General features: G+C 68.6%; 56 protein-coding genes (2 of these 56 running past the window's edge). 38 read left to right on the top strand and 18 right to left on the bottom strand.

Going from position 1 to position 56,532, the window contains the following annotated elements; genetic code table 11:
- From thyX to BLV94_RS10750, 6 genes are all read left to right on the top strand, one after another.
- Positions 1–188: the 3' portion of an FAD-dependent thymidylate synthase gene (gene thyX, locus BLV94_RS10775; protein ID WP_072937969.1), read on the top strand. It extends 565 nt beyond the left edge of the window; 188 of the gene's 753 nt are visible here — the last part of the coding sequence; its start codon lies beyond the left edge, outside the window; the stop codon is at positions 186–188.
- A gap of 43 nt (positions 189–231) precedes the next feature.
- Complete coding sequence (gene dapA, locus BLV94_RS10770; RefSeq protein WP_015890417.1) at positions 232–1,140, top strand: 4-hydroxy-tetrahydrodipicolinate synthase; 909 nt, start codon at positions 232–234, stop codon at positions 1,138–1,140.
- Complete coding sequence (locus BLV94_RS10765) at positions 1,137–3,161, top strand: ribonuclease J (protein ID WP_074933724.1); 2,025 nt, start codon at positions 1,137–1,139, stop codon at positions 3,159–3,161. The genes dapA and BLV94_RS10765 overlap by 4 nt, the downstream gene beginning before the upstream one ends.
- Before the next feature lie 25 nt (positions 3,162–3,186).
- Positions 3,187–3,810 (top strand): TIGR03085 family metal-binding protein, encoded by a 624-nt coding sequence (locus tag BLV94_RS10760; protein WP_072942433.1) that lies wholly within the window; start codon positions 3,187–3,189, stop codon positions 3,808–3,810.
- A gap of 80 nt (positions 3,811–3,890) precedes the next feature.
- Complete coding sequence (locus BLV94_RS10755) at positions 3,891–6,464, top strand: DNA translocase FtsK (protein ID WP_072942432.1); 2,574 nt, start codon at positions 3,891–3,893, stop codon at positions 6,462–6,464.
- 209 nt (positions 6,465–6,673) lie between these two features.
- Positions 6,674–7,657, top strand: coding sequence for a TerC family protein (locus tag BLV94_RS10750; protein WP_072942466.1), 984 nt, complete (start codon positions 6,674–6,676; stop codon positions 7,655–7,657).
- Between the two features lie 42 nt (positions 7,658–7,699).
- Here BLV94_RS10750 and BLV94_RS10745 read toward each other — a convergent pair whose 3' ends face one another.
- A complete protein-coding gene (locus BLV94_RS10745) occupies positions 7,700–7,984 on the bottom strand; it encodes a YciI family protein (RefSeq protein ID WP_072942431.1) in 285 nt (94 codons plus the stop codon).
- A gap of 73 nt (positions 7,985–8,057) precedes the next feature.
- Entirely contained in the window at positions 8,058–8,582 is a 525-nt protein-coding gene (locus BLV94_RS10740) for an amino-acid N-acetyltransferase (protein ID WP_072942430.1), read from the bottom strand.
- Positions 8,583–8,699: 117 nt separating this feature from the next.
- Between BLV94_RS10740 and pgsA the strand changes: the two genes are divergently transcribed.
- The 13 genes from pgsA (at position 8,700) to recX (ending at position 18,815) form a co-directional block, all read left to right on the top strand.
- Positions 8,700–9,362 (top strand): CDP-diacylglycerol--glycerol-3-phosphate 3-phosphatidyltransferase, encoded by a 663-nt coding sequence (gene pgsA / locus BLV94_RS10735; protein ID WP_072942429.1) that lies wholly within the window; start codon positions 8,700–8,702, stop codon positions 9,360–9,362.
- Positions 9,359–9,859, top strand: coding sequence for a CinA family protein (locus BLV94_RS10730; RefSeq protein ID WP_072942428.1), 501 nt, complete (start codon positions 9,359–9,361; stop codon positions 9,857–9,859). The genes pgsA and BLV94_RS10730 overlap by 4 nt, the downstream gene beginning before the upstream one ends.
- Before the next feature lie 71 nt (positions 9,860–9,930).
- On the top strand, positions 9,931–10,317 hold the full coding sequence (locus tag BLV94_RS10725; protein ID WP_072942427.1) for a helix-turn-helix domain-containing protein: 387 nt from the start codon (positions 9,931–9,933) through the stop codon (positions 10,315–10,317).
- 154 nt (positions 10,318–10,471) lie between these two features.
- Positions 10,472–11,302 carry a PspA/IM30 family protein gene (locus BLV94_RS10720; RefSeq protein ID WP_072942426.1) on the top strand — a complete coding sequence of 277 codons (831 nt, stop codon included), beginning with the start codon at positions 10,472–10,474 and terminating at the stop codon, positions 11,300–11,302.
- Positions 11,303–11,319: 17 nt separating this feature from the next.
- Positions 11,320–12,150 (top strand): phage shock envelope stress response protein PspM, encoded by an 831-nt coding sequence (gene pspM / locus BLV94_RS10715; RefSeq protein WP_072942425.1) that lies wholly within the window; start codon positions 11,320–11,322, stop codon positions 12,148–12,150.
- 187 nt (positions 12,151–12,337) lie between these two features.
- The gene (locus BLV94_RS49525) at positions 12,338–12,514 is read left to right on the top strand and encodes a hypothetical protein (RefSeq protein ID WP_007296377.1); all 177 of its coding nucleotides are present in this window, start codon (positions 12,338–12,340) and stop codon (positions 12,512–12,514) included.
- Positions 12,515–12,530: 16 nt separating this feature from the next.
- Positions 12,531–13,247: a PIG-L deacetylase family protein gene (locus BLV94_RS10710; RefSeq protein WP_072942424.1), complete on the top strand. Its 717-nt coding sequence runs from the start codon at positions 12,531–12,533 to the stop codon at positions 13,245–13,247.
- Between the two features lie 277 nt (positions 13,248–13,524).
- The gene (locus BLV94_RS10705) at positions 13,525–14,157 is read left to right on the top strand and encodes a TetR/AcrR family transcriptional regulator (protein WP_072942423.1); all 633 of its coding nucleotides are present in this window, start codon (positions 13,525–13,527) and stop codon (positions 14,155–14,157) included.
- Positions 14,154–15,698, top strand: a complete 1,545-nt coding sequence (locus BLV94_RS10700) for a glycerol-3-phosphate dehydrogenase/oxidase (RefSeq protein ID WP_072942422.1) — start codon at positions 14,154–14,156, stop codon at positions 15,696–15,698. Before BLV94_RS10705 ends, BLV94_RS10700 begins: the two co-directional genes overlap by 4 nt.
- Positions 15,699–15,725: 27 nt before the next feature.
- Positions 15,726–16,874, top strand: a complete 1,149-nt coding sequence (locus tag BLV94_RS10695) for a glycosyltransferase (protein ID WP_072942421.1) — start codon at positions 15,726–15,728, stop codon at positions 16,872–16,874.
- Positions 16,875–16,907: 33 nt separating this feature from the next.
- The gene (locus tag BLV94_RS10690; RefSeq protein ID WP_015890433.1) at positions 16,908–17,102 is read left to right on the top strand and encodes a DUF3046 domain-containing protein; all 195 of its coding nucleotides are present in this window, start codon (positions 16,908–16,910) and stop codon (positions 17,100–17,102) included.
- Positions 17,103–17,246: 144 nt separating this feature from the next.
- Complete coding sequence (gene recA, locus BLV94_RS10685; RefSeq protein ID WP_005240749.1) at positions 17,247–18,290, top strand: recombinase RecA; 1,044 nt, start codon at positions 17,247–17,249, stop codon at positions 18,288–18,290.
- A gap of 9 nt (positions 18,291–18,299) precedes the next feature.
- Positions 18,300–18,815 carry a recombination regulator RecX gene (recX, locus tag BLV94_RS10680; RefSeq protein ID WP_072942419.1) on the top strand — a complete coding sequence of 172 codons (516 nt, stop codon included), beginning with the start codon at positions 18,300–18,302 and terminating at the stop codon, positions 18,813–18,815.
- A gap of 121 nt (positions 18,816–18,936) precedes the next feature.
- Here recX and BLV94_RS10675 read toward each other — a convergent pair whose 3' ends face one another.
- The 4 genes from BLV94_RS10675 to gluA all read right to left on the bottom strand — a co-directional run bounded on the left by BLV94_RS10675 (position 18,937) and on the right by gluA (position 22,249).
- Positions 18,937–19,836 (bottom strand): amino acid ABC transporter permease, encoded by a 900-nt coding sequence (locus BLV94_RS10675; protein WP_072942418.1) that lies wholly within the window; start codon positions 19,834–19,836, stop codon positions 18,937–18,939.
- Entirely contained in the window at positions 19,833–20,513 is a 681-nt protein-coding gene (locus BLV94_RS10670) for an amino acid ABC transporter permease (RefSeq protein ID WP_072942416.1), read from the bottom strand. Before BLV94_RS10670 ends, BLV94_RS10675 begins: the two co-directional genes overlap by 4 nt.
- A 92-nt stretch (positions 20,514–20,605) precedes the next feature.
- Entirely contained in the window at positions 20,606–21,439 is an 834-nt protein-coding gene (locus tag BLV94_RS10665) for a glutamate ABC transporter substrate-binding protein (RefSeq protein WP_072942415.1), read from the bottom strand.
- Between the two features lie 81 nt (positions 21,440–21,520).
- Positions 21,521–22,249 (bottom strand): glutamate ABC transporter ATP-binding protein GluA, encoded by a 729-nt coding sequence (gene gluA / locus BLV94_RS10660; protein ID WP_083395905.1) that lies wholly within the window; start codon positions 22,247–22,249, stop codon positions 21,521–21,523.
- A gap of 209 nt (positions 22,250–22,458) precedes the next feature.
- Here gluA and miaB point away from each other — a divergent pair, with 209 nt between their 5' ends.
- Both miaB and BLV94_RS10650 read left to right on the top strand, forming a co-directional pair.
- On the top strand, positions 22,459–23,976 hold the full coding sequence (miaB, locus tag BLV94_RS10655; protein ID WP_072942411.1) for a tRNA (N6-isopentenyl adenosine(37)-C2)-methylthiotransferase MiaB: 1,518 nt from the start codon (positions 22,459–22,461) through the stop codon (positions 23,974–23,976).
- Positions 23,973–24,572: an Rv2732c family membrane protein gene (locus BLV94_RS10650; RefSeq protein ID WP_072942409.1), complete on the top strand. Its 600-nt coding sequence runs from the start codon at positions 23,973–23,975 to the stop codon at positions 24,570–24,572. The genes miaB and BLV94_RS10650 overlap by 4 nt, the downstream gene beginning before the upstream one ends.
- 6 nt (positions 24,573–24,578) lie before the next feature.
- On the opposite strand, the gene BLV94_RS10645 is transcribed toward BLV94_RS10650, so the two are convergent.
- Positions 24,579–25,964, bottom strand: a complete 1,386-nt coding sequence (locus tag BLV94_RS10645; RefSeq protein ID WP_072942408.1) for a DUF349 domain-containing protein — start codon at positions 25,962–25,964, stop codon at positions 24,579–24,581.
- 203 nt (positions 25,965–26,167) lie between these two features.
- On the opposite strand from BLV94_RS10645, the gene BLV94_RS10640 reads away from it, so the two are divergent.
- From BLV94_RS10640 to BLV94_RS10610, 7 genes are all read left to right on the top strand, one after another.
- On the top strand, positions 26,168–26,884 hold the full coding sequence (locus BLV94_RS10640; protein WP_072942406.1) for a class III extradiol dioxygenase subunit B-like domain-containing protein: 717 nt from the start codon (positions 26,168–26,170) through the stop codon (positions 26,882–26,884).
- Positions 26,881–27,810, top strand: a complete 930-nt coding sequence (miaA, locus tag BLV94_RS10635) for a tRNA (adenosine(37)-N6)-dimethylallyltransferase MiaA (RefSeq protein ID WP_174705495.1) — start codon at positions 26,881–26,883, stop codon at positions 27,808–27,810. Before BLV94_RS10640 ends, miaA begins: the two co-directional genes overlap by 4 nt.
- On the top strand, positions 27,807–28,655 hold the full coding sequence (locus tag BLV94_RS10630; RefSeq protein WP_072942402.1) for a TrmH family RNA methyltransferase: 849 nt from the start codon (positions 27,807–27,809) through the stop codon (positions 28,653–28,655). Before miaA ends, BLV94_RS10630 begins: the two co-directional genes overlap by 4 nt.
- 156 nt (positions 28,656–28,811) lie before the next feature.
- Positions 28,812–29,681, top strand: coding sequence for a diaminopimelate epimerase (dapF, locus tag BLV94_RS10625; protein ID WP_072942465.1), 870 nt, complete (start codon positions 28,812–28,814; stop codon positions 29,679–29,681).
- 58 nt (positions 29,682–29,739) lie between these two features.
- Positions 29,740–31,194, top strand: a complete 1,455-nt coding sequence (hflX, locus tag BLV94_RS10620) for a GTPase HflX (protein WP_072942400.1) — start codon at positions 29,740–29,742, stop codon at positions 31,192–31,194.
- On the top strand, positions 31,187–32,302 hold the full coding sequence (locus BLV94_RS10615; protein ID WP_072942398.1) for a hypothetical protein: 1,116 nt from the start codon (positions 31,187–31,189) through the stop codon (positions 32,300–32,302). Before hflX ends, BLV94_RS10615 begins: the two co-directional genes overlap by 8 nt.
- 69 nt (positions 32,303–32,371) lie before the next feature.
- Positions 32,372–33,694: an alpha/beta hydrolase gene (locus tag BLV94_RS10610; protein WP_072942397.1), complete on the top strand. Its 1,323-nt coding sequence runs from the start codon at positions 32,372–32,374 to the stop codon at positions 33,692–33,694.
- Between the two features lie 15 nt (positions 33,695–33,709).
- Here the strand turns inward: BLV94_RS10610 and BLV94_RS10605 are convergent, their stop codons facing one another.
- Genes BLV94_RS10605 through BLV94_RS10590 form a run of 4 tightly spaced genes read right to left on the bottom strand, consistent with a single transcriptional unit; the run spans position 33,710 to position 37,891 of the window.
- The gene (locus tag BLV94_RS10605; protein ID WP_005240765.1) at positions 33,710–33,967 is read right to left on the bottom strand and encodes an HPr family phosphocarrier protein; all 258 of its coding nucleotides are present in this window, start codon (positions 33,965–33,967) and stop codon (positions 33,710–33,712) included.
- Between the two features lie 57 nt (positions 33,968–34,024).
- Positions 34,025–36,130 (bottom strand): PTS fructose transporter subunit IIABC, encoded by a 2,106-nt coding sequence (locus BLV94_RS10600; RefSeq protein WP_072942395.1) that lies wholly within the window; start codon positions 36,128–36,130, stop codon positions 34,025–34,027.
- 16 nt (positions 36,131–36,146) lie between these two features.
- Positions 36,147–37,127, bottom strand: a complete 981-nt coding sequence (pfkB, locus tag BLV94_RS10595; RefSeq protein WP_072942393.1) for a 1-phosphofructokinase — start codon at positions 37,125–37,127, stop codon at positions 36,147–36,149.
- Positions 37,124–37,891 carry a DeoR/GlpR family DNA-binding transcription regulator gene (locus BLV94_RS10590; RefSeq protein ID WP_072942464.1) on the bottom strand — a complete coding sequence of 256 codons (768 nt, stop codon included), beginning with the start codon at positions 37,889–37,891 and terminating at the stop codon, positions 37,124–37,126. Before BLV94_RS10590 ends, pfkB begins: the two co-directional genes overlap by 4 nt.
- A gap of 197 nt (positions 37,892–38,088) precedes the next feature.
- Here BLV94_RS10590 and ptsP point away from each other — a divergent pair, with 197 nt between their 5' ends.
- Complete coding sequence (gene ptsP, locus BLV94_RS10585) at positions 38,089–39,759, top strand: phosphoenolpyruvate--protein phosphotransferase (RefSeq protein ID WP_072942391.1); 1,671 nt, start codon at positions 38,089–38,091, stop codon at positions 39,757–39,759.
- A gap of 67 nt (positions 39,760–39,826) precedes the next feature.
- Here ptsP and BLV94_RS10580 read toward each other — a convergent pair whose 3' ends face one another.
- Positions 39,827–40,864 (bottom strand): acyl-CoA dehydrogenase family protein, encoded by a 1,038-nt coding sequence (locus BLV94_RS10580; RefSeq protein ID WP_244163573.1) that lies wholly within the window; start codon positions 40,862–40,864, stop codon positions 39,827–39,829.
- A gap of 4 nt (positions 40,865–40,868) precedes the next feature.
- A complete protein-coding gene (locus BLV94_RS49985; RefSeq protein ID WP_208613750.1) occupies positions 40,869–41,084 on the bottom strand; it encodes a hypothetical protein in 216 nt (71 codons plus the stop codon).
- A gap of 273 nt (positions 41,085–41,357) precedes the next feature.
- On the opposite strand from BLV94_RS49985, the gene BLV94_RS10575 reads away from it, so the two are divergent.
- Positions 41,358–42,686 carry a uracil-xanthine permease family protein gene (locus tag BLV94_RS10575; protein WP_241031563.1) on the top strand — a complete coding sequence of 443 codons (1,329 nt, stop codon included), beginning with the start codon at positions 41,358–41,360 and terminating at the stop codon, positions 42,684–42,686.
- 127 nt (positions 42,687–42,813) lie between these two features.
- The gene (locus tag BLV94_RS10570; protein ID WP_072942389.1) at positions 42,814–43,956 is read left to right on the top strand and encodes an acyl-CoA dehydrogenase family protein; all 1,143 of its coding nucleotides are present in this window, start codon (positions 42,814–42,816) and stop codon (positions 43,954–43,956) included.
- Between the two features lie 118 nt (positions 43,957–44,074).
- Here BLV94_RS10570 and lexA read toward each other — a convergent pair whose 3' ends face one another.
- Positions 44,075–44,806, bottom strand: coding sequence for a transcriptional repressor LexA (gene lexA / locus BLV94_RS10565; RefSeq protein ID WP_072942388.1), 732 nt, complete (start codon positions 44,804–44,806; stop codon positions 44,075–44,077).
- 344 nt (positions 44,807–45,150) lie between these two features.
- Between lexA and BLV94_RS10560 the strand changes: the two genes are divergently transcribed.
- Together BLV94_RS10560 and nrdR are read left to right on the top strand one after the other, a co-directional pair.
- Positions 45,151–45,648 (top strand): LysM peptidoglycan-binding domain-containing protein, encoded by a 498-nt coding sequence (locus BLV94_RS10560; RefSeq protein ID WP_072942386.1) that lies wholly within the window; start codon positions 45,151–45,153, stop codon positions 45,646–45,648.
- A 180-nt stretch (positions 45,649–45,828) separates the two neighbouring features.
- Complete coding sequence (gene nrdR / locus BLV94_RS10555; RefSeq protein WP_015890458.1) at positions 45,829–46,293, top strand: transcriptional regulator NrdR; 465 nt, start codon at positions 45,829–45,831, stop codon at positions 46,291–46,293.
- A gap of 38 nt (positions 46,294–46,331) precedes the next feature.
- Here the strand turns inward: nrdR and hrpA are convergent, their stop codons facing one another.
- Positions 46,332–50,219 (bottom strand): ATP-dependent RNA helicase HrpA, encoded by a 3,888-nt coding sequence (hrpA, locus tag BLV94_RS10550; protein ID WP_072942384.1) that lies wholly within the window; start codon positions 50,217–50,219, stop codon positions 46,332–46,334.
- A 70-nt stretch (positions 50,220–50,289) separates the two neighbouring features.
- Here hrpA and BLV94_RS10545 point away from each other — a divergent pair, with 70 nt between their 5' ends.
- Positions 50,290–50,934, top strand: a complete 645-nt coding sequence (locus tag BLV94_RS10545; protein ID WP_072942382.1) for a Pr6Pr family membrane protein — start codon at positions 50,290–50,292, stop codon at positions 50,932–50,934.
- Between the two features lie 97 nt (positions 50,935–51,031).
- Positions 51,032–52,111 carry an alpha/beta fold hydrolase gene (locus tag BLV94_RS10540; protein WP_072942461.1) on the top strand — a complete coding sequence of 360 codons (1,080 nt, stop codon included), beginning with the start codon at positions 51,032–51,034 and terminating at the stop codon, positions 52,109–52,111.
- On the opposite strand, the gene BLV94_RS10535 is transcribed toward BLV94_RS10540, so the two are convergent.
- Positions 52,073–52,456 carry a VOC family protein gene (locus BLV94_RS10535; RefSeq protein ID WP_072942381.1) on the bottom strand — a complete coding sequence of 128 codons (384 nt, stop codon included), beginning with the start codon at positions 52,454–52,456 and terminating at the stop codon, positions 52,073–52,075. The genes BLV94_RS10540 and BLV94_RS10535 overlap by 39 nt on opposite strands.
- A gap of 143 nt (positions 52,457–52,599) precedes the next feature.
- Between BLV94_RS10535 and BLV94_RS10530 the strand changes: the two genes are divergently transcribed.
- The gene (locus BLV94_RS10530) at positions 52,600–53,964 is read left to right on the top strand and encodes an MFS transporter (protein WP_072942379.1); all 1,365 of its coding nucleotides are present in this window, start codon (positions 52,600–52,602) and stop codon (positions 53,962–53,964) included.
- Positions 53,965–54,026: 62 nt separating this feature from the next.
- Complete coding sequence (locus BLV94_RS10525; protein ID WP_072942378.1) at positions 54,027–55,259, top strand: aminotransferase family protein; 1,233 nt, start codon at positions 54,027–54,029, stop codon at positions 55,257–55,259.
- Here the strand turns inward: BLV94_RS10525 and BLV94_RS10520 are convergent.
- Positions 55,223–55,525 (bottom strand): hypothetical protein, encoded by a 303-nt coding sequence (locus tag BLV94_RS10520; protein ID WP_072942376.1) that lies wholly within the window; start codon positions 55,523–55,525, stop codon positions 55,223–55,225. The genes BLV94_RS10525 and BLV94_RS10520 overlap by 37 nt on opposite strands.
- 18 nt (positions 55,526–55,543) lie before the next feature.
- On the opposite strand from BLV94_RS10520, the gene BLV94_RS10515 reads away from it, so the two are divergent.
- Positions 55,544–56,260, top strand: coding sequence for a C40 family peptidase (locus BLV94_RS10515; protein WP_072942374.1), 717 nt, complete (start codon positions 55,544–55,546; stop codon positions 56,258–56,260).
- Here the strand turns inward: BLV94_RS10515 and BLV94_RS10510 are convergent.
- Positions 56,246–56,532 carry the end of a PhzF family phenazine biosynthesis protein gene (locus BLV94_RS10510; RefSeq protein ID WP_072942372.1) on the bottom strand. It continues 394 nt past the right edge of the window, so 287 of the gene's 681 nt are visible here — the last part of the coding sequence; its start codon lies beyond the right edge, outside the window; it ends in the stop codon at positions 56,246–56,248. The genes BLV94_RS10515 and BLV94_RS10510 overlap by 15 nt on opposite strands.

The following is a 56,532-nucleotide window of genomic DNA, read 5'->3' as shown; positions in this document are numbered from 1 at the left end:
ACCGCGCCTGGCGGCACTTCGTCTCGATGCGGGCCACCGAGCACGCCGACGTGGAGATTCGCCGTGTCGCGGTCGAGTGCCTGAGGCAGCTGCAGGCGGCCGCACCGAATGTCTTCGGCGACTTCGAGGTACTGGACTGGGGCGACGGCACCGAGGTGGCGCGGAGCACGTTTTCCGCCGACGCGTGAGTGGTGTGCAAAAGTACCTGGGTCACCGGGTAGCCTTCTGACCATGACCTACGGTGATTCCGCTTCTCCAGTCGAGCGTCCGTTCGGCACCGTGTCCACAGCGATGGTGACGCCGTTCACCTCGGACGGAAAGCTGGACGTCGACGCCGGTGTCCGCCTCGCGGCGTACCTCGTCGACAACGGGTGCGACTCCCTCGTGCTCGCCGGCACGACCGGTGAGTCGCCGACGACCACCGAAAACGAGAAGCTCGAGCTGCTCCGGGCGGTCATCGACGCGGTGGGCAACCGCGCGAAGATCATCGCCGGCGCGGGCAGCAACGACACCGCGCACAGCGTCGAACTCGCCCGTGACGCCGCCCGCGCCGGCGCGCAGGGCCTCCTCGTCGTCACCCCCTACTACTCGCGTCCGCCGCAGGCCGGACTGTTCGCGCACTTCACCGCTGTCGCCAACGCCACCGACCTTCCGGTCATGCTCTACGACATTCCACCCCGCTCCGTGGTCCCCATCGAGACGGAGACCATCCGGCGCCTCGCCGAGCACCCGCGCATCGTCGCGGTCAAGGACGCCAAGGGCGACCTCAACGCGGGCGCCGAGCTGATCGGCACCACCGACCTCCAGTTCTACTCGGGTGACGATCCGCTCAACCTGCCGTGGCTGTCGGTGGGCGCGACGGGATTCGTCAGCGTCATCGGGCACCTCGTGCCCGGCCGGCTGCGTGAACTGCACACCGCCTTCGCGGCGGGGGACATCGCCCGCGCCCGCGCCATCAACCTCAGCCTCATCCCGGTCATCCGCTCGGTGGCGCGTCTCGGCGGCGTGAGCGCGTCGAAGGCGGGTCTGCGCCTGATCGGCCTCGACGTCGGTGAACCCCGGTTGCCGCAGGTGGCGCCCACGCACGATCAGATCGATCTCCTGGCCGCCGATCTGCACGCAGCGGGGGTGCTCGCGTGACCCGACCGCCTCGTCGTCGCAGCGCCAGCCGCCAGGCAGGCCCCCCTTCCCCCACAGCGAGCGAGCCGACGACGCCGGCCCCCGCCGCCGAGCCGGCGACGCCGGCCCCCGCCGCCGAGCCGGCGACGCCGGCCCCCGCCGCCGAGCCGGCGAAGTCGGCGCCCGTCGTCGCCGACGAGCCGAGTGCCCCGAAGTCGGAGCAGGCCAAGTCCGCGCCCGTGAAGGCTTCCTCCACGAAGGGGGGCGCCGCCAACAAGTCGTCGTCGCGCTCCGGACGGCGCGCCGGCAACAAGCGTCAGGACTCGCGGCCGGCCGCGGTCGATCCGACGGCCCGGCTCGGCGCCCCGCCGAAGGCCCCGTTCAAGGGGCTGCGGGTGGTGGCTCTCGGCGGCATCGGCGAGATCGGTCGCAACATGACCGTCTTCGAGCACCAGGGCAAACTGCTCATCGTCGACTGCGGTGTGCTGTTCCCGGAAGACCAGCAGCCTGGTGTCGACCTGATCCTCCCGGACTTCCGGCACATCGAGGACCGCATGGACGACGTCGAGGCAGTCGTCCTCACGCACGGCCACGAGGACCACATCGGCGCCATCCCGTTCCTGCTGCGCCTGCGTCCGGATCTGCCGGTCGTCGGTTCGCGGTTCACGCTCGCGCTCGTCGCGGCCAAGTGCCGTGAGCACCGCCAGCGTCCCAACCTCGTCGAGGTCGTCGAGGGTCAGCGCACCGAACACGGCCCATTCGAGTGCGAGTACTTCGCCGTCAACCACTCGATCCCCGACGCCATTGCCGTCGCGATCCGGACCGACGCCGGCGTCGTGCTGCACACCGGCGACATCAAGCTCGACCAGTTGCCGCTCGACGGCAGGCTCACCGACCTCGCCGGCTTCTCCCGTCTCGGCGACGAGGGCGTCGACCTGTTCCTCGTCGACTCCACCAACGCCGAGGTGCCGGGATTCGTCACCCCCGAACGTGAGATCGGGGGAGTGCTCGACAACGTCATCGGCAAGGCCCGGCAGCGTGTGATCGTGGCCTCCTTCGCCAGCCACGTGCACCGCATCCAGCAGGTCGTCGACGTCGCGCACCGGTACAACCGGCGGGTCGCGTTCGTGGGCCGGTCGATGGTCCGCAACATGCAGATCGCGCAGGATCTCGGCTACCTGAGTGTCCCGGACGGTCTGGTCGTCGACATCGACACCGCGGCCAACCTGCCCGACGACCGGCTCGTCCTCATCTCCACCGGCTCGCAGGGCGAACCGCTGTCGGCGTTGTCGCGGATGGCCCGCGGCGAGCACCGGCAGATCAACATCCGGGCCAACGACCTCGTCGTGCTGGCCTCGTCGCTGATCCCCGGCAACGAGAACTCCGTGTTCGCCGTCGTCAACGGCCTCGCCAAGCGCGGCGCCACCGTCGTCACCCAGCAGAGCGCGAAGGTGCACGTCTCCGGTCACGCCTCGGCGGGTGAGCTCCTGTACCTGTACAACGCGGTCCGGCCCACCAACGCGATGCCGGTCCACGGCGAATGGCGCCACCTGCGGGCCAACGCCGCCCTCGCGAAGGCGACCGGTGTGCCGGAGGAGCGGATCGTGCTCGCCGAGGACGGTGTGGTGGTCGACATGGTCGACGGTCTCGCCGAGATCGTCGGGCAGGTTCCCGTCGGGCACGTCTACGTCGACGGACTGTCCGTCGGCGACGTCGGCGACTCCACACTGTCGGACCGGTTGGTCCTCGGTGAGGGCGGGTTCATCGCCATCAACGTCGTCATCGACGACCACACGGGCCGCGCGGTCAGCACCCCCGAGGTGTCCGGACGCGGATTCTCCGACGACCCGACGGCCCTCAAGGACGCGGCGCAGTTGGTCGAGGCGGAGCTGCTGCGCCTGGCCACCGAAGGCATCAACGACGCTCACCGCATCGCCCAGGCGATCCGGCGTGTCGTCGGCAGATGGGTGGCCGACAAGTACCGTCGCCGGCCGATGATCGTTCCGACCGTCATCGCGGTGCCGTCGGCGGAGGGCAAGTAGTTCTCCGACAGGTAGATTCGGTCGGGTGACCTTTGCCCGCGATGAACGCCTCTCCCTCGTCGACTCGATGGCCGAATTCGGTCCCGACGCCCCGACCCTCTGCGGGACGTGGACCAACCGGGACCTGGCCGCCCACCTGATCGTGCGCGAACGACGCCTCGACGCTGCCCCGGGCATCGTCGTGGGCCTGCTCGCCGGGTACACCGAACGCGTCCAGAACGAGACGGCGACGCGTCCGTGGAGCCGGCTGCTGGACGAGGTCCGGTCGGGTCCGCCGATGTGGTCGCCGATGTACTGGGTGGACGCGCAGGTGAACCTGGGGGAGATGTTCGTCCACCACGAGGACGTGCGCCGCGCCCACGACGGGTGGGAGCCGCGCGTGCTGCCCGCCGACCGTCAGGACGCGCTGTGGGGTCTGGCGCGCAAGGTCGGCAAGCTCGGCTACCGGCACGCCCCGGTGACGGTGGTACTCGAGCGGCCGTCCGGGGAGCAGGCCACCGTCCGCACGGCCGGCGCCGGCCGGGTGATCCTGCGAGGGGAACCGTCGGAACTCGCCCTGCACGCGTTCGGCCGGAATCAGGTGCGGATCGAGACCGAGGGCGAGGCCGCCGACATCGAGGCCGTGACCTCCCTCGACCGAGGGTTCTGAGGCCATTTCGACGCAGCTCTGGCCGTGTTACGGGTGTTGCGGATGGTCCGGAAGGTGCCGTAGCGACTAATCTGAGAGCCATGGCAGGTAAGGCGAGCGCCCGCGGTTCGAGCACGACGTCCAAGCCGAAGTCCCGCACGACCCGGACGGTCAGCACTCCGCGTAAGTCCACGTCGCCGCGCGGCGGCGCCCGGAGGCCCGCCGCGAAGAAGGCGTCCGCATCCGGTCCCCTGAAGTCGGTGGGCCGGGGAATCGGCGGCGGCTGGTCGCTCGTGGCGAAGGGCGTCGGAGCCACCACCCGCACCGTCGGCAGGGCGGCCGAGATCGAGCAGGGACACCGGCGCGACGGCATCGCCCTCGGACTGATTGCGATCAGCGTCGTGGTCGCCGGCGGAATCTGGTTCTCCGCCGGCGGTCCGGTGGGCGAGTGGATCGAGACCGGAGTCCGCGCCGTGTTCGGCGGGGCGTCCGCTGTCCTGCCGCTGATCGGTGTCGCCGTCGCGGTGATCCTGATGCGGACCGAACCGAAACCCGAGATCCGGCCCCGGCTGGTGCTGGGGTCGCTGCTGGTCGGTCTGCCGGTTCTCGGCCTGTGGCACATCGCGACGGGGTCGCCCGCCGACGCCGACGGCAGGGCACGCGGCGCCGGCTTCGTCGGGTACGCGGCGGGCGGTCCCCTGACCGACGGTCTCACCGTGTGGCTGGCCGCGCCGCTGCTGCTGATGGCGGCACTGTTCGGTGTCCTGCTCCTGACCGGGACCACGGTCCGCGAGGTGCCCGGCAAGCTGCAGTCGTACTTCGGAACATCGTTCGGCCGCGATCACTACGGCGACTACGACAGCGAGTACTACGAGGACGGCGAATACGACCCCACCCTCTTCGATGCCGACGGCTACCCCGTCGACGACTACAAGACCGGGGTCCGGGGTGCCCCGGCCGACAACTATCCCACCGACGAGTACGACGTCAGCGACACCGCGAAGACGGAGGTGCTCGGGCTGTGGGAGACCGAACCCGCCACGGAACCCGTGCCCGCTCCGGCACCGGCCCCGAAACGGCCGCGCGCCAAGGCCAAGCCCGTCGTCGCCCCGAAGCTGGAACCCGAACCGGAACCGCTACCCGACGTCGACAAGTTCGTCACCGACCGGGTGGTCGAGGGCGACTACACACTGCCACCGACGTCCCTGCTCATCGAGGGCGATGCGCCGAAGAAGCGCAGTTCGGCCAACGACGCGATGATCGAGGCCATCACCGAGGTCCTCGAACAGTTCAAGATCGACGCCGCCGTCACCGGATTCACCCGCGGCCCGACCGTCACCCGCTACGAGGTGGAACTCGGCCCGGGTGTGAAGGTCGAGAAGATTACCGCGCTCGCCCGCAACATCGCGTACGCCGTCGCCACCGACAACGTGCGCCTGCTCGCGCCGATCCCGGGCAAGTCCGCGGTCGGTATCGAGGTCCCCAACTCCGACCGTGAGATGGTGCGCCTCGCCGATGTGCTCACCGCCCCAAGCACCCGCAAGGACCACCACCCGCTGGTGATCGGTCTCGGCAAGGACATCGAGGGCGACTTCGTCAGTGCCAACCTCGCGAAGATGCCGCACCTGCTCGTGGCCGGTTCCACCGGTTCCGGTAAGTCCAGCTTCGTGAACTCGATGCTGGTGTCGCTGCTGTCCCGCGCGACACCCGACGAGGTCCGGATGATCCTCATCGACCCCAAGATGGTGGAGTTGACGCCGTACGAAGGCATTCCGCACCTCATCACGCCCATCATCACCCAGCCGAAGAAGGCGGCGGCCGCGCTGGCCTGGCTGGTGGAGGAGATGGAGCAGCGCTACCAGGACATGCAGGCCAACCGGGTGCGCCACATCGACGACTTCAACGCCAAGGTGAAGTCGGGAGAGATCACCGCGCCGCTCGGTAGCGAACGGGTCTACCGGCCGTATCCGTACATCCTCGCCATCGTCGACGAACTCGCGGACCTCATGATGACCGCGCCGCGCGACGTCGAGGACGCGATCGTGCGGATCACCCAGAAGGCGCGCGCCGCCGGTATCCACCTCGTGCTCGCCACACAGCGGCCGTCGGTGGACGTCGTGACGGGTCTGATCAAGACCAACGTGCCGTCACGGCTCGCCTTCGCGACGTCCTCCCTGACCGACTCACGGGTCATCCTGGACCAGCCCGGCGCCGAGAAGCTGATCGGTATGGGTGACGGGCTGTTCCTGCCGATGGGCGCAGGCAAGCCGACACGCCTGCAGGGCGCGTTCATCACCGACGAGGAGATCTCCGCGGTCGTCGATTTCAGCAAGAACCAGGCGGAGCCGGAGTACACCGACGGCGTCACCGCCGCCAAGGTCGGGGAGAAGAAGGACGTCGATCCCGACATCGGCGACGACATGGACGTGCTGTTGCAGGCGGTGGAACTCGTCGTCTCCAGCCAGTTCGGCTCCACGTCGATGCTGCAGCGGAAACTGCGTGTCGGTTTCGCAAAGGCAGGCCGCCTGATGGACCTGATGGAGACCAGGGGAGTGGTGGGCCCCAGCGAGGGTTCGAAAGCCCGCGAGGTGCTCATCAAGCCCGACGAACTCGACGGTCTGCTGTGGTCGATCCGCGGCGGCGACCCGGACGAGGCCCCGTCCGACCAGGAGTAGCCCGCGTGCGCGTGTCCGAAATGGGCGATTCTCGCGCAGTGTGGTTGAATGGTCACCGAATTGGAGGGGAGTATCCCCACCTCTGTGACAGCATCGTCAACACGATCGGCACCATTGCCGATCCGGGGCTGTCAGTCGCTCGGACAGAAGGTTCCGGCGCGGCGGGAGAGACCTCCGGTACCCGCTAGGTCTACCGGAGGTCTGTGTTCATGCATGTGTCACCGCTGGTCTGGGTCATCACCTGTGTGGTGATTCTCGGACTGTTCGTCTTCGACTTCTTCGCTCACGTACGCACCCCGCACGCCCCCACGTTCCGTGAGTCGGCGTTCTGGTCGTCGGTCTACATCGGCGTCGCGATCCTGTTCGGCCTGATCGTGATGTGGCTGTGGGGAAGCCAGTACGGCGGCGAATATTTCGCCGGATACGTCACCGAGAAGGCGTTGTCGGTCGACAACCTCTTCGTGTTCGTCATCATCATGGGAACGTTCGCGGTGCCACGGGAGTACCAGCAGAAGGTGCTGCTGATCGGCATCGTGATGGCGCTGGTGATGCGCGGAATCTTCATCGGCGTCGGCGCCGCGGCGATCAACGCCTACAGCTGGGTGTTCTACCTGTTCGGCGCGTTCCTCATCTACACCGCGTACACACTGGTGCGTGATCACGGGCACGAGAAGGAGGTAGAGGAGGAACGCGACAGCAAGATCGTCGCCATCGCGAAGAAGATCCTCCCCACCACGGACACCTACGACGGCGACAAGCTCGTCACACGGATCAACGGCAAGCGCGTCGTGACGCCGCTGCTGCTCGCGCTGGTCGCCATCGGATTCACCGACGTGCTGTTCGCGCTCGACTCGATCCCCGCGATCTACGGGCTCACCCAGGAGCCGTACCTGGTGTTCACGGCCAACGCGTTCGCGCTGATGGGTCTGCGTCAGCTGTACTTCCTGATCGGCGGCCTGCTGGATCGCCTGGTGTATCTGTCGTACGGCCTGTCGATCATCCTGGCGTTCATCGGCGTCAAGCTGGTTCTGCACGCTCTGCACGAGAACACGCTGGGCTTCATCAACGGTGGGGAGCACGTGGCCGTCCCGGAGGTGTCGACGGTGTTCTCGCTCGCCGTCATCATCGGTGTGCTGGCAGTGACGACCGTCGCCAGCCTCCTCAAGACGCGGAACGCGACGCCGGCGAAGTAACTCCGCCGGGCGTCGTGCTCGAGGGGTCCGGTGCTCGGCGGTTCAGGAGCTGAATTCGCCGAGTACCGGAACCCATTCGACGATCCGGGTGGCCGTCACCAGGCCGTTGCGGGCGAACGGGTCGTGGGTGAAAAGCTGTTCCACGGTCGCCGCGTCGGCGGCGTCGACGATGATGAACGCGCCGCTACCGTCCGCGAACGGGCCGGACGACACCACCGTCTTCTGCTCGGCCAGTTCGCCGAGCCACTCCCGGTGGGCGGGGCGATGCTCGTCGCGTCCGGCGACGGTATCGGCCGAATACGTGTACTCCACTACGAACAGGGACATGTTCTCGCTCTCTCGGGACGGGTTCATCGAACAAAAATGGGATCAGGGCCCATCTGTCTCACGCACTGGGATTTCAGAGAGTGAGAAGCATTCGGGTGTTGCCGAGGGTGTTCGGCTTGACGTAGCTCAGGTCGAGGAACTCGGCGACACCGGTGTCGTACGAACGGCACATCTCCGCGTACACCTCGGCGGTCACGGGTGTGCCGTCGATCTCCACGAATCCGTGCTTGCCGAAGAAGTCGACCTCGAACGTGAGAACGAACAGGCGCTCGAGTTCGAGTTCCCGCGCGACCTCGATCAATTTGGCCACCACGTGATGGCCCGCACCCTGGCCCTTGGCCGACGGATCGACTGCGATCGTGCGCACCTCGCCCAGGTCCGCCCACAGGACGTGCATTGCGCCACAACCGATCACGTTGCCGCCGCGCTCGGCCACCCAGAACTCCTGAACGGATTCGTACAGGGTCACGAGGTTCTTCTCGAGCAGGATCTTGCCGGAGTAGATGTCGATCAGACGCTTGATCTCGGGAACGTCGGAGGTTCGTGCTCGCCGCACGATCAGCTGATTGTCGGCGGTGTCCGGCGTCCGAGAAGTCATGTCGTGAACATTAGCCAACGGCCGTACCGATATTCTTAGGCACGTGCCGGTACGACCTACGAATCCCTCCCACTCCCCGCCGCGTCCCGGGGTGCAGTTCGACGCTGCGGTGCTCCGATGAGCGCGCAGCGCGAGGATTGGACGGCCGCCGACAACCCGGCGGTCCCGGATCCGTCGGTCGAGCCCGCGAGTGAGACGGCCGTACCACTGCTGAACATCGCGAACATCCTGACAATCCTCCGGATCCTGCTGGTCCCCGTCTTCCTGGTCGTGCTGTTCGTCGGCGACGGACACTCGACGACGTGGCGCCTGATCGCCACCGGCGTGTTCGCGGTCGCCGCCATCACCGACCGGATCGACGGTCAACTCGCCCGCAAGTACGGCCTCGTCACCGATTTCGGCAAGCTCGCAGACCCCATCGCTGACAAAGCGCTGATCGGTGCCGCCCTCGTGGGTCTGTCGATTCTCGGCGACCTGCCCTGGTGGGTGACCGCGGTGATCGCGGTGCGGGAACTGGGCATCACGCTGCTCCGGTTCGCGGTCTTGCGGCACGCGGTCATTCCCGCGGGCAGGGGCGGCAAGCTCAAGACTCTCGTCCAGACGATCGCGATCGGGTTCTACCTGCTGCCGCTGCCGGACGGATTCGACGTCCTCGGATGGGTCCTGATGGGGGCGGCCGTGCTGCTGACAGTGGTGACCGGGCTGGACTACGTCGTGCAGGCCGTCCGGCTGCGAGCCGGGGTGCACAAGGTCGAGGCGAACGCGAGCACCGGGGCGTGACCGACCCGTTGGTGGACGGCACGCGGGCCGCCGACCTGGTTGCCGTGCTCACCGCCCGCGGCGAGACCGTCGCCACCGCGGAATCGCTCACCGCAGGACTGCTCACCGCCACCATCGCCGGTGTGCCCGGCGCGAGCAACGTGCTGCGCGGCGGACTCGTCGTCTACGCCACCGACCTGAAGGCAACTCTCGCCGGTGTCGATCCGGCCCGGCTGGCGGAGGACGGGCCGGTGGCGGCGTCCACGGCACAGGCGCTCGCGGACGGTGCCCGCGCCCGCTGCGGCGCCGACTGGGGCGTCGGTCTGACCGGCGTCGCCGGCCCCGACACGCAGGACGGACATCCCGTGGGCACGGTGTTCCTGAGCATTTCCGGGGCGGCCGGAACGTCGGTCCTCGAGCTCGGATTGACCGGCGGCCGGTGGCAGATCCGTAAATCTGCGGTTTCCGCCGCCGTGTCGGGACTCCTCGATCGTGTGCAGGAAACATCCGCAGGCTAAGGTCGGGAACCAATCGGTCCTGTTCGTGCGTTGAGATAGGCGAGACAGGTGACGGATGAAGGAGGAGCGAGATGGCGCTGCTATTGCGTGAGGCAATCGGTGACAGTCTTCGGCGTACGCGCGTTTCGCAGAGCCGGACCCTGCGTGAGGTCTCCAACAGTGCTCGTGTGAGCCTCGGGTACTTGTCCGAGGTCGAACGAGGGCGCAAGGAAGCCTCGAGTGAGCTCCTGGCGGCGATCTGCGACGCGCTGGACGTCCCACTGTCCGACGTGCTCGTCGACGTCAGCGAATCGCTGTCCGACGGGTCTTCGGCCAAGCGTGCGGACACCGAGCGGCACGCGGTCGAATCCGCACCCGCAGAGGCCCCCGCCGCGAGCGCACGACCGGGTTCGACGACCATCGCCCGCGACACCCGGGTGGTCATCCCTGCACCCGCGCAGGCGCTGGCTGCCGCATAGCAACACCCGTGCCGAACCGATAGATTTCAGTCAACCGCCGATCTCGTCGGCGGGTGAGCCAGGTAGTCGGGGCGCAGCCCTTGTTCCGGTGCGTGACGGTCGCGTATCGGGTCGCGCATCGCGCGGCGCAACAGATGGAGGCAGGATCAAACCCATGGCTAATCCTTTCGTCAAGGGATGGAAGTACCTGATGGCGCTCTTCAATTCCAAGATCGATGAGAAGGCTGACCCCAAGGTTCAGATTCAGCAGGCGATCGAGGATGCGCAGCGTCAGCACCAGGCCCTGTCGCAGCAGGCCGCGTCTGTCATCGGCAACCAGCGCCAGCTCGAGATGAAGCTCAGCCGCCAGCTCGACGAGGTGGAGAAGCTCAACGCCAACGCCCGTCAGGCCGTCAACCTGGCCGACCAGGCGCAGGCCGCCGGCGACACCGAGAAGGCCATCCAGTACACCAATGCCGCCGAGGCGTTCGCCGCACAGCTCGTCACCGCCGAGCAGGGCGTCGAAGACCTGAAGGCACTGCACGACCAGTCTCTGCAGGCAGCTGCCCAGGCGAAGAAGGCCGTGGAGCAGAACGCGATGGCTCTGCAGGCCAAGGTCGCGGAACGCACCAAGCTGCTCAGCCAGCTGGAGCAGGCCAAGATGCAGGAACGGGTCAGCGAGTCGCTGCGCTCGATGGACAGCACCCTCTCCGCTCCCGGCAACACGCCCAGCCTCGATGCCGTGCGCGACAAGATCGAGCGGCGCTACGCCGATGCCCTCGGTTCTGCGGAGCTGGCACAGAACTCGGTGTCGGGCCGCATGATGGAAGTGCAGCAGGCGAGCATCCAGATGGCCGGACACAGCCGCCTCGAGCAGATCCGGGCCTCCATGAAGGGCGATGCACTGCCCTCCGGCGGTGCGGCCGGCGCGCCGGCGACGCCCGCCGCCAACCCGAGCCTCGACAAGCAGCCGCCGGCAGCAGGCCAGACCGGCACGGCGCAGTAACCGAATCGCCTGTGAGCATGAGTTCCACCCGACGTGGCCGACCTGGACGTTCAGTCCGGTCGGCCACTGTCGTGTCCGGGCTCGCCGGGATCCAGGGCGCACTGCGCGAGGCCGGTGAGTCCGTCGCGGACGCGGCGCAGCGGTGGCGCGACCCTCGTGAACGTCTCCTGCGGAAGAAGCGGCGGGCCCGGCGTCGTGCGAAGCACTACGGCATCGTGTCCGGAACGTCGGCCACCGGCGCCGCCGGTCTCGCTCTGATGGCTGCGCCGGAGTGGTCGATGCTGATGGCCGGTGGGGGCGCGGTCGTGTTCGCGGTCCCCGCGGTGCTGGCCGTCAGCCGGTACCGCAAGCTCGACGCCGTGACCTTGCCGCCGGGTCTGCCTGCCCGCCGGGTGCTTCCGGCGCCGTCCTCGGTCGCCCGGGAGCCGATGGAGCGACTCGTGCACAGCGAACGAGCACTGCACGGCATCCTCGGCGTGCTGTCCCGGTCCGGGACCATCAGCGGCGAGGACATCGAGGACACCCATGCCACGGCCCGCTCCGCGGCAGCCGCGTTGCAGGCGGTGGCCCTCGACATCACGTCCATGGAGGACGCCGCCCGGGGGAGCCGGGCCGCAGCGGCGCCGCTCCACCGGGCGATCGCCTCGGCTGCCGCGCAACTCGGCGTCGGCGTCGAACAGTTCGAAGAACTGGTGGCCGCTGCCGCCGAGGTCGCGGTGCCCGGAACGGCGAGTGCCGTCGGCGAACTCGCCTGCGAACGCGCGGAACTCGTGTCGGCGACCGAGAAACTCGCCGGCCTCGCGGCGGCCCTCGGCGAGATCGACGACATCGTTCGCCGCTACCGCTGACCTCGTCGGTCGACACACGGCCCCTCGGGACCTCGTGTGGGGGAGAACCCTGATCTTTCCCTGATCTTTACGTTGACCTGGTGATTTACCCGAGCCGGCGTGCCAGGCTGGTGTGCGTACCCGATAAATGGGGTCGACCGGACGTCGGGCGCAGAAATCGATCGGGGAGACGTGAGTGGAGGAAACCATGTTCTGGAAGATTGTTCTGGCTGTCGCGGCGATCTGGATCGCCCTCGCAGTGGTCGGTGCCCTCGTCAAGGGCCTGTTCTGGATTCTCGTCGTCAGCGCCGTCGTATTCGGTGTGTACCTGTTGATCAAGGCGATGTCGGGATCCGGCGAGAAATCGGACATCACGCGTAGCTGACGGGCATGCTCTACCCATGGAACCGGTACCGGAGGGCTGGCATCGTGGGCTCGTCGTGGTCGCGCACCCCGACGACATCGAATACGGCGCAGCGGCGGCTGTGGCGCGCTGGACCGGGCAGGGCAAGGACATTCGATACGTGCTCGCCACCAGCGGAGAGGCAGGGATCGCGGGCCTGCACCCGACGGAGTCGGGCCCGCTGCGGGAGGCGGAGGAGCGGCGCTCCGCGGCCGTGGTGGGGGTGACCGACGTCGAGTTTCTCGGTTATCCCGACGGCACCCTCGTCGAGAGTCTCGCACTCCGCCGCGACCTCGCCACGGCGATCCGTCGTCATCGTCCAGATCTCGTGGTGACGGCGAACTTTGGGGACACCTGGGGGCCGGGCCAGCCGAACAGTGCGGACCACCGCGCTCTCGGGCGAGCCGTCCTCGACGCCACCGCGGACGCCGCGAACGAATGGATCTTCCCCGAACTGGGGGAGTCGGGGTTGCCGCCGTGGCGCGGAGTCCGGTGGGTGGCGGTCCACACGATGACCCCCACCCACGCCGTGGATGTCACCCACACGGTGGATCGGGCGGTGCTCTCTCTGGCTGAGCACGTCCACTACCTGGAGGCGCTCAGCGACGTGCCGGTGGGGCAGCAGGCGCGGGCTCAGGTCGAGATGGTGACCGGGCCGCAACCGGGATTCGACGCCGAACGCGCGGTGGGGTTCGAGCTCTACTACTTCGGCTGAGTTCGTGAAGCGCTCGCGATCGTTGTCATGCGTGGGTCATGCCGAGTGTGAGTCCGACCTGGACGGAACGGTATGATTTACCGAATTTCGTAGGAGTCACGCCGTGCCGTCATCCGACGTGCGCACCAATCCTGTCGTCACACCTTCCCGCACTGCTCACGCAGCCCGAATCTCCGACCACGGACGGCTCGAGGCGCCCGCCGTCGGCCGTACGCGAGGTGATTCGAATGCCGGTGAGGTGCCGGCGGGGGATTCATGCGTTACGGTGTTACATACAATGTCTATTCGTAATCCACCGTCGCGTGACGACACCTCAGCGAGCGTCGACGACTCCATTCTCGACGCCGCACGCTCGTGCATCCTCGATTTCGGACTGCGCCGTACCACCCTGGCGGAGGTCGCGCGGAGGGCCGGGGTCAGCAGGCCGACCGTCTACCGGCGCTGGTCGGACACCAGGGCAGTGGTCGCCGACCTCATGACCCGCGAGATCGCTGCCGTGATGCCCGAATTCTCCACCGAGGAATCGGTTCACCGCCAACTGGTCGACGCCGTGGTCCACGTGTCCACCGAGGTGCGTGGCCATCCGCTGTTCGTGAAGATCCTGCGCTCGGATCAGGAACTGTTCACCACCTACATCCTCGAGCGGCTGGGGACCAGCCAGCGGGCGATCATCGACCAGGTCTCGGTCGCGGTGTCGGCGGGGCAGCGCCAGGGCTCGATCCGCGCGGGGGACAGTCGTCAGATCGCCACCATGGTGCTGCTGATCGCACAGTCCGCGGTCCAGTCGGCCGTGATGGTCGCCGAGGAACTTCCCGGAGACGCCCTGACCGAACAACTCCGGCACGCCGTCGGCGCCTATCTGGCACCCGCAGCAGCCGACACCCACCCGACAGATCGAGGAGACCGGTGACCCACCCCAGCACGCCGCCCGTGAGCCGCTCGTCGGCGCTGAACGCCGCACGACGGACACGCGAGCTCGACCAGCTGTCGGACGGCGCGCGCGTCGACGTCCTGGTGATCGGCGGCGGAGTGACCGGCGTCGGTGTCGCGCTCGACGCGGCATCACGAGGCCTCGACGTCGTGCTCGTGGAGAAGCGGGACCTCGCGTTCGGGACCAGCCGGTGGAGTTCGAAACTCGCCCACGGTGGGCTGCGGTACCTGGCGTCGGGCAATGTCGGCATCGCCCGCGAGAGTGCGGTCGAACGCGGAATCCTGATGACCCGCACCGCGCCCCACCTCGTCCGGGCGCTGCCACAGCTCGTCCCCGTCCTCGATTCCACGACGCTGTTCGGAAAGTCCCTCGTCCGCACGGGATTCCTGGCCGGTGACCTGCTCCGTGCGAGTGCTCGCACGCCGTCGACGGTCCTGCCGCGATCGCGGACGGTCCGGGCGGACCAGGTGGTCGAACTGGCCCCCGCTGTGCGCCGGGACGGACTTCGGGGCGGCCTGATGGCCTTCGACGGCCAGCTCGTCGACGACGCCAGGCTCGTGGTGTCCCTCGCGCGCACCGCGGCGCTCCACGGCGCGAAGGTGCTCACCCGGATGGGCGCCTACGACGTGACCGGGACATCCGCGACCCTGCGCGACGAACTGACCGGCTCGGAACTGTCGATCACCGCGCGCGCCGTGGTCAACGCCGCAGGCGTGTGGTCGGGTGAGATCGATCCGTCGATCACGCTCCGGCCCAGTCGCGGAACACATCTGGTCCTGCCGGCGGAACGGCTCGGGAACCCGACCGCGGCGCTCACGGTTCCGGTCCCCGGTGAGACCAATCGTTTCGTCTTCGCGCTGCCCGCACAGCTCGGCCGCGTGTACCTCGGCCTGACCGACGAGGCGGCGCCGGGACCCGTCCCCGACGTTCCGGAAGCGTCGGAGCAGGAGATCGACTTCCTGCTCGACACGGTCAACACCGCACTCGAAGTGCCGTTGCGGCGTTCGGACGTCCTCGGCACGTTCGCCGGACTGCGACCGCTGCTCGACACCGGCGACGGATCGACCGCCGACCTCTCGCGCAACCACGCCGTCCTCCGCTCGGACACCGGTCTGGTCAGTGTGGTGGGCGGCAAGCTGACCACGTACCGGAAGATGGCGGAGGACGCCGTCGACGCCGCGGTGGCAGCGGCGGGACTGGACGCGCTCCCGTGCCGGACCCGCGCCCTCCCGCTCGTCGGCGCCGCGACTCCCGAAGCGCTGCGCCAGGTTTCGGCCCCGCCGGCGCTGCTCGCCCGCTACGGAACGGAGGCGGCACTGATCGCCGCCGCCGACCCCGAACTGCTGACCCCGATCGCCGAGGGCGTGGACGTGAGTCGAGCCGAGTTCGAGTTCGCCGTGACCCACGAGGGAGCACTCGACGTCGACGACCTCCTCGACCGGCGCACCCGGATCGGCCTCGTCCCCGCCGACCGTGCACGGTCTCTCGCCGCCGCGGAAGCCGTGTTCGAGAAACGGTGACGGCGACGGTGTGACACCCTGTGCTTCGTGCGAGTCGCCGTGGTCGCCGGGCCTGATCCCGGACATGCCTTTCCCGCTCTGGCGTTGTGCCTCGCCCTCATCGAGGCCGGGGACGAACCGGTCCTGTTCACCGGCACCCGGTGGGTCGAGCCCGCGCGGGCGGCCGGTGTGCCCGCCGAGTTGCTGAAAGGTCTCGCGCCCCGCCCGACGGACGACGACCTCGATGCGGGCGCGCGCATCCACGCCCGCGCCGCGCACATCTCCACCGAGTTGCTCCCCGACCTGCGCGCGATGGGACCCGACCTCGTGGTCTCGGACATCCTCACCGCAGGTGGCGGCATGGCGGCGGAGCGGCTGGGGATCCCCTGGGTCGAGTTGTCCCCGCACCCGCTGTACGCGGCGTCCCGGGGATTGCCGCCCATCGGAAGCGGGTTGGCTCCGGGGGTGGGAATCCGGGGCCGGGCCCGCGACACGCTCATGCGGGCGGCGACGGCGCGGTCGATCCGGCAGGGCGAGCGGCAGCGTTCCGAAGCCCGCGTCGGCGTCGGGTTGCCGGCGAAGGATCCGGGACCGGTGCGCCGGCTGATCGCGACGCTCCCCGCGCTCGAGGTGCCGAGACCGGACTGGCCCGCGGAGGCGCACGTGGTCGGGCCACTGCTGTGGGAACCGACGAACGAGGTGCTCGAGCCGCCGGACGGTACCGATCCGCTGGTCATGGTGGCTCCGTCGACCGCGTTCACCGGTGCCGAGGGCATGCTCGAGACGACGCTCGCCGGTCTCGACGGGGCCGGCGTCCGCGTGATCGCGTCGATACTGGACGGATCGCCGGCCGCGGTTCCGCCCTGGGTACGTGCGGGTCTCGGCCGTCAGGACGCGATGCTCCGCGAGGCCGCCGCCGTCGTCTGCGGCGGTGGTCACGGGATGCTGGCGAAGGCCCTGCTCGCAGGGGTCCCGGCGGTGGTGGTCCCCGGGGGCGGCGATCAGTGGGAACTCGCGAATCGCGCCGCGCGGCAGGGGAGTGCCGTCGTGGTGCGTCCCCCGAGCGCCGAGGCGCTCCGTTCGGCGGTCGAACAGGTGCTCTCGCACGGCGCGCACGCGGAGGCCGCGCAGCGGGCCGCGTGGAGCGTCGCGGACGTGGCGGATCCGGTGGAGGTGTGCCGCGACGCGCTGCGGTGAGAGCCTCGCCCGGGGTTCGGCTAGCGTGGAAGCGTGCGACTGACTGAATTTCACGAACTCGTCCGCGAAGAGTTCGGGCAGATGCGCGGCGACGCACTACTCGTCGACCACGTGCTGCTCAGTCTCGGGGGCAAGACCGCCGCCGAGGCCATCGAGGACGGCCGGGAACCCCGCGAGGTGTGGCGTGAACTCTGCGCCGAGTTCGACGTTCCACCGCAGCGCCGGTAGAAATCCGGCGTGTCGAACGGGCCGGTCGCACCAATCGAACACACGTTCCCCTATGCTGGAGATGTTCGGTGGTCACGGTTCTTGTCGGTACCTGGATCTAACCTGACCGCAGATCACTGATGAGACTCGAGAATGGGGACGACGATGGCACCACAGGCACACGATCGAGACAAGGCGCTCGACCTCGCGCTGGCGCAGATCGACAAGAACTTCGGCAAGGGCTCGGTGATGCGCCTGGGCGAAGGTGTCCGTCAGCCGATCGCCGTCATCCCGACCGGCTCCATCGCGCTGGACGTCGCCCTCGGCATCGGCGGGCTGCCCCGCGGCCGTGTCGTCGAGATCTACGGCCCGGAGTCCTCGGGTAAGACCACCGTCGCTCTGCACGCGGTCGCCAACGCCCAGGCGGCCGGCGGCATCGCCGCGTTCATCGACGCCGAACACGCGCTCGACCCCGACTACGCCCAGAAACTCGGCGTCGACACCGACGCGCTGCTGGTGTCGCAGCCCGATACCGGCGAGCAGGCGCTGGAGATCGCAGACATGCTGATCCGCTCCGGCGCTCTCGACATCCTCGTGGTCGACTCCGTGGCCGCTCTGGTCCCGCGCGCCGAGATCGAGGGCGAGATGGGCGACAGTCACGTGGGTCTGCAGGCCCGTCTGATGAGCCAGGCGCTCCGTAAGATGACCGGTGCGCTCAGCAACTCCGGCACCACCGCGATCTTCATCAACCAGCTGCGCGAGAAGATCGGCGTCATGTTCGGTTCCCCCGAAACCACCACCGGTGGTAAGGCATTGAAGTTCTACTCGTCGGTGCGCCTCGACGTGCGGCGGATCGAGACCCTGAAGGACGGCACTGACGCGGTGGGTAACCGTACCCGCGTGAAGGTGGTCAAGAACAAGGTCGCGCCGCCGTTCAAGCAGGCCGAGTTCGACATCCTCTACGGCCTGGGAATCAGCAAGGAAGGCTCGCTGATCGACATGGGTGTCGAACACGGGTTCATTCGCAAGTCGGGCTCCTGGTACACCTACGAAGGCGACCAGCTGGGACAGGGCAAGGAGAACGCCCGCAAGTTCCTGTTGGAGAACACCGACATCCGGGACGAGATCGAGAAGAAGATCAAGGAAAAGCTCGGAATCGGCGCCGACGTCACTGCCGCTACGGACGACGCCGCCCCGGTCGAATTCTAAGGCGCCGCCGTGCGTCCGACGGGCGAGGGTGGAACGGAGACGCAGGCCAAGGATTTGTGCCTGCGTCTCCTGACGGACCGTGCCCGGAGTCGAGCGGAGTTGTCCGACCGTCTGGCGAAGAAGGGGTACTCGGCCGACATCGCCGAGCGCGTACTGGATCGACTCACCGAGGTCGGGCTCGTCAACGACGCCGACTTCGCCCAGCAGTGGGTGCATTCGCGGCACACGTACGCCGGTAAGGGAAAACGTGCGCTCGCACTGGAACTGCGCCGCAAGGGCATCGGTCAGGAAGACGCCACCGAGGCGCTCGCTCAGATCGACAGCGAAGACGAACGAGCGCGAGCCACCGAACTGGTCGCGAAGAAACTGCGCACCGTGTCAACGGACGACCGTGACCGGGCGGTCCGCCGGCTGGTGTCCATGCTGGCGCGTCGCGGGTTCCCCCAGGGCATGGCGTTCGAGGTCGTCAAGGAGCAACTCGATCGTGCCGGCGCGGAAACCGACGGCCTGTTCGACGAGACCTGAATCGGACACAGCCTGACCATGATCACGACCTGACCACGATCACGATGAACGACACTGCGGTCGGATGGGAACCGAGTTCCCATCCGACCGCAGTGTCGTTCGTGTCAGAAGCAGTGCCGGGTCACAACCGCTTGTCGGTGATGTCCATACCCGGAACCGACACCGCCGGAAGCTCGGGAGCAGCACCCTGGGGACCTCCGCCCTTCCGGGCGGCCCGCAGCCGCTTCTCCACCCTGGTCGCCACCACGGTGAGCGTGTAGTTGAGGATGATCATGATGATCGCCACCACGATCAGCGCGGGCAGGTAGTTGCCGTAGAACGCGCCGAGTTGCTGGCCGGACCGCACCACTTCGACGTAGCCGATGAGGTAACCGAGCGCGGAGTCCTTCAGGGCGACCACCATCTGCGAGATGATCGCGGGGAGCATCGCCGTGACGGCCTGCGGAAGCAGGATGGTCCGCATGACCTGGCCCTTGCGCATGCCCAGCGCCTTGGCGGCCTCGCTCTGTCCCCGGGGGAGCGAATTGATGCCGGCCCTGACGATTTCGGCGATCACCGAGCCGTTGTACAGCGTGAGGCCCACGATGACCGCGGCAAGCGCAAGATATTTCGACTTGAACACCTCGTACTCGGCGAACAGCTGGTACGAGAAGATCATCAGGATCAGCACCGGGATGGCGCGGAACAGTTCGACGATCCCGCCCGCCACCCATCGCACCGGTCGGTGGTCCGACAAGCGTCCGATGCCGAGGATCGCGCCGAGGATCAACGCGAACACGATCGACACGGCCGCCGCGACGAGGGTGCCGCGGATACCGGGAATGAGATATGTGGTCCACGAGGTCGATTCGGTGAACGGTTCCCATTTCGCCGCTGTCAGCTGGCCCTTGTCGTCGAGCGCGGCGTAGACGAGGTAGCCGATTCCCAGCAGTGCGAGGGCGACGGCGACGGAGATCAGGCGGTAGAGGTTCTTCGCCTTCGGGCCCGGCGCGTCGTAGAGGACGGTGGCGGAATTGCTCATCGTGCAACCTCGAATCGCTTGCTCAGGTATCCGAAGAGAAGCCCCATCGGCAGGGTCAGGATCACGAATCCGAGCGCGAAGATGCCACCGACGACGAAGATGGCGGCCTCGTTCTCGATCATTTCCTTCATCAGGAGCGATGCCTCCGCCACACCGATCACCGAGGCGATCGTCGTGTTCTTCGTCAGGGCGATCAGCACGCTGCCGAGGGGTGCGGTGACCGCGCGGAATGCCTGCGGCAGCACGATGAGCCGCAGATTCTGGGAGAACGTGAGACCGAGTGACCGGCCCGCCTCCGCCTGGCCGACGTGCACGGTGTTGATACCGGACCGCAGCGACTCGCAGACGAAGGCCGCCGTGTAGATGCTGAGGCCGAGCACGGCGAGCCGGAAGTTGTTCTGCTCGAAGAACGTCGGCGACTGCTCGGGGGCGAGCTTGACGCCCATCGTCTGGAAGAGCCCGAACGAGCAGAAGATGATGATGAGGGTCAGGGGAGTGTTGCGGAAGATCGTCACGTATGCCGCGCCGACGCCGCGCGCGACCGGGATCGGTGACACCCGCATCGCCGCGAGGATGGTGCCGAGTATCAGAGCACCGACAGCCGAGAACGCGGTCAGCTGCACCGTCGTCCAGAACGCGTCGATCAGCTGATCGCTGTATTTGCTCAGTAGGTCCACTTACCGTCTCCCCAGGTCACCGGTGGTTGGTGTCGAACCGGGCCGGACGACTCCACGAAAGGGGAGTCGTCCGACCCGGATGAGTGAGTTGCTCAGTACCGATCGACGGTCGGCGGTGCGGGGATCGGGTAGCCCGACGCGCCGACGGTCTCGTTGAACGCACGCGCCCACGAACCGTCCGCGATCATCGCCTCGATGGCGTCGTTGATCTTGGCCCGGGTCTCGTCGTCACCCTTGGCCAGGCCGACGCCGTAGCGCTCCTCGGTGAACGGCGCGCCGACCACCTTCAGCTCGCCCGGATACTGCGCCGCGTAGCCGGCGAGGATGATGTCGTCGGTGGTGACGGCGTCGACTGCGCCGTTCCGCAGCGCCTCGACGCAGGCGGAGTACGTGTCGAACTCCTGCAGTTGCACGTCCTTCGCGTACTGGTCCTTCACCTTCTGCGCCGGGGTGGACCCGGTGACGGAGCACAGCTTCTTGCCGCCGTTGAGCGACTCGGGGCCGGTGATGTCGGTGTTGTCGGACTTCACCAGGAGCGACTGTCCGGCGATGAAGTACGGCCCGGCGAAGTCGACCTTCTCCTTGCGGGCGTCGGTGATCGAGTAGGTGGCGACGATGTAGTCGACCTCACCGTTCTGGATCAGCGTCTCGCGCTGAGCCGACGGGGACTCCTTGAACACGATGTTCTCGGGCGCGACACCCAGCTTGCCCGCGATGTACTCGGCCACCTCGACGTCGAAACCGCTGAAGGAACCATCGGGGTTGCGCAGTCCGAGGCCGGGCTGGTCGTACTTGATTCCGACCGTGAGCTTGCCCTCCGACGCGCTCTGGGAGGCGCTCTTCTCTTCACCTCCGCCACAGGCCGATGCGACGACGGCGAGCGCCATGACGCCGATTCCCACACGAATCGAGCGGTTGATCCTCATCGAGTTCCTCCAATTGAAATGACGGGTGTTGCCTGTGGAGCACGGTCGACCGAGAGGGCACCGCGGCGGCGCCCTCTCCGATCAGTGGCTGAGAATCTTGCCGAGAAAGTCCTTCGCGCGCTCGGATTTGGGAGCGGTGAAGAACGTGGCGGGCTCGGAGTCCTCGACGATCTGGCCGTCGGCCATGAAGAGAACACGGTCGCCGGCCTTGCGGGCGAAGCCCATCTCGTGGGTCACCACGAGCATGGTCATGCCTTCCTTGGCGAGCGAGGTCATGACGTCGAGGACTTCGTTGACCATTTCCGGGTCGAGCGCGGACGTCGGCTCGTCGAACAGCATGACCTTGGGGTTCATGGCGAGTGCGCGGGCGATCGCGACACGCTGCTGCTGACCGCCCGACAACTGCGCCGGGTACTTGTCCGCCTGGTTGGCGATGCCGACCCGCTCGAGAAGCTCGTAGGCCTTCTTCTTCGCGTCGGCGCTGCTCTTCTTCCGCACCTTGACCGGTGCCAGCATCACGTTCTCGAGGATCGTCTTGTGGGCGAACAGGTTGAACGACTGGAACACCATCCCCACGTCGGCGCGCAGCGCGGCCAGGGCCTTGCCCTCGGCCGGCAGCACCTTCCCGTCCACGGCGATCTCACCGGAGTCGATGGGCTCGAGGCGGTTGATGGTCCGGCACAGCGTCGACTTCCCGGACCCGGACGGTCCCAGGACGATCACGACCTGCCCCCGAGGAACTTCGAGGTCGATCTCCTGGAGGACGTGGAGGGCGCCGAAGTGTTTGTTCACCGATTTCATCGAGATCATGGACGGGGCCGCGCCCGTGGAGGGCGTCGGCGTCGCGTCGTCGGCTTGCGTCATAGTCGAGACCCTATGTGCTGGGAGCGGGTGCACCTGTCATTTGCTCCGAGAATCCTCGGGATGTCACGGAAACTTTACTGTCCGGCGTCGGTCGTGTGTCCTGACGCACACCGGCCGCGACGAGGCGATTTGGCGCGGGCCGTACCCTGGCATACGTGGACACGATCGACCAGACCCCTCACCGCAGCTATGAGGTGCGCACGTACGGCTGCCAGATGAACGTGCACGACTCCGAGCGGCTGTCGGGGCTCCTCGAGGACGCCGGCTACACGAAGGCGGCCACCGGGCAGTCGCCCGACCTCGTCGTCTTCAACACCTGCGCGGTGCGGGAGAACGCCGACAACAAGTTGTACGGCAACCTGAGCCATCTGGCGCCGGCGAAGGAACAGAACCCCGACATGCAGATCGCGGTCGGCGGGTGCCTGGCGCAGAAGGACCGCGACGTCGTCGTGAAGAAGGCGCCGTGGGTGGACGTCGTGTTCGGCACCCACAACATCGGTTCGCTCCCGGCGCTGCTGGACCGGGCGCGCCACAATCAGCGGGCCGAGGTCGAGATCCTCGACGCGCTCGAGGCGTTTCCGTCGACGCTGCCCGCCAAGCGGGAGTCGGCGTACGCCGGCTGGGTGTCCATCTCGGTGGGATGCAACAACACGTGCACGTTCTGCATCGTCCCCGCGCTGCGCGGCAAGGAGGTCGACCGGCGGCCCGGCGACATCCTGGCCGAGGTGCAGGCCCTGGTGAACGAGGGCGTCGTCGAGGTCACGCTGCTCGGGCAGAACGTCAACGCATACGGCGTCTCCTTCGCCGACCCCGACCAGCCCCGCGACCGTGGCGCGTTCGCCGCGCTGCTGCGCGCGTGCGGCGAGATCGACGGGCTCGAGCGCGTCCGCTTCACGTCCCCGCACCCGGCCGAGTTCACCGACGACGTCATCGAGGCGATGGCCGAGACCCCCAACGTGTGCCCGCAGCTGCACATGCCGCTGCAGTCCGGTTCGGACCGCGTCCTGAAGGCGATGCGCCGCTCCTACCGGAAGTCGCGGTTCCTGGGGATCATCGAGAAGGTCCGCACCGCGATGCCGCACGCGGCGATCACCACCGACATCATCGTGGGCTTCCCCGGTGAGACCGAGGAAGACTTCCAGGACACGCTCGACGTCGTCCGGCAGGCGCGCTTCACCAGCGCGTTCACCTTCCAGTACTCCAAGCGTCCCGGCACCCCGGCAGCGGACATGGACGACCAGCTGCCCAAGGCCGTCGTGCAGGAACGGTACGAACGTCTCATCGCGTTGCAGGAACAGATCACGCTCGAGGAGAACCAGAAGCTCGTCGGCGCCGAGGTGGAACTGCTCGTCGCCGCCGGGGAGGGCCGCAAGAACGCGGAGACCGCACGGATGAGCGGGCGCGCCCGCGACGGGCGGCTCGTCCACTTCCGGCCGGAGGGAAACCTCGACGGAAACGTCCGGCCCGGCGACGTCGTCACCATCGTGATCAGCGCCGCCGCCCCGCACCACCTCGTCGCGGACACCCCGGTCCTGACCCACCGCCGCACCCGCGCAGGCGACTCCTTCGAGAAGGGCGTCACCCCGAAGACCCCGCCGATCGGCGTGGGACTCGGACTGCCGCAGATCGGTGTGCCCGCACCACTACCCGCTCAGATGGGATGCAACGCATGACCCCGCAGTTCGACGACCAGCGCCACGACGACCCGAGTGACGCGAACGAGCCGATCGAGAGCTACCTGAAGGATTTCGACGCCGCCGAGAAGAAGGTGGCCGGTGAGATCGACCCCGGGGCGCGTGCGCTCGTCGTCGCGGTCGCGGTGGTCGTGCTCCTCGGCTCGCTGACGTTGCCGCATTCCGGCATCGCCAACGGCTGGGAGGTGCTGGTGTACGGGGACGACGCCCGCGCGGAGACGATCGCGCTGCCGTCGCGGCTGTTCGTGTGGTTCGAGGTGGTGTTCGGGGTCGTCGTGTCGATGCTGGCGCTCGTCACCCGTCGCTGGGCGCTCGCGTGGGTGGCCCTCGCCGGAACCGCCGTGTCCATCGTGTTCGGCATGCTCGCCATCTGGTCGCGGCAGACCCCGGCGCCGGGCGTCGAAGCGGCCGGACCGGGCATCGGCCTGATCATCGGCTGGCTCACCGTCATCGTGCTCACGTTCCACTGGCTGAAGGTGGTCTGGAGCCGGACCGCGCTGCAGCTGGCCGCGGAAGAGGAACGCCGCGCCGCTGCCGCCGAAGCGGAGCGACGCGGCGACTGGAACGTCGGCTGATCGTGCCTACTGGCCGCTGACGGCGCCCTCTGCCGCCTCGGCCCATTCGCGCCACTGCTTGGCCTGGGCGAGGGCGCTCTCGGCGTCCTTCGTCTTGCCCGCCGCAGAGGCCTTGGCGGCCTGCTCCTCGAACTGCGTGACCCGCTCCCGGAACTGCGCGGCCCGGGCGAGCGCCTCCGGGTCGGTGCGGCGCCATTCCTCGTCGGCGGCGTCGCGGACCCGCTTCTCGATGGCCCGCAGCTTGCCCTCGAGGTCGTGCATCCGCTCGCGGGGCACCTTCCCGATGGCGTCCCACTTCTCCTGCAGGTCGCGGAGGGCGGCCCTCGCCCCGTCGATGTCCTTGGACGGATCGATGTGGCCGGCGTTCTTCAGCAACTCCTCCTTGGCGACCGCGTTCTCCTCGAACTCGGCGTCGCGTTCGGAGGACGCGGCGTTGCGGGCGGCGAAGAACACGTCCTGAGCGCCCTTGAACCGCCTCCACAGGTTGTCGTCGGCTTCCCGCGGCGCGCGTCCGGCGGCCTTCCACTCGGCGAGCAGATCGCGGAAGGCTCCGGCCGTGGGACCCCAGTCGGTGGAGTCGGACAGTGCCTCCGCCCGCTCGACGAGTTCTTCCTTCTTGGTCTTGGCGGCGGCGCGCTCACGGTCGAGTTCGGCGAAATGCGCGCCGCGGCGCCGGTTGAACGCCTCCCGCGCCTTGGAATACCGCTTCCACAGGGCGTCGTCGACCTTCCGGTCGATCCCGCGGATCGTCTTCCACTCGTCCAGGATCTCGCGCAACCGGTCGCCGGCGGCCTTCCACTGCGTGGACTCGGCACCGATCTGTTCCGCCTCGGCGGCCAGTTCTTCCTTGCGTTCGGTGTGCGCCTGCCGCGACAGTTCCTTCTCGTGCTTGGCGTGGGCGGCCGCCTCGTCGGATCCGGCGATGATCACGTCGAGTCGCGCGGAGAGCGAGTCGACGTCACCGATCACCGCGGCGGTCGGGAGCGACTCGGCGAGCGCGGTCGCGGCGGCCTTCGTCTTCTTCGCGTCGCCCGCACCGGAATTGAGCCGGGCCTCGAGGAGGGCCACTTCGGTGGCGAGATCGTCGAAGCGCCGACCGAAATGCGCCAGGCCTTCCGCCGCGTCTCCGGCCTGCCACGACCCGATCTGCCGTTCACCGTCCGCGGTCTTCACCCAGGCGGTGCCGTCGTCGTCGACGCGGCCGAACTCGCTCGGATCACTGTGGGCGGGGGCGGCGACGGCGGGGGCGGAGAGGGCGTGCGTCGGTGTGGGGTGGGGCTTGGGTGCACCCGGTTTCGCGGCCGCGCCCGGCTTCGGGACGCTGGGCTTCGGTGTGTCGTGCTGCTGAGCGGCAGGCTCCACGGCGGGCTTCGCGTCGCTGCTGTCGGTCATCGGTTCCTCATCTCTGCCGCGCGTCACGGCTGCCTGAACGCAATACTGGCTCCATACGACCCGGGACGGGTGCTGGCTCCATTCAACCCGGTACGGGCCCTGTGGACTATTGAATCAGGTCGGACGGTCCGCGTTGGTACCGATTGACGGCAGTGCCCGAATCGGATGTCGGGTCCGTGCCCGCGGTCGACTAGCGTGACTGTGTGTTCACCGCCGCCATCCTCGTGCCGTCCCCACCGTTGCTGGTACCCGAACTGACCGGGGCGGCCGCTGCGGAGACGGCGCCGCTGCGGGACGCGGTCCAGGCGGCCGCGAAGGCATTGTCCGCGATCGCCACCGAATGGGTGGCGATCGGCGCGGCGCCCACCGCGGTGGAGGTGCCGGCCGACGCTCAGGGCACCTACCGCGGCTACGGCGTCGACGTGCGGGTCACGCTGCGGCCCGGTCCCGCCGGCGAACCCGACCCGGACCTGCCGCTCGCGGCGCTGACGGCCGGGTGGATCCGGGGAGCGTGCGCGCCGGACGCCGTCGTCGACGCGCGGATCCTCGCCGCCGACCTGTCGCCGCAGCAGTGCGCCGCGTACGGCGCGGAATTGCGCGCGTTTCTGGACCGGGACCCCGAGCCGCGCGGGCTGGTGATCGTCGCGGACGGGGCGAACACCCTCACCGCGAAGGCGCCGGGCGCGTTCGACCCCCGCGCGGAAGGCGTGCAGGCCCGGGTCGACGCGGCCCTCGACACCGGCGACCGGGACGCGCTGCTCGCCCTCGACCCCGCCGAATGCGCCGCCCTCGGCATCGGCGGTCGCGTCCCGTGGCAGGTCCTCGCCGGCGTGTTCGACGCTGCGCCCGCCTCCTGCCGGACGCTGTACAGCGCGGCGCCCTACGGAGTGGGCTACCACGTGGGGGAGTGGCGTCCGTGACCTCACCCGTGCCGATCGCCGTCGTCGGACCGACCGCCACCGGAAAGTCGGATCTCGCGCTGGACCTGGCGGAACGCCTCGGCGGCGAAATCGTCAACATCGACGCCATGCAGCTGTACCGGGGCATGGACATCGGCACCGCCAAACTCGCCCCGGCCGAACGCCGCGGAATTCCGCATCACCAACTCGACGTGCTCGACGTGACGCAGACGGCCACTGTCGCGAACTATCAGCAGGCCGCGGTCCGCGACGTGGAGGCGATCGCCGCCCGCGGCGCCGTGCCGGTCATCGTCGGCGGATCGATGATGTATGTGCAGTCGCTGCTCGACGAGTGGAGCTTCCCCGCCACCGACGCGTCGGTACGGGCGCGGTGGGAAGCCGTCCTCGCCGAGAAGGGCGTCGCGGCCGTCCACGCCGAGCTGAGCCGGGTGGATCCCGACGCCGCCGCGTCGATCCTCCCCACCGACGGCAGGCGCCTGGTCCGGGCCCTCGAAGTCGTCGAGATCACGGGCAGGCCGTTCGCGGCGTCCGCCCCGCGCATCGGCGAACCGCGCTGGGGCACACACATCGTCGGCGTCGACCGCGACACCGCCGCACTCGACGACCGGATCCGGCTCCGCACCCGGCTGATGTTCGAACAGGGACTCGTCGACGAGGTGCGCGGGCTGATCGACGTGGGACTGCGGGAGGGCGTCACCGCGCCCCGGGCCATCGGCTACGCACAGGTCCTCGCCTGGCTCGACGGCGAATACGACCTGGCCGAGGCGGAGGAACGCACGTTCATCGGCACCCGGCGCTACGTGCGCAGGCAACGGTCCTGGTTCCGCCGCGACCCCCGCATCCACTGGGTCGACGGAAACACCCCCGACCTCGCGGACGCCACGATCCGCACCCTCGACGAGACGCGAACACTGGGAGAACGATGAGCCGAACACCGTCCGCACGGCACCGTCCGGCCTCGTCCGTGCTGGTGACCACCCGCAACGCCCGCTTCCAGCAATGGCAGTCGTACCTCACCAACCGTGCCAAACGGACGAAGGCGGGACGCTTCCTGATCCAGGGTGTGCGCCCCCTCAACCTCGCCCTGGAACACGACTGGCCGATCGAATCGCTGCTGCACCGCATCGACGGCCCACCGCTGTCCGACTGGGCGCGGGAACTACTCGCGACCCGATCCGTCGAACAGATCGGTGTCAGCGCCGAACTGATGGCCGAACTCGGCGAGAAGACCGACACCGCGCCGGAACTGATCGCGGTCGCGAAGACCCGCGCCCCGCGACTGAAGGACCTGCGGCTGCAGTCCGTCCCCCTGATCGTCGTATTCGACCGGCCCACCTCGCCCGGAAATCTGGGCACCCTCGTCCGCTCCGCCAACGCGTTCGGCGCCGACGCGGTCGTCGTGGTCGGCCACGGCGCCGACCCGTTCGACCCCCGGAGCGTCCGCGCCTCCACCGGATCGCTCTTCGCGATGCCCGTCGTCACCGTGTCCTCCGTCGACGAGATCCTCGCGTTCCGCGACGCCCGGCGAGCGTCCGGAACCGAACTGCACATCGTCGGGACGGACGAGACCGGTTCCGTCACCATCGACGCCCACGACTTCGGTGGCGGCACCGTGCTCGTGATCGGCAACGAGACCCGCGGGATGAGCGCCGCGTGGCGAGGCGCCTGCGACACGGTCGTCAACATCCCGATCGGGGGCGCGGCCAGTTCCCTCGGTGCCCCCTCCGCCGGCGCCGTCGCCCTCTACGAAATCGCCCGGCAGCGCAGATGAACCGCTCCGCGGCAGCGCAGATGAACCGCTCCGCGGCAGCGCAGATGAACCGCTCCGCGGCAGCGCAGATGAACCGCTCCGCGGCAGCGCAGATGAACCGCTCCGCGGCAGCGCAGATGAACCGCACTCCCTCGGCGGTTGGTTAGAGTGGTGCGCATGGATTTCAGCAAGGGACACGGCACCGAGAACGACTTCGTGGTCCTCCCGGATCCCGACGTCCGCATCGATCTGTCCGCCCCGCGTGTGACGGCGCTGTGCGATCGCAGGCGCGGACTCGGCGCCGACGGAATCCTGCGCGTCGCCAAGGCCGGTGCGCTGGCCGCTGCCGGCGTGCTCGCCGAACTCCCGGACGGCACGTCCGAGGACGACTGGTTCATGGACTACCGCAACGCCGACGGGTCCATCGCGGAAATGTGCGGCAACGGTGTCCGCGTCTTCGCCCACTACCTCCGGTCGACCGGCCTCGAGACGCGCGACGAGTTCGTGGTCGGCAGCCGGGCCGGCGGCAAACCGGTGATCGTGCACTCGGCCGACGGCTCCGTCGGCGAGGTCACCGTCGACATGGGGGTGGTGCGGGATCTGGGAACGAGCGCCGCGACCATCGACGGCAAAGTGTTCAACGGCATCGGCATCGACGTCGGCAATCCGCACCTGGCGTGTGTCGACGCGCATCTCACGGCGGCCTCCCTGTCGGCCCTCGACCTGACGGCCGCACCCGGCTTCGATCCCGGTTTCTTCCCGCACGGCGTCAACGTGGAGATCCTCACCCGCATCGATTCCGGCGCCGTGGACATGCGGGTGCACGAGCGCGGGGTCGGCGAGACCCGGTCGTGCGGCACCGGCACGGTGGCCGCGGCCACCGCCGCGCTGCGCTTCGACGGCGCCGATTCCGGTGAGGTGAATGTCCGCATTCCCGGAGGTCAGGTCACGGTCGCGCTGTCCGGGGGCCGGGCGACGTTGCGCGGACCGTCCGTCCTGGTGGCGTCCGGGAGCCTCGACGACAACTGGTGGAACGGCCTTGCCTGATCGCCCTGCGCGAAATGCACGTGCACGCCCTCGACATTCCGTGGGATCATGAGGGTGTATGACGAAAACACATCGCACAGAAGAATCGCCGATCTCCGACTCCACTGAGTTCGCCTACGACGACGGGCGCCCTTCGGTCGGCGAGATGCAACTCGAGGACCGCAGCGCGCTGCGCCGGGTTGCCGGGCTCTCCACCGAGCTCACAGACGTCACCGAAGTCGAATACCGGCAGTTGCGCCTCGAACGCGTGGTGCTCGTCGGTGTCTGGACCCAGGGAACCGCGGCGCAGGCCGAATCCAGCATGGCCGAGCTCGCCGCACTGGCCGAGACCGCCGGATCGGAAGTCCTCGAGGGCCTCGTCCAGCGGCGGGACAAACCCGACGCGGCCACCTACATCGGTTCCGGCAAGGCCGAGGAACTCCGCGAGGTCGTCCTCTCGACCGGCGCCGACACCGTCATCTGCGACGGTGAACTCACCCCCGCGCAGCTCACCGCGCTGGAGAAGGTCGTCAAGGTCAAGGTCATCGACCGGACCGCCCTCATCCTCGACATCTTCGCCCAGCACGCCACGTCCAGGGAGGGCAAGGCGCAGGTGGCGCTGGCCCAGATGGAATACATGCTGCCCCGACTGCGCGGCTGGGGTGAATCGATGTCCCGGCAGGCGGGTGGTCGCGCCGGAAGCAACGGCGGCGTGGGTCTGCGTGGTCCCGGTGAGACCAAGATCGAGACGGACCGCCGTCGTATCCGTGAGCGGATGGCCAAGCTGCGTCGCGAGATCAAGGGCATGAAGGCCGCCCGCGACACCAAACGCACCAGGCGACTGCGCAGCGAGACCCCGTCCATCGCGATCGTCGGCTACACGAACGCCGGCAAGTCGAGCCTGCTCAACGCGTTGACCGGGTCCGGGGTGCTGGTACAGAACGCGCTGTTCGCCACCCTCGATCCCACCACCCGCCGGGCGGCGCTGGACGACGGCCGCGAATACGTCCTCACCGACACCGTCGGGTTCGTGCGGCATCTGCCGACGCAGCTGATCGAGGCGTTCCGCTCGACGCTCGAGGAAGTGACGGACGCGGATCTGCTGCTGCACGTCGTCGACGGTTCCGATCCGCTGCCCACGGATCAGATCAAGGCCGTCCACGAGGTGATCACCGAGGTGATCCGGGAGAACGACGCCGCGGCACCGCCCGAGCTCATCGTGGTGAACAAGATCGACGCCGCCGACCCGGTCACCTTGACCCAGCTGCGTGGCCTGCTGCCCGGTGCGTCGTTCGTCTCCGCCCGGACCGGGGAGGGCATCGCCGAGTTGCGTGCACATCTGAGCGACGTCCTGGTCCGCCCGGAGATCGAGGTCAGCGTTCTCCTCCCGTACAACCGGGGCGATCTGATGGCCCGGATCCACTCGGACGGTCAGATCCTCGACTCCTCCCACGAGGAGGACGGCACACGCGTCCACGCGCGGGTGCCCGAAGCGCTGGCGTCGGCACTGGTCGAGTACAGCGGCAGTGCCTGATCGCTCACGGTGGTCCGCCCGCGTGGCGGTCGCCGTGCTCGCGACGTGCGCACCGCTCGCCGCGGCGGGAACCGGATTCGCCGAGCCGTTCTTCCGCGACCAGACCGCCGTCGACGCGTCGGAGTTCGGTCCGCTGTGCACTCCCGACGATTCCGCGGTCGGCACCCCGGACGAGGCCTCGCTCGAGGAGCTGTCGGGGCTCGTGTCGGCCGGCGGGCTGCTCTACGCGGTCGGCGACAGCGGGTCCGACCGCGCGGTCGCGGTGATGGACGGGAACTGCGCCGTACAGCGCTGGCTTCCGCTGCCGGTCGATCCGTACGACGTCGAGGACATGGCCTCCGGCTCCGACGGCCGGCTGTGGCTGGCCGACACCGGCGACAACGGACGCCGGCGCGAGACGGTGGCGTTGATCGCGATGGACCGTGATACGGGCGCGGGAGAACTGCATCGGCTGACGTATCCGGACGGCCCCCACGATGCCGAGACCGTCCTCGTCCAGCGCGACGGCACCCCGCTGATCGTCACGAAGGAAGTGTTCGGGGCGGGCAACGTGTACCGGCCCGTCGGGGGTGTCGCCGTGGGCGATCTCGCGAGCCCCGGCCCGACCCCGCTGGAGAAGGTCGGAACGCTGGACGTCTCGGCGACGAACGGCGTCGACGACGCGACCACCGGCAGCGGCACCACGGCCCCGGCCGTGCATTCGACGATGTTCACCGGCGGGGCCGTGTCCGCCGACGGGACCGTCGCCGCCGTGCGCAGCTACTCCGATGTGTTCCTGTTCTCCGCCCCGGACGGCGACCTGGCGGCGGCGTTCGCGGCCGGACCCGCCGTGCGCGCCCACGTGCCGGAGCAGCCGCAGGGGGAGTCGGTCGCGTTCACAGAGAACGGCGACCTGTTGATCGCCTCCGAGGCCCGGGAGGGACCCGTTCCACCGATTCGGGTGCTGCCCGGGGCGGTGTCGAGGGTGCAGGATCAGGCCCGTGCCCAGGCCGTTTCGGACGAGGCGTCGACGCAGTCGCCGGGAACGGCGTGGGGGATCGGCGTCGCCGGCGGCGTGGTCGTGCTCGCCGTGGTCGCCGGCTCTCTCGTCCGCCGTCGTGCCCGATAGGTCTGATTTGCGAGAAATGTTGCGAGCCTGATTCTTTCGGTGGGTGACGCGGTGTGAATACTGTGCGCTGTGCAGGCCCACGAGTTGTTGTCGCGTATCGCCCACCTGTCGCTCCAGCACGGTCGCGCCCGGGCCGCGTCGACGGCGGCCGTGATGGTGGGCCTCGTCGTGTTGCTCGCAGTGACTCGTTCCGCCAGACGTCCGGTCGTCGGCGCAGCGGCGGTCGCGGTGCCCGTGACCGCCGTGATCGGAGGCGCCGTGTGGGCGGCGTACCGTCCGCTGCCCAACCAGATACCCCTCACCGGGTACATCTGGATCTGGCTCGCCGTCGGAATCCTCGTCTTCGCCGCGGCGCTCCTGCTCCGGAAACCCGGAGTCCGGCGGGCCGGGGTGATCGCTGTCGCGGCTGCCGCAGCCGCGGCCGCGGCGGTGGGCCAGGTCAACGCGGAGGTCGGCGTCTTCCCGACCGTCGGCTCGCTGGTGGGGCACCGTCCACCGACGAGCGTGCAGCCGGTGTCGTTCGGTGACGTCCCCGGGTTCGAGGACGCGGTGCAGTCGGGGACCCCGCTGGACTCGGCGTGGACACGTCCGGTGCGCACACCCGGCTCCGGTGTGGTGACGGAAGTGGAGATCCCGGGCACCGAATCCGGATTCGCGGCCCGGCCGGCCGTGCTGTACCTGCCGCCGGCGTACCTGACGTCGCCCCGGGCGGTGCTCCCCGTCCTGGTGATGATCGCGGGACAGCCGGGGCGGCCCCAGGACTGGTTCAGCAGCGGACGACTGGGATCCACCGTGGACGCGTATGCCGCACGGCACGACGGACTCGCACCGGTCGTCGTGGTGATCGACGCGCTGGGCTCGCAGGACGCGAATCCGCTGTGCCTCGATTCGGCGCTCGGCAACGCCGCCACCTACGTGGCCCGCGACGTGCCCGCCTGGATCGAGACGTCCCTGCAGGTGTCGCACGATCCGGCACAGTGGGCGATCGGCGGATTCTCCTACGGCGGGACCTGCTCGATCCAGCTGGCGGTGAACTATCCGCGGATCTTCCCGACCTTCCTCGATTTCCTCGGTCAGGACGAGCCCTCGCTCGGCGATCACGCGGGGACGGTCGCGGCGACATTCGGCGGCGACGAGCACGCGTTCGCGGCGGTCAATCCGGCTGACGTGCTGAAGACACGACAGTTCCCGGAGTTGACCGGGGTGTTCGTGGCCGGGGCCGCCGACGACGAATACCGCCCGCAGCAGCAGCGGATGTTCGCTGCCGCGCGGGCGGCCGGTCTGAACGTGCGGTACTACGAGCTTCCCGGTGGCCACGAGGGCGCCACCTGGAGTGCGGCACTCGAACGCGAGATGGACTGGACCGGCCGTCAGCTGGGGCTCACCAGCTGACGGGCCGGGTACCGGTCAGGCGTCGAGATCGGCCGCCACGAGCTGCGCGACCTTCTCGACGGCGTCGGCGTCGTCGCTGGTCACGGTGACGTCGGTGCCCTTGGTGGCGCCGAGCGTCATGATGAGCAGTGCGGAACCGGCGTCCACGGGTTCACTGTCCGCCACGGCCAGCGTGACGGGCACACCGGCGGCGGCAACCGCTTCGGCGATGACGGCGGCGGGACGGGCGTGCAGGCCGATGGACGAACCGACGGCGACTGTGGTGCTGGGCATGGACTCTCTCCTCTGTCGGTGGGGTTGGTGCGGGTCGAGCGGGTCGATCTGTTTCTCTTACGCTGCGACTGTCGCAACGTCGGGGTCGAGTTCGGCGTCGGACGCGCCGGGCTTGATGAATTCCTTCGCACCGACGACGCACAGGGCGGCGACGACGACACCGGCGGCCAGCGACACCAGGAACCACAGCAGGTTGCCGATGGCGAAGAAGACGAAGATTCCGCCGTGCGGTGCGCTGAGGGTGACGTCGAACGCCATGATCAGGGCGCCGGTGACGGCGCCGCCGGCCATCATCGAGGGGATGACGCGCAGCGGGTCGGCGGCGGCGAACGGAATGGCGCCTTCCGAGATGAACGCCGAGCCGAGGAGCCAGGCCGCCTTGCCGTTCTCCCGTTCCGCCTCGCTGAACAGGCTGGGACGCAGGACGGTCGATGCGAGGGCCATCGCCAGCGGCGGGACCATGCCCGCAGCCATCACGGCCGCCATGATCCGCAGCGAGGCGGGGTCGTTGACGTTGAGGCCGGCCACCGCGAACGCGTATGCGGCCTTGTTGACCGGGCCTCCGAGGTCGAAGCACATCATCAGTCCGAGGATGATGCCGAGGAAGATGACGGAGCTGCCGGACAGTCCGTTGAGCCAGTCCGTCAGGCCGTTCGTGATCGCGGCGAGCGGTCGGCCGAGGACCAGGAACATGAGTGCGCCGACGATCAGCGTCGCGAACAGCGGGATGATCACCACGGGCATCAGGCCGCGCAACCACTGCGGCACCGGGATCCGGCTGATCCACAGCGCGACGATACCGGCGATCAGACCGCCGACGAGGCCTCCGATGAATCCGCCGCCGACGAAGACCGCCACCGCACCCGCGGTGAAGCCCGGCGCCAGGCCGGGCCGGTCGGCGATCGCGAAGGCGATGTAACCGGCCAGCGCGGGGACGAGGAAGCTGAACGCCAGCGAACCCAGCTGGAACAGCACGGCGCCCAGGTACGTCGTCAGGCCACCGTCGGGGAGTTGGCCGAGGGAGTTGTTGAGGACGATGTCCTCCGCGGGACCGGAGATCTCGTAGCCGCCGAGCAGGAACCCGAGGGCGATCAGCAGACCACCCGCGGCGACGAACGGGATCATGTAACTGACACCGGTGAGCAGCACCTGACGCAGGTGGGTGCCCCAGCCGACCGACCCGGCCGGCTCGTCCGCGGCACTGCCCGCGCTCCCCGCGTCCACGGTCGCCGCGGACGGGTTCATGCCCGCGCGCAGCGCCTCGGTGATCATGGTGTCGGGTTCGTTGATCGCGCGCTTGACGCCCGACGCCACCACCGGCTTGCCTGCGAAGCGCTCCTTGCCCTTCACCCCGACGTCGGTGGCGAAGATGACGGCGGACGCGCCCGCGATCACTCCGGGTGCCAGCGGTGTACTTCCGCTCGAACCCTGCGTCTCCACGTGAACGACGACGCCCGCGCGTTCGCCGGCGGCGACGAGCGAGTCGGCCGCCATGTACGTGTGGGCGATGCCGGTCGGGCAGGCCGTGACCGCGACGATGTGCTTCGGCCCCGCCTCGGGCTCCGGTTCCTTCTCCGGGGCGACCGGTTCGGGCGTCGTTGCCGGAGCCGGGGCAGCAGCCGCGGCCGCAGCGGCGGCGGGTGCTGCAGTGGCCGTCGCGGCAGCAGGTGCGGCGGCGGGCGCGGGGGCCAGGACGTCGTTGACCAGGGTGACGATCTCGGCGGGGGTCTTCGCATCACGCAGGGCGCCGACGAAGGCCGGGCGTACCAGCGCCCGGGCGAGCGAGGACAGCAGCTTCATGTGCTCCGCGCCCGCACCCTCGGGTGCGGCGATGAGGAACACCAGATCGGCGGGTCCGTCGGGGGCGCCGAAGTCGACCTTCGGGGCGAGCCGGGCGAATCCGAGAGACGCCGCCACGACGGCCTCCGAGCGGCAGTGCGGGATCGCGATCCCGCCGGGAAGTCCTGTCGCCGATTGTGATTCACGCGCCAGCGCGGCATCGCGGAGAGCGTCCGCTTCGGTGGCGCGACCGGCGTCCGCGAGACGCTGGGAGAGCGCGGAGATCACGTCCTCCTTGGAGGCTCCGAGGTCGGTGTCCAGGGAGATCAGATCTTCGCTGATGATCTGCGGCCCCGAATCGCGGTCGGGTGTCGAGTGAGACATGGTGTTTCCTTCTGGTTCAGGCCGGATCGGGGGCGGGGGAGCTGAGGGCGGTGACGGTGACGGCGTCGATGTCGACGTGTTCGGGGGTCGGCAGGGTGGTGCCCGGGAGGGCGGCCGCCGCGCTGCCGTAGGCAACGGCGGATCGGAGGCAGTCCGCGGGCGACGCGCCGGAGATCTGCGCTGCCAGGTAGCCCGCCAGCGAGGAGTCGCCGGCGCCGACGGTGCTGCGGGCGACGATCGGTGGTGGCGTGGCCCACCAGGCGCCGGCCTCCGTCACGAGAACGGCGCCCGCGGCGCCGAGCGTGGCGAGGACGGCTTCGACCCCACGGTCCACGAGTTGCCTGCCCGCGTGGGCGGTGGCCGTCGGGTCTCCCCGCAGCGCGGACTCCTCGAGCAGGTGCCCGTCGGCGCCGGTGAGTTGCGCGAGTTCCTCGCTGTTCGGTTTCACGAGGTCGGGGCAGGCCGCCGGGAACCGGTCCGCGAGTGCGAGCAGCGGGGCGTCCGAGGTGTCGACGGCGACCCGGCACGAGGCCGAACGCAGCGCCTCGACGAGCGTGGCGTACCAGTCGGTGGGGATGCCCGGGGGTAGGGAACCGGACAGCACCACCCATTCGGCCCGGGACCCGCGTTCGATGATCTCCGACTGCAGATCGGCGAGGGATCCGGCCGACATCGTGACACCGGGTTCGTTGATCTTGGTGGTGGTGCCGTCGGGTTCGGTGATGGTGATGTTCGTGCGTGCCGAACCGGACGTCGCCACGGTCACGTGCTCGATCCCGTGCTCGGACAGGGCGGTGAGCAGGGGGTCGCCCGCGTTGCCGGGCAGCACCGCAACTGCGTTGACGCCGGCGGACGTGAGCGCGCGGGCGACGTTGACGCCCTTGCCTCCCGGGTCGCTGTGGGTCGCGGCTGCGCGCAGGACGGTTCCCCGTTCGAGGCGCCCGAGCAGGTTGACGGTGCGGTCGATGCTCGGATTGGCGGTCAGCGTGACGATCATGCGATCACCACCTCGATTCCCTGGTCGTGGAAGTGGGCTCGGTCTGCGGGCGTGATGTCGGCGTCGGTGACGAGGATGTCGACGCTGTGGATGGGGGCGAAGCTCACGAGGTGCTCACGGCCGACCTTCGACGAGTCGGCGACCACTACGACGTGATTGGCGCAGCGGACCATCGCACGCTTCACGGCGGCCTCCTCGGTGTCCGGTGTGGACAGGCCGTGGCCGACGCTGAGCGCATTGGTGCCGATGAACGCGACGTCGACGCGGAGGACGTCGAGGATGCGCAGCGCCTCCTCGCCGACGGCGGCCTGCGTGATCCCGCGGACCCGGCCGCCGAGCATGTGGAGGGTCACGGAATTGAGTCCGGCGAGCCGGGCCGCGATCGGCACCGAGTTGGTGATCACGGTGAGGTCCAGATCGGACGGCAGTTCCGGGATGATGCGCCCGGTGGTGGTTCCCGCGTCGAACAGCACGCTGCCACCGGACGGCGGCAGGTAGGCGGCGGCGCGCTTGGCGATCCGATCCTTCTGCTCGGCGCGGGTGTGATCGCGCTCCGTCATGCCGGGTTCGGTGACGGTGAGGGAACCGGCAGGGACCGCGCCGCCGTGCACGCGACGGATGTGGCCGAGGCGTTCGAGCAGCGCGAGGTCGCGGCGCACGGTCTCGGTGGTGACGCCGAAGGTGTCGGAGAGGTCGGCGACCGACATGCGCCCCCGCTGCGAGATCAGCGTGGTGACCGCTTGCTGGCGTTCTTCCGGATACACCGTGACCCCGTTCCTGTTCTCGTCGATGAAGTGTTCGGTGACGAGATCCGTTATGGTCTGCATCACACGAAATGTTGTGTCATGTTGTTTTACGCCCGAGTGTGTTGACATGTCAAGAGTTGAGAGTAATCTCCGTCACATAGTCGATTCGCATTTCCGATTGTGTGACGACAGAACGAGCCGGCCAGGAGGACCCGATGACCGAAGACCGTGAAATCGTGCGAGGTACGCCGGTGGTACCGGGCATTGCCTACGCGCCGGTGATCTGGCCGGCCCCGCGGCCGGAGGTCGCACCCGGATCCGCCCGGATCGACGAGGCGTCGCGCGACGCGGAGAAGGTCCGCTTCGAGGAAGCGGCCGCCGTGGTGTCGCAGCGACTCCGCGACCGCGCGGCGAGCGTCTCCGGCGCCGCGGCAGAGGTGCTGCAGGCGAACGCGGCGATGGCCGCAGACCGCGGCTGGCTCGGTGCGGCGCAGAAGCTGATCGCCGGCGGAACCCCGGCCGGGGAGGCGGCAGCGGAGGCCACCGAGCAGTTCGTCACCCTGTTCACCAAGATGGGTGGGCTGATGGCCGAACGCGTGACCGACCTGCGCGACATCCGCGACCGCGTCGTCTCCGAACTCCTCGGCCTGCCCGAGCCGGGCATCCCCGTGCCCACGACCCCGTCGATCCTCTGCGCCCAGGACCTCGCGCCCGCCGACACCGCCGGTCTCGATCCCGAGCTGATCGTCGGACTCGTGACGGTTCTCGGCGGCCCGACGAGCCACACCGCGATCATCTCGCGGCAGCTGGGCATCCCGTGTGTCGTCGCGGTGCGTGATCTCGAATCCGTCGTCTCGGGCACCCCCGTCCTCCTCGACGGCTCGGCGGGCGAACTCGTGATGGAACCGGACCCCGTCGAGGCCCGCGCAGCCGTGGAGCACGGGCGCGCCGAACGGCTTCGCATCCAGTCCTGGGAAGGGCCGGGCCGCACCAGCGACGGGCACGCCGTCTCGATTCTGGCCAACGTGCAGGACGGGGCCGGGGCGCGGTCGGCGTCCGGGACCGCCGCCGAGGGCGTCGGACTGTTCCGCACCGAGTTGTGCTTCCTGGACCGCGATTCCGAGCCCGGCGTCGATGAGCAGGCCGAGATCTACGGCGAGGTGCTCGACGCGTTCGCGGGCCGGAAAGTGGTGATCCGGACCCTCGACGCGGGATCGGACAAGCCGCTGCGCTTCGCCAACCACGCCGACGAGGCGAACCCCGCGCTCGGGGTCCGCGGCATCCGCATCGCCGAACAGAACCCGGGCATCCTCAGCAGGCAACTCGACGCCGTCGCCGCCGCGGCGAAGCAGACGCAGTCGCAGCCGTGGGTGATGGCGCCGATGATTTCGACTCCCGCCGAGGCTGAATCGTTCGCGGCCCAGGTCCGCGCCCGCGGTCTCGTGCCCGGGGTCATGGTCGAGGTGCCTGCCGCGGCGCTACTAGCTGACCGCCTCCTGCGTCACGTCGACTTCCTGTCCATCGGCACGAACGACCTCGCGCAGTACACGATGGCCGCCGACCGGATGTCGTCCGATCTGGCGTCGCTCACCGACCCCTGGCAGCCGGCCGTTCTCGCGCTCGTCGCGCGCACGGCCGAGGCCGGCGTCGCGGCGGGCAAACCGGTCGGCGTCTGCGGCGAGGCTGCCGCCGACCCGCTGCTCGCCTGCGTCCTGATCGGACTCGGTGTCACGTCGCTGTCCTGCGCGGGCGCCGCCGTGTCCGGTGTGGGGGCGAAGGTGGGATCGGTCACGCTGGACGACTGCCGCCGGGCCGCCGAGGACGTGCTCGCCACGAGCGATCCCGCGGAGGCGCGGGCCGCGGCGGTACGAGTGTTGGGCGCGTAGTCGACCGCCGGATTCCGGCCACTCACCGCCCGATGGGCTCGAGGAATTCCGTCCTCGAGCCCAGCTCTCAGGTCGTCACTGTGTCGAGTGAGTCGTAGTCCGGTGACGCGAGCAGGCTGTGGAGCTGGCGCCGGCGAACTCCCATATTTCCGCCGTCGAACAGCGGCAGCACGATCGCGTCTTGCAGGAGCCCTGCGAGAGGCAGGTTGTGGTTGTAACTGTCGATACCGACGACGCGCATGAGGTCGGTGATGACCTTCACCGCGGTCTCGGAGCCGTAGATCTTCGCCTGCACAGCCAGTTCGAGGGCACTGGGCAGTTCGTGGTCGAGAGCATTGCAGGCCTTCCAGCTCAGGTACCGGGCGGTCTCGATCGCGATCTTCGCGTCGGCGAGCGCATACCCGACCGCCTGATGTTCGATTATCGGCACCCGGCCGGCGCGCCGCTCACGCTTGGCGAACGCGAGGGTGAAGTCGAAGGCTGAACGCATGAGTCCCACGCCGAAGATTCCGACGAGGGCAGCGGTGCCGGCGAAACTCGCCTCGACCAAGGCCTTGCCGCCGCCGACCTCGCCGAGGACGTTCTCGCGCGGAACCCGAACATTTTCGAAGTGGAAGCGCGGGGTGAGATGCCCTCGGTGGCCCATCGTCTCGAAGTTCTCGTCGGATACGAAGCCATGGTCGGGTGTAGGCACGAGAAGGACGGACAGCGAGTGGTCGGCGGCCGCTCGGGTCTGGGGATTTGGATCGGTGCGGCACACCACCGTGAGAATGTCCGCGCCCTTCGAGTCCCAGCCGGTTGCGCTGCTGATCCATTGCTTCGCGCCGTTGATCACCCACTGATCGCCGTCGAGTACCGCGGTGGTGCGGGTCCCTTCAGCCGGCACAGGTTCGTCGAAGTTGGCGATCCCGCCCGGCTCGCTGTGGCAGAAGGCGGCGAGCGGGGCGCCGGTGCCGGACAGGAAGGGGCGCAATGTCTGCTGGACTTGGTCGGGGCTGCCGGCGTTGAGGACGGGGAGCAGCCCGAGTAGTGAGGCGAACAGCGTCAGCGACACGTTCGCATCGACTGCGTAGAACTCCTCGGCGATCAACGCCAGGTCGACCATCCCGTTACCCTCTCCGCCCGCGGGCGGAGAGGGTAACCTTGCGAAGCCACCCCTGTGCGACAACGTCTTCGTAGGCAGGGCGGGTGGCGAGGAATCTCTCTTCGGCCGTGGGCAGATGGCGAATCGTCTTGCCGACGTCTGCCAATGCCTTACCGGCGAAATCGCGGGCCGAGAGTTGGAGCTCACGCTGCTGTGGGGTCAACGTGAAGTCAATGGCCATGATGTTCGTCTCCTGTGGGTCGAGTACGCAGCAGCGCGGCATCGCGCAGTATCGCTGGGATCCGGCGGGCGGCCACTCGAATCGGCCACCGCTGTGTGAGCGACGTCACTCATCATGCGTCGATCGGAACGTCGGTGTCTTGTCGGTTTACGCACGACTGTTGCCGTGGAGCGAACGAGTAGGCAATCGAGCGCGCGGGGTGAATGTCGCCGAATCGGTGGATCCGGTCCCGGCGGCGCGAAACTCCCAGATCGTGCCTACTATTGGCGAACTGTGACGAAAAGAGAAACAGACGCCCCCGACGGTCCGGTCGGCGGCTCTGACGGCCCGTCCGCTACCACGCGCGCGTTCGGGTGGACGCTGCACGGCGACGGCAGGCGGATCAGCGAGGGCGAGGTGGTCGCTCCCGGCGAGCGCCTCACCTGGCCGCGCACAGTCGGAATCGGGATGCAGCACGTCATCGCGATGTTCGGCGCCACCCTCCTGGTGCCGACGATCACCGGGTTCCCGGTCACCACGACCCTGCTGTTCTCGGGTATCGGGACGGCCCTGTTCCTGCTCATCACACGCGGACGCATCCCCAGCTACCTGGGGTCGTCGTTCGCATTCATCGCGCCGCTGACGGCGTCGCAGAGTTCCGGTCCCGCAGCGCAACTCGGCGGTGTCGCGGCCGCAGGTCTGCTGCTGCTCGTCATCGGTGTCGCGGTGAAACTGGCCGGGTCGCGGGTCATCGACGCGGTGATGCCGCCGGTCGTCACCGGCGCCGTGGTGGCGCTGATCGGGCTCAATCTCGCACCCACCGCGGTGGATTCGTTCGAGTCACAACCACTGATCGCCGGGGTCACCCTGCTCGCGATCCTGCTCGTGACCGTCCTCGGCCCGGGGTTGCTGGGCCGCCTCGGCATCCTCGTCGGCGTCGTCGTCGGCTGGGTGTTCGCCGCCGTGATCGGCGGTCTCGCGGAGGAGCGGGTGACGGCACTGCGGGACGCGGCCTGGTTCGGTGTGCCCGAACTGCGGGGACCGACGTTCGAATGGTCCGTGATCGCGCTGACCCTGCCGGTGGTGATCGTCCTGATCGCCGAGAACGTCGGCCACGTCAAGGCGGTGTCGGCCATGACGGGTCGGTCCCTCGACGACGTCGCCGGCAATGCGCTCGTCGCGGACGGACTGGCCACCACCCTCGCCGGGTTCGGTGGCGGGTCCGGCACCACCACCTACGCCGAGAACATCGGCGTGATGGCCGCGACGCGGGTGTACTCCACCGCTGCCTACTGGGTCGCGGCCGCCACGGCCGTGGTTCTCGCGTTCTCACCGAAGTTCGGAGCCCTCGTGTTCACCGTGCCTAACGGTGTCATCGGCGGCGCCACTCTCGTGCTGTACGGACTGATCGGCGTCCTCGGTGTGCGCATCTGGATGGACGCCGAGGTCGACTTCACCGACCCCGTGAATCTCACCGTGGTCGCCGCCGCGCTCGTCGCCGGCATCGGCGACCTGACTTTGACGATCGGATCGGTGGAACTCGGCGGCATTGCGTGGGGTTCGGTGGGCATCCTCGTCGCCTACCCGGTGATGCGCTGGCTCGCGGGGTTCCGCAAGCGCTGACACCGGTGACCGGATGGGTCACGAATCCCGATCACCTGGGTCATTCACCCCGTACTTCCTCGCCTCTACCGTCGAACCAGACGTATCTCGAACGAGACGTAACAGACAGTTGATACGAGGAGTCGGCGTGGAGCGCACCCTGTTCGAACCGGAGCACGAACTGTTCCGGGAGTCGTACCGCAAGTTTCTCGCACAGCACGCCGAGCCGAACCACGCCAAGTGGGAAGAGCAGAACATCGTCGACCGCAGCCTGTGGGTGGAGGCCGGAAAGCAGGGCTTCCTCGGCATGGCCGTGCCGGAGGAATTCGGCGGCGGCGGCGTGCGCGACTTCCGGTACAACGCGATCATCACCGAGGAGACGACACGTGGCGGGTACAGCGGCATCGGCTTCACCCTGCACAACGACGTCGTCGCACCGTACCTGCTCGAACTGAGCAACGACGAGCAGAAGCGGCGGTGGCTGCCCGGCTTCGCGTCGGGTGAGCTGATCACGGCGATCGCGATGACCGAACCGGGGACCGGCAGCGACCTGCAGGGCATCAAGACGCGCGCCGTACGCGACGGCAACGACTGGGTTCTCAACGGTTCCAAGACCTTCATCACCAACGGCATCAACGCCGACCTCGTGATCGTCGTCGCATGTACCGATCCCGACAAGGGAGCGCAGGGATTCAGCCTCCTGGTGGTCGAACGGGACATGCCGGGCTTCGAACGCGGCCGCAACCTCGACAAGATCGGGATGAAGGCACAGGACACCGCGGAGTTGAGCTTCACCGACGTACGCGTCCCCGCCACCAACCTCCTCGGTGAGGAAGGCATGGGCTTCCTCTACCTGATGAAGAACCTCCCGCAGGAGCGGTTGTCGATCGCCGTGGTGGCCGCCGCCGCAATGGAATCGGCGCTGGACATGACGATCCAGTACTGCCGCGACCGGAAGGCCTTCGGAAAGTCGATCGGCAGCTTCCAGAACACGCGCTTCGTACTCGCCGAACTCGCCACGGAGGCGACGGCCGTCCGGGTCCTCGTCGACAAGTTCATCGAACTGCTCAACGACGAGAAGCTGTCGGTGCAGGAAGCGGCGATGGCCAAGTGGTGGACCACCGAGGCGCAGGTCCGGCTGATCGACCGGTGTCTGCAGCTGCACGGCGGCTACGGGTACATGAAGGAGTATCCGATCGCGAAGGCGTACATGGATTCTCGTGTCCAGACCATCTATGGCGGGACCACCGAGATCATGAAGGAAATCATCGGTCGCGGACTCAATCTCTGACGAGGCACGACCTGCGTATCTGCAACGAACTCCGGCCTCCGGCCGTACCGGGGTGGATGCGAGTGGGGCTCCACGGCGATCGCCGTGGGGCCCCACTCGTGTCTGCCGCCGGCAGTGACTAGATCTTGCGCATGACGGTGACGACCTTGCCCAGAATGGCCGCATCGTTGCCGGGGATCGGATCGAACAGCGGGTTGTGCGGCATCAGCCACACCTCGTTGTCGGTGCGCTTGAACGTCTTGACGGTGGCTTCGCCGTCGATCATCGCTGCCACGATGTCCCCGTTGTCCGCCACGTTCTGCTGCCGGACCACCACCCAGTCGCCGTCGCAGATCGCGGCGTCGATCATCGATTCGCCGACGACCTTGAGCAGGAACAGCGAACCCTGGCCCACGAGTTCACGGGGGAGCGGGAAGACGTCTTCGACGGCTTCCTCGGCGAGAATCGGGCCACCGGCGGCGATCCGGCCGAGGACCGGGACGAACGTGGGCTCCGGCAGGGGTGTGCCGTCGGTACCGGACTTGACCGCTGCCAACTCGACAGTGGTCCCGGCGTTCGCGGCGACGCCCGCCGCGACCTCGTCGAGACCGCGCACGTCGACGGCGCGCGGACGGTTCGGATCCCGGCGGAGGAAACCCTTCCGCTCCAGCGTCCGCAGCTGATGGGCGACGGACGACGTGGAGGTGAGCCCCACGGCGTCGCCGATCTCGCGGATGCTCGGCGGGTAACCGCGCTCGTTGACGGACGTGCGGATCACCTCGAGGACGCGGCGCTGCCGGTCGGTCAACCCGGCGGCGGAGCCACCGCTCACACGTGGAGTCGAACCGTCGGTCGAGCTGTCGTCCTTCATGGCGAGGTGCCTCCGTCTGTGTGTCGATCTTCTCGGTATGGGTCGCATGTGACTGCTGTGCCGCGTGACACGAATCTATCCCGCTTTCCCCAGAGTTTCAAACATCTGTTCGACATGTGTCGCGAGAAGTAGAGACTTTGTCGGAGGGTCGTGGTAGAAATCGAACATGTGTTCTTTCGAACGCGTGATCGAACACCGGTCCGGATCCGGTACCCACCGGTTCGGCAGCGGGTACGGCAACGGTTCTCGACCTCAGTTTTCGACAGCAGTTCTCGACATCAAGAGTCCGGCATCAAGAGCCCGGCATCAATAGTCCGACACGGATACGAGCAGCGGAGGTACCGATGAGCAACGCAGTTCTCCATCGGCAGGCAGTGCTGAACCGGCAGGCACTCGAGCGGGGTGTCGTCCGTTCCGGCGCCGCACGGTCGTACCGCACCGAACCGCGTCGCCGGCGCACCGACGGGGAGTTGCGACGTCCGTCGTCCGGCGCCGTCGCGTACCGGCCCACCCACATCGGCGTCTCCCGCGCCGACCACGAACGCGGGGCGAACGACGTCGGCTGGCGGACGGTGCTCGCTGGTGTCGTGATCACCGCCGGTGTGTTGTGCGGGCTCGCCGGGGTGGCGCAGCTGGCCACCGGCGGCAGTGTGAGCAATTCGGCGGCCACGGAGGTCGTGCAGGTGCAGCAGGGCGAGAGCCTGGCCGCGGTCGCTGCGCGGATCGCGCCGGAAATGCCGGCAGCACAGGTGGTCGAGCGGATCATGGAGCTCAATGCCATGTCCAATTCGGCGTTGCATCCGGGCCAGAGTCTGATCGTCCCGTCCTCCGCGACCCGGTGACGGGGGTGGCTCTGCATGACTGTCCCGCCGGGCGGCCGAGTAGTCTCGGAGGCTGTCAGTCCCACCACCGCGTGTGGTCGCGTCGAGATCGTGCATCCGCTGCGTGAATCCGTTTTCGTCGGTTCGCCATCGGGGGAGGCGAACAGTTGCGGCCACGACGGCTACGACGAAGGAATCGCCATGCACTGCCCGTTCTGCCGGCACCCCGATTCACGTGTGGTCGATTCGCGCGAAGCCGACGAGGGACAGGCCATCCGCCGCCGCCGTTCGTGCCCGGAGTGTGGTCGACGGTTCACCACCGTCGAGACCGCCGTCCTGTCGGTGGTCAAGCGCAGTGGGGTCACCGAACCGTTCAGCAGGGAGAAGGTGGTGCGGGGTGTCCGCCGTGCCTGCCAGGGCCGGCAGGTCGACAACGACGCACTGAATCTCCTTGCCCAGCAGGTCGAGGACGCGGTCCGCGCATCGGGTTCCGCGGAGATCCCGAGCAACGAGGTGGGCCTCGCCATCCTCGGTCCCCTTCGTGACCTCGACGAGGTTGCGTACCTGCGGTTCGCGTCCGTGTACCGGTCGTTCAGCTCAGCAGAGGACTTCGCGCGCGAAATCAAAGAGCTACGCGAACACCGCGAATCCCGCGACGACGCCTGAGCCTGCGCGTCCGCGCATTTCTTGCATTGCCCTGCGCGTCAGCGCACCTTCTGCATGGCGCTCAGTACCCGCTTCTCGGAGACCGGGACCGGGGTTCCGAGTGTTTGAGCGAACAGGCTGACGCGCAGTTCCTCGATCATCCAGTGAATCGCGTCGACCTCGGGTGAGTGCTGCCGTTCTTCCGGCAGGCCGGCGAGCATCCGTTCGTATCCGGCGTACACCCGGTCGAGGGCATCCATCCCCTTCTGGTCGCGCGGTGCGCTCCCGGGCAGGGCTTCCAGTCGTGCGACCGCGGCAGCGAGGTAACGGGGCAGTTCGCGGAGACGGGTGGCGCCGATGTCGGCGACGAATCCGGGAAACAGCAGCGACTGCCGTTGTTCCCGCACGTCGTCGGCGGCCTCGCCGGTGGCGCGTTCCAGCACGACGGCGAGCCGGTGGTCCGCTTCGAGCACCGGCGACACGAGTCGCACGAGTACCGCCACGTTCCGGGCCATCTCCGCGCGTGCCTTCGCGACGAGGGCGTCGAATTCCTGCGGCGTGCGCACCGGGGTGCCGTGTGCGGCGATCAACTGATTCGCGGCGGCGGTGCGGCAGTCGTCGATCAGGGCGTCGAGGCTGCCGTCGGGGTTCTGCCCGAGCGCCAGCCGCTGCGCGTTGCCCAGACCGGATGTCACCGTCTTCGCCTGGGTGGGAACGGCGGCCAGCAGCAGTCGTCGCGTTCCGTCGCGCATCGCGGCTCGCTGGGCGGCGGCGGTGCTGAGGACGCGGACGGCGACACCGTCACCCTCCGGGACCAGCGCGGGGTAGCCGGTGACCTTCTGACCGCCGAGTTCGCGCGTGACGGTGGCCTCGAGGGAACCGAGGGTCGCGGGGGTCCACGTGAGTGCGGGGGGCCGCTCCGAGTTCGACGCCGCCTTCGCCACTTCCACCTGGACACGGGGTGCGAGCGACTTGCGCAGCGACACGAGGTCCTTGTTCCGCCCGAGGACGGCACCTTTCTCGTCCACGGCGACGAACGTCATGCGCAGGTGGTCGGGGAGGGCGGTGACGTCGAAATCCTTGGGGTCGATGCGGCAGGCACCGAGCCGCGACAGTTCTCGTGCCATCGCCGTGGTGAGCGGTTCGGAGCGCGGTTTCACCGCGGCCAGTGCGGCGGCAGCGAAGTCGGGTGCCGGAACCACCTGTCGGCGAAGGGTCTTCGGGAGAGTCTTGATCAGTGCGGTGACCAGTTCGACACGCATGCCGGGGACCAGCCAGTCGAAGCCGACGGCGCGCAGTCCCGCGAGCAGGGCGATCGGGATGCGGGCGGTGACGCCGTCGTCTTCGTTGCCGGGTTCGAACTGGTAGGTGAGCGGGACCTGCATGTCGCCCTGACGCCAGGCGTCGGGGTATTCGCCGCCGAGTACCGCGGCCGAATCGGCGTTGACGACCGTCGACTGGGTGAACGTGAGCAGGTCCGGATTCTTGCGGCGGGCGACTTTCCACCAGGAGTCGAAATGCCGGGCGGAGACCGCCTCCGGGCCGACGCGCTGGTCGTAGAAGTCGTAGAGCGTGTCGTCGTCGACGAGGATGTCGCGCCTGCGGGCGCGGTGCTCGAGTTCCTCGACGTCTTCCAGGAGTGCGCGGTTGGCGTGGAAGAACTTGTGCTGGGTCTGCCATTCGCCCTGCACCAGGGCATGGCGGATGAACAGGTCCCGGGACGTCTCGGGGTCGATGGTGCTGTAGGTGACCGCACGGCCGGCGACGAGGGGGATCCCGTACAGCGTCACGCGTTCGTAGGCCATGGCGGCGCCGCGTTTCGACGACCAGTGCGGTTCGGAGTAGGTGCGTTTCACGAGGTGCGGCGCCAGCTTCTCGGCCCATTCGGGTTCGATCCTGGCCGACATCCGCGCCCACAGCCGGGACGTCTCGACCAGTTCGGCGGCCATCACCCATCGCGGTGGCTTCTTGAACAGGCTCGAGCCGGGGAAGACCGCGAATCGGCTTCCGCGTGCCCCGAGGAAGTCCCGTTTGTCACCCTCGCGCAGCCCGATGTGTGACAGCAGACCGGCGAGGAGCGACTGGTGGATGGCCGCCTCGCCTGCCGGGGTGCCGGTGGTCTCCCAGCCGAGTCCCCGGGTGATCTGGCGGAGTTGACCGTGCAGGTCCTGCCATTCGCGGATGCGCAGCCAGTGCAGGAACTCGTTTCGGCACATCTTGCGGAACTGGTTGGACGACAACTCGTTCCGCTGCTCGCGCAGGTACTTCCACAGTTCGAGGAAGGCGAGGAAGTCGGAATTCTCCACGGCGAACCGGGCGTGCTTCTCGTCGGCCGCCTGCTGGAACTCGGCGGGACGTTCGCGCACGTCCTGGATGGAGAGTGCTGCGACGATGACGAGCACCTCGGACAGGCAGCCGTTGCGGTGCGCCTCGACGAGCATCCGGGCCATGCGCGGATCGACGGGGATCTGCGCGAGTTCCCGTCCGACCGGGGTGAGGACGGGCTGCTCGTTCTGGGCTTTCCGTTCGATCGCGCCGAGTTCCTCGAGCAGGCCGATGCCGTCGCGGACGGCCCGCGGGTCCGGCGGCTGCACGAACGGGAACGCGGCGACGTCGCCGAGTCCGAGCGCCGTCATCTGCAGGATGACGGACGCGAGGTTGGTGCGCAGGATCTCCGGCTCGGTGAACGCGGGCCTCGACTCGAAGTCCTCCTCGGAGTAGAGGCGGATGCAGATGCCTTCGGCGACACGGCCGCAACGACCGGAACGCTGGCGGGCGGAGGCCTGCGAGATAGGTTCGATCGGCAGGCGTTGCACCTTGGTGCGCACCGAGTAGCGGGAGATGCGGGCGGTGCCCGGGTCGACGACGTACCGGATACCGGGCACGGTGAGCGACGTTTCGGCGACGTTCGTCGACAGCACGACCCGCCGCCCGGTGTGGGGGGTGAACACCTTGTGCTGCTCCGCTGCCGACAGTCGCGCGTACAGAGGCACGATCTCGGTGCCGCGCAGTCTGCGGTCGCGGAGGGCGTCGGCGGTGTCGCGGATCTCCCGTTCGCCGGAGAGGAAGACGAGGATGTCGCCGTCGCCCTCGCCGGAGAGCTCTTCGACGGCCTCGCACACCGCGTCGACGGGGTCGCGGTCGAATGTCTGCTCGCCGACTTCCACCGTGAGCGGGCGGTACCGCATCTCGACGGGGAACGTGCGCCCGGACACCTCGACGATCGGCGCGGGCACGCCGTCGGCGGCGAAGTGTTCCGCGAAGCGTTCCGGGTCGATCGTCGCCGAGGTGATGATCACTTTCAGATCGGGCCTGCGGGGGAGGAGCTGGCGCAGGTATCCGAGGATGAAGTCGATGTTGAGGCTGCGTTCGTGCGCCTCGTCGATGATGAGGGTGTCGTACCGGCGAAGCATCCGGTCGCGCTGGATCTCGGCGAGCAGGATTCCGTCGGTCATCAGCTTCACCAGCGTGCCGTCCGACACCTGGTCGGTGAATCGCACGGTGTAGCCGACGGTCTCACCGAGTTCGCTGTGGAGTTCCTCGGCGATGCGCTCGGCGACCGTCCGCGCCGCCAGACGGCGGGGCTGGGTGTGTCCGATGAGACCGCGGACGCCGCGGCCGAGTTCGAGGCAGATCTTCGGGATCTGCGTCGTCTTGCCGGATCCCGTCTCACCGGCCACGATGACGACCTGATTCTCGGCGATCGCCTTCGCGATGTCGTCGCGGCGCCGGCTCACCGGCAGTGCGTCGGGGTACTCGATGGCGGGGACGCTGTCGAGTCTTCGGGTGACGCGGCCGCGCGCGGCGTCGATCTCGTCGGACAGGGAGGCGAGGGCGTCGGGCGTGCGGGCACGGTCGAGTCGCCGGCGGAGCCGGTGTTCGTCGCGCAGAGTGAGTTCGCCGAGGCTGTTCTTCAGTTCCTGCCGGCTGGGTGCTGTGGTGGACATGCTGGACCCCAGCCTAGCCAACCCGGTGGATCGCCCTGTGCCGCGCCCGCCCGTGTGCGAATATCGGCGGATGGACGCCGCCGTCGTCACGGAGCTGCGAGGTCAGGGGATCGTTCGGGTTCTGCGGGCGGGGTTCGCCGCCTACGGGCTGGTCGCGTTGCTGTGGATTCCGCTCCGCAACGTCGGCAGCGACGACTTCTCGACGGCCGACTACCTCAGCTATTTCACCATCGAGAGCAACATCCTCGCTGTCGTCGTCCTGCTGATCGGCGCGATCCGGGATCCGCAGTCGCGGCGCTGGCAGCTGTTCCGCGGTGCGACGACGCTGTACATGGTCATCACCGGAATCGTGTATGCGGTGCTGCTGGCGAACATCGACGTCATGCTGCAGGACGGCTGGATCAACACGGCCCTGCACCGGCTGCTGCCGCTCGTCCTGCTGCTCGACTGGGTGCTCGCCCCGTCCCGGGTGCGGATCTCCGACGCCCAGAGCCTCGGCTGGCTGATCTTCCCGGCCGTGTACGGCGCGTACTCCCTGATCCGCGGCCCGATCGTCGACTGGTACCCGTATCCGTTCCTGGACCCCCGGAACCAGGGGTACGTCCAGCTGGCCGTCACCGCGGTCGTGTTGCTGCTGGCCATGGCGTTGATGGCGCTCGCCGTGAACGCGGTGGGCCGTCTCGGTGCGCGCCGCCGGTACGGCGAGGACCGGTAGCGGCGAAGCCTCGCGCAGCCGATTCGCGGGCCGCGCTATCCTCCACACGACAGGCGTCCACGCGATCATCCGTGACTTCGGCAACGGCTGGGAGACTATGTTCGACGAGTTCGCAGGGGAGACCTTCGACCTGCTCACCCGCGACCGCGGCAGTGTCGTCGCCGCCGACGACGGGGTCCCCCTCGCGGTGCGCGAGGTGGGTCCAGCGTTCGCCCCGCTGACCGTGGTGTTCGTCCATGGGTTCTGCAACCGGATGACCGGCTGGCACTTCCAGCGGGTTCAGCTCGAGGAGACGTGGGGCTCGACGATCCGCATGGTGTTCTTCGATCTGCGCGGCCACGGCAACTCCGGGGTGCCGCGGCGGGACACGTGCACGATCCCGCATCTCGCGCAGGACGTCGACGCCGTGATCCGGGCGCTGGTGCCGGAGGGGCCGATCGTGCTGGTCGGCCACTCGATGGGCGGCATGGCCGTCCTCTCGTACGTCGGCCGGAATCCCGATCTGATCGGATCTCGCATCGTCGGGGTGGGGCTGATCGCCACCGCGGCGGAGAAGCTGGGTGACGTGGGGCTCGCGCGCACCCTCAACACGCCCGTCGTCGCCGGTTTCAGCACCGCGGCCCGTCACCTGCCCCGGGTGGTCCAGAGCGGTCGCGGCGCGAGCAAGCGGGTGCTGGCGCCGATCCTGAGGTCGGCGTCGTTCGGTGACCGCAGCATCAGCCCGGCGATCATGTGGCACTCCGAGCAGATGATCAACGACACCTCGCTCAAGACGCTCGTCGACTTCCTGCCGTCGTTCAAGAACCACGACGAGACGGCGGCGGTGCCGTTGCTGGCACCGATCGAGACGCTCGTCGTGTGCGGCGACCGCGACCTGCTGACCCCGTTCCGGTATTCGAAGGCCATCGCCGGGCATCTGCCGGACGCGGAACTGGTGAAGGTGCCCGGTGCGGGACACATGGTGCAGCTGGAGCGGGCGCAGCTGGTCACGGACGCGATCGATCGTCTCCTGATCCGTTCCGTCGAAACCCTGCCCACACCGAGTGCCTGGAGCGAGTGGGTGCGGGTGGCCACGGACTACGTGGACCACGTGCGGCACTGGCTCGCCCACGGCGGGCCTGCCGCCTGGTGGCGGGGGCTACGCGGTCGTCCCGTCGTCGGCCCCACGTTCCGGTAACACGCAGAATTCGTTGCCCTCCGGGTCGGCGAGGACCACCCAGGGAACGTTCGGGTCGTCGCTCAGGCGGTGGGCGCCGAGGGAGAGCAGCCGCCGCACCTCGTCGTCGCGGGATCCGGACGACGGTGCGATGTCGAGGTGCAGGCGGTTCTTCCCGGACTTCCGGTCGTCGACGGGCTGGAAGAGCAGTGACGTCGACCCCGGTGCGCTCGCTTCGACGTACTCGCGGCCGTATGCGTCCATCCACCGGCGGGTCGACGGGTAGCCCAGGGCCTCGCACCAGAATCGTGCCAGTGATTCCGAGTCCCGGCAGTCGACGGTAATGGCGATGATTCGGCTGGTCATGGGTTGCGGTTACCCGCGCATCGGCGACTGAACACCGTCCCGGGCGGGTACTCGGTGTCCGTGTAAACAGCAAAGCGACGACAACACGTGTCACTCGGGACACAATGAGGGCACGCGAACACCGGCCTCAGGAGGCGGGATCTATGGCATCTGCGGATGCGTCAGCCGAGCAGGAAACGCTCCCACCAGGTGTTCTCCGACGCGCGATCGCGGCGTCGGCGATGGGAAACGCCACCGAATGGTTCGACTACGGTGTGTACGCGTTCACGGTGTCGTACATCTCGGCCGCGTTCTTCCCCGGCGACACCGGTTCGGCCACCCTCTACGCGCTGCTCGTGTTCGCGGTGTCGTTCGTCGTGCGACCGCTCGGCGGTCTCGTGTGGGGTCCGCTGGGTGACCGGCTCGGCCGTCGCCAGGTCCTCGCTCTGACGATCATCCTGATGGCGGGTGCGACGTTCTGCGTCGGCCTCGTGCCGAGCTACGACGTCATCGGTTTCTGGGCGCCGCTGCTGCTGGTGCTGCTGCGCATGATCCAGGGCTTCTCGACCGGCGGCGAATACGGCGGCGCGGCAACGTTCATGGCCGAGTACTCGCCGGACCGCAAGCGCGGCTTCTGCGGAAGTTTCCTCGAGTTCGGCACCCTCGGCGGGTACGCGCTCGGCGCGATCGTGGTTCTGGCGGTGGAGTTGTTCTCCAGCGATCCGTTCATGTCCACCTGGGGCTGGCGTATCCCGTTCCTGATCGCCGGGCCGATGGGCCTGATCGGCCTCTACCTGCGGACCAAGCTCGAGGAGACACCCGTCTTCCGGGAACTGGACGCGGAAGGCGCGGTGGAGTCGGGGACGACCCACGAGTTCAAGGACCTGATCACCGAGTACTGGAAGCCGTTGCTGCTGCTCGGCGGACTCGTCATCGCGTTGAACGTCACCAACTACACCCTGCTGAGCTACATGCCGACCTATCTGGAAACGCAGATCGGCCTGTCGTCCACCGCATCGCTGACGTTGTTCATCGTGGGGCAACTCGTGATGATGGCCGTCATTCCGTTCGCGGGCGGGTTGTCGGACCGGGTGGGCCGAAAACCGTTATGGTACGGCTCACTCGTGGGATTGATCGTGTTCGCCGTCCCGATGTATCTGCTGATGCGTCAGGGTTTCGGATGGGCGATCCTGGCGTTCGCGGTTCTCGGGTTGCTGTACGTGCTGCAGCTGTCCACGATCTCGGCGACCTTCCCGGCGATGTTCCCGACACACGTGCGGTTTGCGGGTTTCGCCATCGCGTACAACGTGTCGACGTCGTTGTTCGGTGGCACTGCCCCGGCGGTCAACGAACTGCTCATCGAATGGACGGGCAACTCGCTGATGCCGGCGTTCTACATGATGGCCGCGTGCGGGATCGGTCTCGTCGCGCTGTACTTCGTGGCCGAGACGGCCGGCGCGTCCATCCGCGGTCGTGGGATACCGGGTGTCGACACGGAAGCGCACCCCACCGCACTCGTGCAGAAGTGACGCGGCCGGATCCGAGCCGGGGCGCCGTGGCATAGTCGCCTGGGGTGGGGTTTCACGAAGGGATGAGCATGGCGTCGGCACTGTGGCACGGATTCGCGGATATGGGCGCGGTGGAACAGAAGGGCGCCTTCGTGGTGTCTCGCGGCGAGGGCGCGTACATCTGGGACAACCGTGGCAACCGCTACCTCGATGCGACTGCGGGTCTGTGGTTCACCAACGTCGGGCACGGGCGTGCGGAGATCGCGGACGCCGTCGCGGAGCAGTTGCGGACGATGGCGCACTTCTCGAACTTCGGTGACTTCGTTCCCGAGACCACCGCGACCCTGGCCGATCGGCTCGCCACCATCGCGCCGGTGCCGGGCAGCAAGATCTTCCTCACCTCGGGTGGCTCGGATTCGGTGGACACGGCGGCCAAACTCGCCCGCCGCTACTGGCACGAAATGGGCAAGCCGGCCAAGACGATCGTGGTCGGCCGTCAGAAGGCCTACCACGGGATGCACGTCGCGGGCACTGCGCTGGCGGGTATTCCCGTCAACCGCGAGGGCTACGGCGAGCTGATGGCCGACGCCGCGACAGTCGCCTGGAACGACGCCAAGAGCCTGCTCGAGCTGATCGAGAAGGTGGGTGCCGACACGATCGCCGCGTTCTTCTGCGAACCCGTCATCGGCGCGGGCGGCGTGTACCTGCCGCCGGAGGGGTACCTCGCGGAGGTCCGCGACATCTGCCGCGAGCACGACATCCTGTTCGTGGTCGACGAAGTGGTGACGGGATTCGGCCGAATCGGCGGCGAGTGGTTCGCGTCGACGCGATTCGATCTGCAGCCCGACATGATGACGACGGCGAAGGGTCTCACGTCCGGGTACGTCCCGATGGGTGCGGTGTTCATCGCCCCGCGGGTGGCCGAGCCGTTCTTCGCCGGCGGGGTGTGGTGGCGGCACGGCTACACCTACGGTGGGCACGCGGGTGCCGCCGCGGCCGCACTCGCCAACCTCGACATCATCGAGCGCGAAAACCTGCTGGCGGAGTCGAAGCGGCTCGAGTCCTCGTTGCACGAGCACCTCGCGCCCCTCGCCGACCACCCGCGGGTCGAAGAAGTGCGCAGCGGTCTCGGTGCGGTCGCGGCCGTGCAGTTGGCCGATCCTGCGGAGGCACTCCCGTTCGTGAACACGTTGCGTGAGTTCGGCATCTCGGGCCGCGCCGCCGGTCAGGGCGCCATGCAGATCTCGCCGTCGTTCGTGATGACGGACGATCAGGTCGCTCAGCTCGCGGACGGGTTCCGCCGGGCGCTGGGCTGATCTTGGCCGGCGCCCCGCCTGCGGATGCGGTGCAGGGCGCCGGTGACCCGGTCCCGCCACGTCGGCGACGCCAGCGCGATCTCCTGCTGCCCGTCGTGCGCGGCGTACGCGCGGGTGTAGCGCTCGTGCAGACGGGCCCGCACCTCGTCGGGCGTGTACGCCTTGCGGTGCCGATCCGCGCGGACCGCGACGACCCCGGTCGCGGCGACACCCACCACACCGGCGAGTCCGAGAAGTTTCCACCATTGCCTGCCATGCAGTCGCATCCTTCTAGGCTAGGGCCCATGGACGCGCCACGGCACACGGACGCACGACGACACCGTTCCACCATCGACCTCGACACCGCGGTCGAGGTCACCCGCACCGGCGACATCTGGATCTTCCGCGGAGAGTCCCCGGCCGACAGGGCCATCCAGACGCTGACGAACAGTCCGGTCAACCACGTCGGCATGTCGGTGGTGCTCGAGGACCTTCCGCCGCTGATGTGGCACGCCGAGCTCGGGCATTCGTTGCAGGACATGTGGACGGGCCGCTTCCAGCGTGGTGTGCAACTCCACGACCTGCGCGCCGCGGTCCAGGTGTGGGGTGCGCGGTACGGGCAGCGGGGATGGCTGCGTCAGCTCGCCGAACCCGCGACGCCGCAGCAGGAGGACGCGTTGATGCGGGCGATCGCGCGGCTCGACGGAACGCCGTTCCCGTCCACCGCGAAACTCGCGTCGCGGTGGTTCGGCGGGCGCCTGCCCGGGTCGCGCCGTCGCCGGGAGCAGTCGGCGAGCCTCGAAAGCGCCTATTGCGCCGAGGTGGTCGCGCAGACGTACGAGGAGATGGGTCTGATCAGCGGTCGCAGGCGCACCAACTGGTACGACCCCGGCAAGTTCTGGAGCGGCGACCGGCTTCCGCTCGCTCCCGGTGTGACGCTGGGCCGGGAGATCGAGGTCAGCCTGAGCGAGGCCGACCTCGCCGCGGGGCGGGGAAGGCGGCCGACGTCAGAGGGTGCGTGACTTCTCGGGGTGTACCCGTCCGCCGACCTCGATCCAGCCGGCGGGGTCGTACGTTGTGCGCAGTTCGGACCCTTTGCCCTGGGTGATCAGGAGGGCGTGCCGCAGGTGCGCGGTGATCCGGACGGCGGCGGCTCCGGTGGCCTCGTCCTCGGTGATGCCCATGTCGGGGGCGAACATTCGCGACCGGATCGAATGCTCGACCTTGTCGGTCCACGCCCACAGGTAGTGGTGCCCGGCCCCGAACTTCTTCGGGTCGGCGGCCTGGACCTCGC

Origin of the sequence: Rhodococcus koreensis (genome assembly GCF_900105905.1) — a bacterium.
GTDB lineage: Bacteria > Actinomycetota > Actinomycetes > Mycobacteriales > Mycobacteriaceae > Rhodococcus_F > Rhodococcus_F koreensis.
This window is presented reverse-complemented; position numbering and strand designations above follow the sequence as displayed.

Coding starts and splice junctions, on each gene's coding strand:
- BLV94_RS10740 (WP_072942430.1), bottom strand. CDS start 8,582: ATGACTTCTCGGACGCCGGACACCGCCGACAATCAGCTGATCGTGCGG.
- BLV94_RS10560 (WP_072942386.1), top strand. CDS start 45,151: ATGAGCAACGCAGTTCTCCATCGGCAGGCAGTGCTGAACCGGCAGGCA.
- BLV94_RS10545 (WP_072942382.1), top strand. CDS start 50,290: ATGGACGCCGCCGTCGTCACGGAGCTGCGAGGTCAGGGGATCGTTCGG.
- BLV94_RS10580 (WP_244163573.1), bottom strand. CDS start 40,864: ATGGTCGACCTGGCGTTGATCGCCGAGGAGTTCTACGCAGTCGATGCG.
- dapF (WP_072942465.1), top strand. CDS start 28,812: ATGGATTTCAGCAAGGGACACGGCACCGAGAACGACTTCGTGGTCCTC.
- pfkB (WP_072942393.1), bottom strand. CDS start 37,127: ATGATCGTCACGCTGACCGCCAATCCGAGCATCGACCGCACCGTCAAC.
- BLV94_RS10535 (WP_072942381.1), bottom strand. CDS start 52,456: ATGACCAGCCGAATCATCGCCATTACCGTCGACTGCCGGGACTCGGAA.
- BLV94_RS10725 (WP_072942427.1), top strand. CDS start 9,931: ATGGCGCTGCTATTGCGTGAGGCAATCGGTGACAGTCTTCGGCGTACG.
- pgsA (WP_072942429.1), top strand. CDS start 8,700: ATGAGCGCGCAGCGCGAGGATTGGACGGCCGCCGACAACCCGGCGGTC.
- dapA (WP_015890417.1), top strand. CDS start 232: ATGACCTACGGTGATTCCGCTTCTCCAGTCGAGCGTCCGTTCGGCACC.
- BLV94_RS10665 (WP_072942415.1), bottom strand. CDS start 21,439: ATGAGGATCAACCGCTCGATTCGTGTGGGAATCGGCGTCATGGCGCTC.
- BLV94_RS10750 (WP_072942466.1), top strand. CDS start 6,674: ATGCATGTGTCACCGCTGGTCTGGGTCATCACCTGTGTGGTGATTCTC.
- BLV94_RS10705 (WP_072942423.1), top strand. CDS start 13,525: ATGTCTATTCGTAATCCACCGTCGCGTGACGACACCTCAGCGAGCGTC.
- BLV94_RS49985 (WP_208613750.1), bottom strand. CDS start 41,084: ATGGCCATTGACTTCACGTTGACCCCACAGCAGCGTGAGCTCCAACTC.
- BLV94_RS10650 (WP_072942409.1), top strand. CDS start 23,973: ATGACCCCGCAGTTCGACGACCAGCGCCACGACGACCCGAGTGACGCG.
- BLV94_RS10540 (WP_072942461.1), top strand. CDS start 51,032: ATGTTCGACGAGTTCGCAGGGGAGACCTTCGACCTGCTCACCCGCGAC.
- BLV94_RS49525 (WP_007296377.1), top strand. CDS start 12,338: ATGTTCTGGAAGATTGTTCTGGCTGTCGCGGCGATCTGGATCGCCCTC.
- BLV94_RS10515 (WP_072942374.1), top strand. CDS start 55,544: ATGGACGCGCCACGGCACACGGACGCACGACGACACCGTTCCACCATC.
- hrpA (WP_072942384.1), bottom strand. CDS start 50,219: ATGTCCACCACAGCACCCAGCCGGCAGGAACTGAAGAACAGCCTCGGC.
- hflX (WP_072942400.1), top strand. CDS start 29,740: ATGACGAAAACACATCGCACAGAAGAATCGCCGATCTCCGACTCCACT.
- BLV94_RS10600 (WP_072942395.1), bottom strand. CDS start 36,130: ATGTCTCACTCGACACCCGACCGCGATTCGGGGCCGCAGATCATCAGC.
- BLV94_RS10710 (WP_072942424.1), top strand. CDS start 12,531: ATGGAACCGGTACCGGAGGGCTGGCATCGTGGGCTCGTCGTGGTCGCG.
- BLV94_RS10525 (WP_072942378.1), top strand. CDS start 54,027: ATGAGCATGGCGTCGGCACTGTGGCACGGATTCGCGGATATGGGCGCG.
- BLV94_RS10675 (WP_072942418.1), bottom strand. CDS start 19,836: ATGAGCAATTCCGCCACCGTCCTCTACGACGCGCCGGGCCCGAAGGCG.
- BLV94_RS10645 (WP_072942408.1), bottom strand. CDS start 25,964: ATGACCGACAGCAGCGACGCGAAGCCCGCCGTGGAGCCTGCCGCTCAG.
- recA (WP_005240749.1), top strand. CDS start 17,247: ATGGCACCACAGGCACACGATCGAGACAAGGCGCTCGACCTCGCGCTG.
- nrdR (WP_015890458.1), top strand. CDS start 45,829: ATGCACTGCCCGTTCTGCCGGCACCCCGATTCACGTGTGGTCGATTCG.
- ptsP (WP_072942391.1), top strand. CDS start 38,089: ATGACCGAAGACCGTGAAATCGTGCGAGGTACGCCGGTGGTACCGGGC.
- BLV94_RS10520 (WP_072942376.1), bottom strand. CDS start 55,525: ATGCGACTGCATGGCAGGCAATGGTGGAAACTTCTCGGACTCGCCGGT.
- BLV94_RS10630 (WP_072942402.1), top strand. CDS start 27,807: ATGAGCCGAACACCGTCCGCACGGCACCGTCCGGCCTCGTCCGTGCTG.
- BLV94_RS10745 (WP_072942431.1), bottom strand. CDS start 7,984: ATGTCCCTGTTCGTAGTGGAGTACACGTATTCGGCCGATACCGTCGCC.
- BLV94_RS10530 (WP_072942379.1), top strand. CDS start 52,600: ATGGCATCTGCGGATGCGTCAGCCGAGCAGGAAACGCTCCCACCAGGT.
- lexA (WP_072942388.1), bottom strand. CDS start 44,806: ATGAAGGACGACAGCTCGACCGACGGTTCGACTCCACGTGTGAGCGGT.
- pspM (WP_072942425.1), top strand. CDS start 11,320: ATGAGTTCCACCCGACGTGGCCGACCTGGACGTTCAGTCCGGTCGGCC.
- BLV94_RS10605 (WP_005240765.1), bottom strand. CDS start 33,967: ATGCCCAGCACCACAGTCGCCGTCGGTTCGTCCATCGGCCTGCACGCC.
- BLV94_RS10720 (WP_072942426.1), top strand. CDS start 10,472: ATGGCTAATCCTTTCGTCAAGGGATGGAAGTACCTGATGGCGCTCTTC.
- BLV94_RS10755 (WP_072942432.1), top strand. CDS start 3,891: ATGGCAGGTAAGGCGAGCGCCCGCGGTTCGAGCACGACGTCCAAGCCG.
- gluA (WP_083395905.1), bottom strand. CDS start 22,249: ATGATCTCGATGAAATCGGTGAACAAACACTTCGGCGCCCTCCACGTC.